The sequence below is a fragment of the Streptomyces sp. I05A-00742 genome (genome assembly GCF_013055795.1).
Classification (GTDB): Bacteria; Actinomycetota; Actinomycetes; order Streptomycetales; family Streptomycetaceae; genus Streptomyces.
On sequence record NZ_JABETO010000011.1, the window covers coordinates 1 to 55,776 of the forward strand.

A 55,776-nucleotide genomic window follows, 5' to 3' on the forward strand; every position below is an offset into this window, starting at 1 on the left:
AGCGAGCAGTCCGCCACGCCGCCCGCGGCCTTCGCGGCCGCCGACCCCGACGGCGTCACCACCGCCGCCCTCGGGCGGGTCCCCGCGCCGCGCTCCGGCGCGGGCTCCGGTGCGCCTCCGGCGCCCGGCAAGCGCCCCGGTGGGCCGCAGGCCTGGGTTCAGAAGCTCATGGCCGGGGGCGGGCGCCGGAACCTCGCCGCCGCCGGCGCGGGTGTGGTGCTCGCCGCCGTGCTCGGCACCGTCGTCTCGCTGGGTACGTCCTCCGGGCACGGCGCCCCGGACAGCGGCGACCAGGACGGGGTCAAGCCGGACCGGTCCACCTCCCGTCAGGACGGCGAGCCGGATCTGACCGCGGACCATCCGGCGGCCGGTGGTCACGATCCGGCACGGCTTCCCGGGCGGCCCGCGAGCCCTGGGCGGACCGGTGCTCCCGGGCGGACGCCCACGCCCTCGGGGACGCCCTCCGGCAGCACCTCGCCGTCTCCGTCGGGCAGTGCCTCGCCCGGTGGGTCTCCTTCGGCGAGCCGGTCGCCGGGTGGGCAGCCGAGTGGGACGCGGTCGCCTGGGGGTGGGGAGTCGCCGAAGCCGTCTCCGCCCGCGGAGCCGAGTCCTAAGCCGCCGACTCAGCCGCCGGTTACGCCTTCGCCGTCGCCGCCGTCTTCGCCTTCGGGTGGCGGTGGGTCCACGGGGGCCGGGAGTGGGCCGGGGACGGTGAAGCCGTCGGGGTGAGAGGTGCCCCGGTCCCGCCCTTTCACCGTTTCTTGCGAGGGCAAGCCCCCGCACCCCCTGAGCGCGCCTGCGGCGCGCGTCCTCAAACGCCGGACGGGCTATTCAGCCCGTCCGGCGTTTGAGGACAACCGCGCGGAGCGCGGTTTCAAAGGGGGCGCGGGGCACCCCCCGCAGAAACGGTGAAAGGGCGGGTCCGGGGCACAGCCGCCCGCAGGGCAGCCCCCCGCTCAGAACAGCCGCAACTTGTCGTCCTCGATCCCGCGCAACGCGTTGTAGTCGAGGACGACGCACCCGATACCCCGGTCAGTGGCGAGCACGCGAGCCTGCGGCTTGATCTCCTGGGCGGCGAAGATGCCGCGGACAGGCGCGAGGTGGGGGTCGCGGTTGAGGAGTTCGAGGTAGCGGGTGAGCTGTTCGACGCCGTCGATCTCGCCGCGGCGCTTGAGCTCGACGGCGACGGTCTGCCCGTCGGCGTCGCGGCAGAGGATGTCGACGGGGCCGATGGCGGTGGGGTACTCGCGGCGGATGAGGGTGTAGCCCTCGCCGAGGGTCTCGATGCGGTCGGCGAGGAGCTCCTGGAGGTGCGCTTCCACGCCGTCCTTGATGAGGCCGGGATCGACGCCGAGCTCGTGGGAGGAGTCGTGGAGGACTTCCTCCATGGTGATGATGAGCTTCTCGCCCGCCTTGTTGATCACGGTCCAGATGTCGCCGTCGCCCTCCTTGAGGGTGCAGGGCGGGGACATCCAGTTGAGGGGCTTGTAGGCCCGGTCGTCCGCGTGGATCGAGACACTGCCGTCGGCCTTGACGAGGATCAGACGGGGGGCGGACGGCAGGTGGGCGGTGAGCCGGCCGGCGTAGTCCACGGAGCAACGGGCGATGACGAGACGCATGGTGAGCCACGCTACTCGACTCCCGGCACCGGACGCGATTCGCCCTGGATGGGCCCCTTCGCCGATGGCCAGTTGTAGGTGCGTTCTCCTGGTGGGGCAGCAGTGGCCGGATTACCGTTGAAGCGGGCGGTCGTCGTACGGGCACAGGGCGTCGTCGTCCGCTCGCCCACCCCCAAGACCCCGCCCGGCGGGGTCGCGAGAGGAGAACCCATGTCGCTCGACGTCTCACCGGCCCTCCTTGAACAGGCCGAGCGAGGCGAGGTCGACGAAGAGGCATTCGTCGACTGCGTCCGGAACTCCCTGCCCTACGCATGGGAGATGATCAGCTCGCTGGTGGCACAGCTCCAGGTCGACGGCGGTGAGTTCGCCGACAACCGCACCCCGCCGCCGGACGAGAAGGCGCGCGGGCAGCTCCTGCGGGCCCTGGCGAGCGATGCGATCCGCGGTGCGCTCCAGCGGCACTTCGGGGTCCGGCTGGCGTTCCAGAACTGCCACCGGGTCGCGGTCTTCCCGGTCGACGCCTCGGCGGACACACGGCTGGCCCGCTTCACCTCCGTGCGGGGCCAGGTGCTCAACCAGTCGCCCGAGCTGCGCGACTGCTGAACCGGCGCTGCTGCCGCTCCGCATGCGGGGGTGCGTATCGGTACGGGGGCGGCAGCTCCCCGGGGCCTGTGGCCGGGGAGCGGGCCGGGGCCGGCGCGGGCCGCCCCGGGCCCCCGGAAACCCGCGGGGACCCCATGGGAAACGGCCAAAGACCGTGACCCGGGCGGCTCCGTCCCGACCGGCGGGTCAGCGGACCAGTGGCAGGACCTCCGAGCCCAGCCGCCGCAGGTTCTCCTCGGTGGCCGCGAGGTCCCCCGAGCCCTCGGCCAGCAGCGCGAAACCGCGTACGCCGGTCCGTTCCGCGGTGGCCGCCAGGCGGTCGGCGCACAGCCGCGGCGGGCCCACCGGGTGGAGGGTGCAGAGCAGCTCCGTGTACTCCAGCGGGTCCCGCATCCGCCGTGCCCGGCCGTCGACCGTGACGTGCGCCCCGAGCCCCTGGTGGAACCAGCCGGGCATCGCCTTCAGCAGGGTCTCCGCCGCCTCCTGACGGCGGTCCGCGATCTGCACCACGCCCGCCGCCACATGTGGGGCGGCCGCGACCTCCTCCGGTGAACTCCCGGCCTCCAGGGCGCACTTGCGCCACAGGGCCACCATCTCGGCCTTCTCCTCGTCGGCACTGTGCATACCGAGCAGCATGGGGAGCCCGTGCCGGGCGGCCAGCCGTACGCCGGCGGGCGAGGTGCAGGCGACCAGCACGGGCGGCCCCGGGTGGTCCAGCAGCTCGTCCGGCCGGGGCACCACGGGCACCTCGCGGAAGGAGAACCGTTCCCCCGAGGCGCCGACGCGGGGCTCGCGGAGCCAGCGCATCAGCAGTTCGAGGGATTCAGGAAACGCTTCTTCGTAAGCCTGGAGGCCCGAGTTGAACACTTCCAGGTCCACCCACGGCCCGCCGCGGCCCACCCCGAGGGTGAACCGGCCGCCCGAGGTGATGTGGAGCAACGCCGTCTGCTCGCCGAGGGTGACGGGGTGGGTGGTCGGCAGGACGCTCACCGCCGTGCCCACCCGGATCCGGCGGGTACGCCCCAGGAGCAGCGCGGCCAACGTCACCGCCGAGGGGCAGACGCCGTAGGGGACGAAGTGGTGCTCGGCCAGCCAGACCGCGTCCAGTCCGGCCTCCTCGGCGACCTCCGCCGCCCGTACCGCCCGGTACAGCGCCTCTCCATGGCCCTGGCCCGGGAACTGGGCGGCCAGGACGAACGCTCCAACGCGCATGCTCGTGCACCTTCCTGCGCGACCGACGCGACCCCCCGGTGGCAATAACGCCCGACACGGGCCGTGAGGTACGGGGGTTCAGGAAGTTTTCATGATGATCGGAGGGGGTGGCTGGGTAGGGCAGGGGTACACCCGGCCGGGGCGGTGACCGTGACGCGTACCCTGGTCACAGCCCGTAGCTCTCCCGACCTCCGAGGTGAACCCGTGTCCCCGCGCCGAAACCGCCCGCGAGGCGGCGCCTTCAGTCAAGCCGTCGAGCCCGCCCGGCATGAGGGCGGCGTGCGTTACGGCCTGGAGCAGACGGAGAGCTGGCAGGGCGAGGACTGGTCGGTCCGCATGATCGGCGGCGGGTCGGCCGCCAAGCACTACCGGTGCCCCGGCTGCGACCAGGAGATCCCGCCCGGGGTGCCGCACCTGGTGGTGTGGCCGCAGTACGGCGCGGGGGTCGAGGACCGGCGCCACTGGCACAAGGCCTGCTGGAACGCGAGGGACCGCCGGAGCGCCCGGCTCCAGCGGTCCCGCAACGCACCGCGGTACTGATCGTGCCGCGGATCCCTCAAGCCGGTCAGGCGTCCCGCTTGTTGATCACCAGATGGGCGCCGGCGGTGGCGACCGCGGCGAGGGCGAGCATGATCCACAGTGGATCCCAGCCGGTGGGGCCCGAGTCCACCTCCGCGCCGTAGAGGGTGAAGAGCTGCATGGGGATCGAGTACTTGACGAGCACCTCGCCGATCTTCTGCACGGCGTCGGACTGGAGGAACAGCGCCAGCAGCGGCGGGAGCAGCACCAGGCCCAGCATGCCGGTGATCGCACCCGCGGAGTGCCGCAGCATCGTGCCCACGGCGAGGGCCAGCAGCCCCGCCAGCGCCACGTAGATGCTGCTGCCGACGGTCGCCTTGAACCACGCGCCGGCCCCGATGCCGTCCGGGACCCGGTCGCTCAGCAGCGCGGCACTGATCAGCGAGACGAGGAGCGTCGCGACCAGCGTGGTCACAAAGGTCAGGGCGGCGAACACGATCGCCTTCGCCGCCAGCACCCGGGAGCGGCTGGGGCAGGCGGTCAGCGTGGTCCTGATCAGCCCGGTGCCGTACTCGGAGGAGATCGTCAGCACGCCCAGGGTGAGGACGGGGATCATGCCGAGCAGCACGCCGACGGCGCCCAGGCCCATCACGTCCTCGCCGGTGGCGGTCTCGTCCTTGGAGAAGTTGTAGGCGACGAGGGACAGCGTCAGGCCCAGGCCGATGACGATCACGAGCATCGTGCCCAGCGTCCACATCGTGGACCGCAGGCTCCTGATCTTCGTCCACTCCGCCGTGAGGGCGTCCCCGAGGGTCGCCCGGCGGACCGGGATCGGGGAGACGTATCCGCCCGGGCCCGCCTGGCCGGGCCAGTGCGGCCGGTCGGGACCTTGACCGGGGTGCTGCGGCGCGGCCTGCGGGGGCGCCGGATGCTGGGGGGTCGTCGGGGTGGTCATCGGGCGTCCTCGGTGTCGCGCTTGGTCAGGTCGGCGGGTGCTGAGTAGGCGTCGAACGGCCCGCCGGGCGGCGCCGCCGGCTGCTGCGGGACGGGCGGCTGCTGGGCGTACGGATTGGGCTGCTCGCCCGGCAGCACCGGGTAGCCGTGCTGCCCGTTCCACCCCTGCGGCGCGGGCGCGGCGCCCGGCATCGCGTACCCGGGGGCGGGCTGCTGGAAGCCGGCCCGGGGATCCTGGGTCGAGCGGTAGTCGACGGCGCCCTGCGTCATCCGCATGTACGCCTCCTCCAGGGACGCCTGGTGCGGCGAGAGCTCCCAGAGGCGGATGTCGGACTCGTGGGCGATGTCGCTGATCCGGGGCAGCTCCAGGCCGGTGACGCGCAGGGCGCCGTCCGGCTCGGGCAGCACCTGGCCGCCCGCCTCGACCAGCGCGGTGGTGAGCTTGTCGCGCCCCTCCGGTGCCGTGTCGGGGGTGCGGACGCGGGCGAAGCCGGCCGAGTTGGCCGCGATGAAGTCCTGGACGCTCATGTCCGCGAGCAGCTGCCCCCGGCCGATGACGATCAGGTGGTCCGCGGTGAGCGCCATCTCACTCATCAGGTGCGACGAGACGAAGACCGTCCGGCCCTCGGCGGCCAGCCGCTTCATCAGGTTGCGGACCCACAGGATGCCCTCGGGGTCCAGGCCGTTCACGGGCTCGTCGAACAGCAGCACCTGAGGGTCGCCGAGGAGCGCCGCGGCGATGCCCAGCCGCTGGCCCATGCCGAGCGAGAAGCCCCGGGACCGCTGCTTGGCCACGCCGTGCAGGCCCACTACGCCCAGCACCTCGTCCACCCGGGCGCGCGGGATGCCGGCCAGCTGCGCGAGGGCGAGCAGATGGTTGTAGGCGCTGCGCCCGCCGTGCACGGCCTTGGCGTCTATCAGCGCGCCGACCTGGCGGGCGGCGTTGGGCAGCTCCCGGTAGGGGCGGCCACCGATGGTGACCCGGCCGGCGGTCGGCACGTCCAGACCCAGGATCATGCGCATGGTCGTGGACTTTCCGGAGCCGTTGGGGCCCAGGAAGCCGGTGACGGCGCCCGGCCGCACCCGGAAGTTCAGGTTGTGCACGGCCGTCTTGGCGCCGTAGCGCTTCGTCAGGCCGACTGCCTCGATCATTCTCCGCCCCTCGCGAGATGGTCGGGGCTGGAGCCCCTCGTTCGGGTAAGGAGGATAGCGAGGGGTTGACGGTTCCACGGAATGCTGGTGCGGGGTCCGGAACTTCGGTGAATATGGTCAGGAAGAGAGCTCGGCGTGACACAGATCACCTGATCCGGAAGGCGGTGGAAGCTCGCCCTCCGTGCGTACCCAGCCCTCCTCGCGGAAGATCCTGGCGCCCTCCGCCCGGACCGCCTCCTCGGCACGCGCCCGCTCGGTCCAGGTGTGCGGGTCGGGGCCCAGCAGGGCGCCCAGCCGGTCCGAGGAGCGCAGCAGCGCCGACAGCAGCGCGCCCTGGTCGCCCGCGCCGGGGCGCGGGCGACCGGTGGCGGGGTCCAGCAGTACGCCGTGGTGCGATACGTAGAGGTAGGCGCCGCCCAGCCGTTCGCCCGACGGCATGGTCATCGGGAACGCCGCCCCGGGCAGCAGGACCCGCCGGTAGTGCAGCTCGGAGGCGTCCACGGCGGCCAGCTGCGCCGGGTCCAGCCAGCTGACCACCAGCCGGCGCTCGGCGTCCGGGTCGGCGTAGGGCGCGGCGGCCACGTAGCCGGCCCGGCCGATGTGTGCCGAGCAGCCCACGCCGATGCCGCAGACGGTGACCGGGACCATGGGCACGGCGGCGGGCAGTCCGCACCCGGCCAGCTTGTGGCCCACCTGGGCGGGGGACGCGTTGGAGCCGACGGCCAGTACGGGGTGGCGGCGGCCGGTGACGGTCCGGCCGAGGGCGGTCAGCAGGGCGTCGAGCTCCGGCCCGGTCCCGTCCGGCCGCCCGGGGGACGGGCCGTCGTCGGCTACGGATCCGGGGTGCGGCCCGCCGTCGACGACGGGCCCGGAGCGCGGTTCGCCGTCGACGACGGATCCGGGATACCGGCCGCCGTCGACGACCGGCCACGCCCCGAGCGGCCGGGCCGGGGCGGCCCGCAGCGCCAGCAGCTCCGTCTCCAGCAGCAGGCACGGCTCCGGGGCCGGGCGGCCCGGGTACTCCAGGGGACGCCGGAACGGCACGGCGTCCAGGCCGAGGGCGCGCAGGGTCCGGCACATCGCCGGGGCTACGCGTCGCGCTTCTTGAGCACGACGTACCCGCCCAGCAGGGCGGCGGCCACCCACAGCACCATGATCGCGAAGCCTCCCCACGGCCCGTACGGCGCGTCGTCGTTCACCAGGACGACCTGCATGACCTTCTGCCCGGCCTTGTCGGGCAGGTACTCGCCGACCTTCTTGGTGGCGGAGACCCCGGCCAGGATGCTGGAGATCAGGAAGAAGAACGGCATCAGGACGCCGAGCGAGAGCATGGGGCTGCGCAGCATCGCCGCCACCCCCATCGAGAACATCGTGATCAGCGCCATGTACAGCCCGCCGCCGAGCACGGCGCGGAGCACGCCCGGGTCGCCGAGGTGGGCGCCGTGGTCGCCGAGCATCGCCTGGCCGACGAAAAAGGTCAGAAAGCTGGTGATCATGCCCACGACCAGGGCAAGCGCCGAAGCAATGGCGATCTTGCTGAAGAGAAAGACCCCGCGCTGCGGAACGGCGGCCAGCGATGTCCGGATCATTCCGGTGCTGTATTCATTGGCGACCACCAATACCCCGAAAACGATCAAAGCCAGCTGACCGAGTCCCATCCCCGCGAAACTGATGAATGTCGGGTCGAAGGTGAAGCGGTCCTCCGCCGAGAGATTTTCGAAGTCGTTCTTCGCGAGTGCGCTGATCAGGGCGCCGAGAGCGACGGTGACCAGTACGCCGATGCCGAGCGTCCACACCGTGGAGCGGACGGATTTGATCTTCGTCCATTCCGATCGCAGGACCTGTGTCACCACCGCCATGATCAGGATTCCTTCCCGCGCCATCCGGCACCCCAGGACGGCTGCTCCGCCGCCGGCGACGCCGCCGGCGCCTGCTCGGGCCCGGCGTGTGCGTGGTACTCCACCGAACCGGCCGTCAGCTGCATGAACGCCTCCTCCAGCGAGGCCTGCTGCGGGCTCAGCTCGTGCAGCACGATCTGATGCCGCGCCGCCAGCTCGCCCAGGTGCGCGGCGTCCTCGCCGGTCACCTCCAGGGCGCCCTCCGGGCCCGGCGCGGCGGCGATCCCGGCGCCCGAGAGCACGTCCCGCAGCCGCTCGTGGTCGGGCGAGCGCATCCGCACATAGGAACGGGAGTTCTGCGCGATGAACTCGGCCATGGTGGTGTCGGCGAGCAGCCGGCCCTGGCCGATGACGATCAGGTGCTCGGCGGTGAGCGCCATCTCGCTCATCAGGTGCGAGGAGACGAAGACCGTGCGGCCCTGGGCGGCCAGCCCCTTCATCAGCGTCCGGATCCAGTGGATGCCCTCCGGGTCCAGCCCGTTGACGGGTTCGTCGAACATCAGGATCCGGGGGTCGCCGAGGAGCGCGGCCGCGATGCCGAGCCGCTGGCCCATACCGAGCGAGAAGCCCTTCGAACGCTTCTTCGCGACCGACGAGAGGCCGACCGTGTCCAGCACCTCGCGCACCCGGGCGGACGGGATCCCATTGCTCTGCGCCAGACACAGGAGATGGTTGTAGGCGCTGCGCCCGCCATGGATCGCCTTGGCGTCCAGCAGGGCCCCCACCGTTCGCAGGGGGTTGTGCAGTTGCCGGTAGTGCCGGCCGTCGATGCGGACCGTGCCGCTGGTGGGGTTGTCGAGGTCAAGCATCATCCGCATCGTGGTCGACTTGCCGGCGCCATTGGGGCCGAGGAAGCCCGTGACGATGCCGGGGCGGACGGTGCAGGTGAGTTGATCGACGGCGAGCTTGTCGCCGTAGCGCTTGGTCAGACCCTCCAGCTCGATCATTCATTCACGGTACGGGCGGGCGGGGAGCGCCGCCACCGGAAGGGCGCTGTCCGGAGGCACGGGCCCGTCGGGACACGTCAGCGCGCCGTGGGCCGCCTCCGGATCCTCGGACGGCCACGACGCGCTGAGCGCGGGATCCCCCGAACGAATGTGGTGCTGGGTACTGCTGTCTGTGGTGGTCCGCCGCCGGTGAGCCGCGGGTTCAGCGGCTCTGCTGGGCCGGAACGCCGCGCGAGATCGGCTCGTCGTCACCGGGCACACCGGCCGCGGCCACCGCGGCACCGGTCAGCGTGGCCAGCATCTCGCGGACGTTGGTGAGCTGGGCGTTGATGCTGTCGCGGCGGTTGGTGAGCGCCGCCAGCTCGCGCTCGGACTCGCTGCGGATACGGTCCGCCTTGGCATTGGCGTCGGCCACGATGTCCTCGGCCTGGCGCTGCGCGGTCTCCACCGTCTGCCGGGCCCGGCGCTCCGCGTCCGTCCGCAGCTTCTCGGCCTCCAGCCGCAGCTGCTCGGCGCGGTGCTCGATCTCCGCCAGCCGCTTCTCCGCCTTCGCCTGGCGCGAGGCGAGGTCGCGCTCGGACTGCTCGCGGCGCTTGGCCAGGTTGGTCTCGAAATCGGCCGCCGCCTGGGCCGCCTTGGCGCGGGTCTCCTCGAAGAGGGCGTCCGCCTCCTCGCGCTTGGACTGCGCGTCCTTCTGTGCCTCGGCCCGCAGCGTCGAGGCGTCACCCTTGGCCTTCTCGACGATCCGCGCGCCCTCGTCCTCCGCCTTGGCCTTGCGGTCGGAGGCGAACGACTCGGCGTCGTTGCGCACTTGCTGCGCCGCCGACTCCGCCAGCTCACGGTGCTGCTCCGCCGCCCGGCGGGCCTCCTCACGCAGGTCCTTGGCCTCTTCCTCGGCCAGCCGGAGGATCTTCTCGACCCGCGCCCCGAGCCCCGCGTACGACGGTTCCGCGTCATTGATCTGGGCCTGGGCGTTCTGCGTTTCGAGGTGCAACTCCTCGATGCGCTTTTCCAGAGAGGTGATCCGGGCCAGTGCGCTGTCACGGTCGGCGACGAGCTTGGTAATGCGGTCGTCCACCTGGCCGCGGTCGTATCCACGCCGCACGAGCTCGAAGCCGAAGGGGGAGGAAGTGTCGCTCATGGGGTTCCTGTCGAAAGAGACCGGTGAGGTGATAAGGGAATCCTAGGGCGGTGAGCGGCGTCTCATGGAGCAGATCCTGTTACTGGGTTGGCGGATTGGGAATTTCTCCCCTCGAATGAGTGGCTACTTCTGTGCTTGCTTGCCACCCGAACGAGTAGCGCCGGCACCCGCCGTCGCCTTCACCCCGCCCTCCTTGGAGCCGCTTGCCCCGGGGGACTCAAATGATTCCAACGCCTCCAACACGTCCTGGACACGGGAAATCTCCGCGTTGATGTCCTTGCGGCGCCGAACCAGCGCCTCCAACTCCGTCCTGCCGCCCTCGACCAGGCGCTGAGCCTCCTGCTCGGCCTCGGTGCGCAGGCGCTCCGACTCGCGTACGGCCTCGCCGCGCAGCTGCTCGGCGTCCCGCACGGCGGCGGCCTTCTTCTGCTCCGCCTCCTTCAGCAGTCCCTCGGCCTTCTTCACCGCGGCGACCCGGACCTTGTTCGCCTCGCCACTGGCGTCGGACAGCAGCTGCTTCGCCTTCTCCTCGGCCTCCGCCAGCTGTTCGGTCGCCGCCGCGACGAGCTTGTCGCAGCGCTCGCCGGCCGACTGCATGGCCTCCGCGGCCTCCCGGCGCGCCCGGTCGTGCAGTTCCTCGACCTCGGCCTCGATCCGCGCCCGCAGCTCGTCCGTGCGCTCCCTTATGGCGGTCGCGTCCTTACGGGCCTCGGCCAGCAGGGTGTCGGCGTCCGTACGGGCCTGCTCCACCAGCGCGTTGCCCTCGCCGGTGGCCTCGGCGACGATCCGCTCGGCCTCCCGGCGGGCGGCGCCGACCATGGTGTCCGCCTGCTCCTCGGCCGCGGCGGCGGTCTTCACTGCCTCCTCCCGGGCCTTGGCGACCAGCGCGTCCGCCTGCTCGGCGGCCTCCGTGCGGCGCTGGGCCGCGGCGTCCCGCGCCTCGTCCACCGTCCGCTCGGCGTCGTCCCGCGCCTCCGCGCGCAGCCGCTCGGCCTCCAGCACGGCGTCCGCCTTGACCTTCGCCGAGTCCGCCCGCGTGCTGTTGGCGTTCTCCTGGGCGGCGGCCAGGGCGGTCCGCGCCTCGGTGGCCATCCGCTCGGCCTCCGCGGTCGCCTCGGCGACCAGCTCGTCCGCCTGCCGCGCCGCCTCGGTGCGCCGCCGCGCCGCCGCCTCCCGGGCCTCGTCCGCGGTCCTGGCGGCCTCCTGGCGGGCCGTCTCCAGCGCCTCGGCCGCGTCGGCCCGCACCCGCTCGGCCTCGGCCTGGGCGTCCGCCAGCGTCCGCTCGGCCTCCGCCGCCGTCTCCGCGCGGTGCGCGGCCGCCGCCTCGCGGGCCTCCTCGGCCGTGCGCGCGGCCTCGGCGGCCATCCGCTCGGCCTCGGCCCGCGCCTCGGCGATCAGCTCGTCGGCCTGCTGAGCGGCCTCCGACCGGCGCTTGTTGGCCGCCTCGCGCGCCTCGTCCACGATGCGGTCGGCGTCGTCCTGCGCCGAAGAGGTCAGCTCCGCGGCCTCGTTGACGATCCGTTCGGCCTCCGCACGGCCGTCCGCCCGCATCTTGTTCGCGTCCTCGCGGGCCTCGGCCCGCGCCCGCGCCGCGTCCTGCTCGGCCGACGCCAGCGCGTCCGAGGCGTCGGTACGCATCTGCTGCGCCCGCGCGGACGCGTCCGTGACCAGCCGCTCGGCCTCCGCCGTCGCCTTGGCGATCAGCTCGTCCGCCTGCTGCGCGGCCTCCACCCGGTGGGCGTCCGCCGCGTCCCGCGCCTCGTCCACCAGGCGCGTCGCCTCGGCCCGCAGCCGCTCGGCGTCGGCCGCCGCCTGGGCGCGCTCCGCCTCGGCGGCCTCCTCCGCCTCGTCCAGCGCCCGGCCCGCGTCCGCGCGCAGCCGCTCGGCCTCCGACGTGGCCTCCGCGACCAGCGCGTCCGCCTGCTCGGCGGCGTCCGACCGGCGCTTGTTCGCCGCCTCGCGAGCCTCCTCCAGCACCCGGGAGGCCTCCGCCCGGACACGGTCGCCCTCGGCGATCGCCTCCTCGACCGTGCGCTCGGCCAGCTCCCGGGCCGCCTCCGACGCCGACTGGGCCTCGGCGCGGATGCGCACCGCGTCCTCGCGGGCGCCCTCGCGCTCCGCGTACGCCTCGGCGCGGACCCGGTCCGCCTCCTCCTGCGCCTCGTTGACGGTCCGTTCGGCACTGTGCTCGGCCGCCGACCGCAGCCCGGCGATCTCCTCCTCGGCCTGCTCGTGCAGACCGGCGACGGACTCCCGGACCTGCTGGGCCGTCTGCTCCGCCGCGCCCACCAGCTCGGCGGCCCGCCGCTCGGCCTCCGCGACCAGGCGCAGGGCCTCCTCCTGCGCCTCCGCGACCCGCTTGCGCGCCGACGCCAGCAGCTCCTCGCTCTGCTCACGCGCCGCCTCACGCTCCGCCTGCGCCTCCGCGCGGGCGTCGCCCAGCAGCTCCTCGGCCTCGCGCCGGCGCCGCGCGGCCTCCTCCTGCGCCGCGGCCAGCGCCTCGGCGGCCTCCGCCGCCGTGCGCTCCGCCGCCGCGTTGGCCTCGGCCCGGACCCGGTCGGCGGCCTCCTGGGCCTCCGACCGCAGCCGCTCCACTTCCTCGGCCGCCTCGGCGCGCAGCCGCGAACCGGTCTCCTCGCCCTCGGCACGGGCCGCGGCCGCCTCCTCGGCGGCCTCCGACCGCAGCCGCTCGGCCTCCTCCTCGGCCTGCGCCCGCAGCGCCCGGACCCGCTCCGCGGCCTCCGTGCGCTGCCGCTCGGTCTCCTCGGCCGCCTCCTTGCGCAGCCGCTCGGCCTCCGTACGGGCCTCGCGCAGCGCCCCCTCGGCGGCCTCGACCCGCTGCTCGGCCTCGGTGTGCAGCCGGGTCAGCTCCTCGGCGGCCTCCGCGCGCCGCGCCTCCGCGGCCCGCTCGGCCTCCTCGCGGAGCTGCCGGGCCGTCTCGGCCGCCTCGGACCGGGTGCGCTCGGCGTGGTCCTCGGCCTCCTCGGCCATCTCCTCGGCCTCGGTGCGGGCCCGTTCCAGCGCCTCCTCGGCCTGCTTGCGCAGGGCGGCGGCGCGCTCGGCCGCCTCGGCCCGCACCTTCTCGCTCTCGGCGCTCGCGCCCGAGCGGGTCTCGGCCGCGTCGGCCTTCGCCTCGGCCAGCAGCTCCTCGGCGGTCTTCGCCGCCTCCTCGATCTGCTGGAGCGCCTCGCGGCGGGCCTCGGCCCGCACCTTCTCGCCCTCGGCGACGGCGTCCGCGCGCAGCTGCTCCGCCTCGCCGCGCAGCCGCCGGGCCTCCTCCTGGAGCTCGACGGTCCTGGCGCGGTACTCCTTGGTGTCGTCCTTCGCGGCGCCCTTGAGCTGCTCGGCCGACTCCTCGGCCTGCGCCCGCAGTCGCTCCGCCTCGGTCTCCGCCTCCTTGCGGATGCGCTCCGCCTCGGCCGCCGCGGCCTTGGTGGTGGCCCGCGCGTCCTCGGACGCCTTGGACAGCATCTCCTCGGCGGTCCGCGCCGCCTTCGACAGCTGGGCGGCCGAGTCCTCGGCGGCGGCGCTGCGCGCCCGGTCCGCCGTCTCGGCCAGCAGCCGCTCGGCCTCCGCCGCCGCGTCGTCCCGCAGCTGCTGCGCCTCGGCGCGCAGCGCCTCGGCCTCCTTGGTGGCCTCGTTGACCAGGCGGGTGATCTCGGCGCGCGTGGTCCGGGTGCGCTGCTCATTGTCCGACTCGGCCTCGGACAGCGCCGCCGCGGCGGCCTGCCGGGCCTCGGCGACGACCTTCTCGGCCTCGGCCCGCGCCTCGCGCAGCGCCGTCTCGGCCTCCTGCATCCGCGCCTCGGCGGCGCGGGTCAGCTCGGTGGAGGCCGTCCTGGCCTGGTCGGACTCGGCACCGGCCGCGGTCCGCAGCTGCTCGGCGTGGTCGGTGGCCTCCTGCGCCTGCTGGGAGGCGGCGGTCAGCAGCCGCTCGGCGTCCGTGCGCGCCCGGCGCAGGATCGCTTCGGCTTCCGCGCGGGCGTCCTCGGCGGCCGCGCCGAGCCGGGCGCGGGCCTGCTCGGTGAGCCGCTGGGCCTCGGCACGGGCCGCGGACAGCGCCTGCTCGGCCTCGGCCCGGGACTCCTCCAGCAGCCGGCGGGCCTGGGCGTCGGTGCGCGCGCGCAGCTGTTCGGCCCAGGCGACGTTCTCGTTGACGTGCGACTCGACGGTCGCCCGGCGCTCGTTGAGCTCCTCGTCCAGCCGCTGGCGGCGGGCCACCGCCTCGGCGTGCAGCTCGGCCTCCATCCGGGCCTGCCGCTCGGCGTGCTCCTGGAGCAGCCGCTGGGTCTGGGCCCGGGCCTCGCGCAGTTCGCGCTCGGCGTCCGTCCGCAGCTGGTCGGCCTGGATCTGCGCGTTGCGCAGCAATTGTTCGGCCTGGTAGTCGAGTCCGGCCGCGTCATAGGCGGGACGGTGGGCGAGGGTGCGCCGCGCCTCGTGCAGCTTGGCGCGCAACACCTCGACCTGGTAGCCGAGGTCGTCGGCGTGCTGGACCGCCTTCTCCCGCTCCTTCTTCAGCCGCTCCATCTCGGCCTCGAATTGCGAGAGGTGGTCGGTTTCAGCCCGCTGGCTGTCCTGGCGCTCGTAGCCCCGCACTGCGCGGTCCATCCGTCCCCTGGTCGCGTCGGTGGCCGGCCCCGTGCGTGGTGGTGGAACCCGGAGCCCGCCCTTCCGAAGAAATGGTGTCAGATCATCGGCACAGCCTGGGCCGGGCCCCACCCGTACCCCGGCCGAACCTGCACTCTACCGGCCGGGGACAGGTGTGGGTCAGTGCTCCTCCGCCGGGCGGGGCGCCGAGGTGACCAGTTCGGTCAGGACGCCGTGGCAGTCCTTGGGGTGCAGGAAGGTGATGCGCGAGCCCATCGAACCGATGCGCGGGGTGTCGTAGAGGACGCGGACGCCCTTGTCGCGCACGGCCGCGGCGTCGGCGTCCACGTCGGCGGTGCCGAACGCGATGTGGTGCACGCCCTCGCCGTTCTTCGCCAGCCACTTGCCCACCGCGGAGTCCTCGCGGGTGGGTTCCAGGAGCTGGAGGTAGGAGGCGCCGCCGTCCGACGTCTCATTGATCTTCAGCATGGCCTCGCGTACACCCTGTTCCTCGTTGACCTCCGTGTGGAACACCTCGAAGCCGTACGTGGCACGGTAGAACTCGACGGTGGTGTCGAGGTCGAAGCAGGCGATCCCGATGTGGTCGATGCGCGTCAGCATGGGTCCAGTGCACCGCCGCGCGGAGCGGTTACGCAACGTGCGCGCGATCACACCTGCCGCCCGGTGACCGAGTGGAGTACCGCTCAGTACATTGACGAAACCACCGTTAACCGCCTCCGTCGAAGGAGCACCGTCCATGTCTGGTACGAACGGTTCGACCGCTACCACCTCCGTGATCGTCGCGGGCGCCCGGACGCCCATGGGCCGGCTCCTCGGCTCGCTGCGGACCTTCTCCGCGTCCGATCTCGGCGGCTTCGCCATCAAGGCCGCGCTGGACCGGGCGGGCATCGGCGGTGACCAGGTCCAGTACGTGATCATGGGTCAGGTGCTGCAGGCCGGCGCCGGGCAGATCCCCGCACGCCAGGCGGCAGTCAAGGGCGGCATCCCCATGAGTGTCCCCGCACTGACCGTCAACAAGGTGTGCCTGTCGGGACTTGACGCCATCGCCCTGGCCGACCAGCTCATCCGCGCGGGTGAGTTCGAGATCGTGGTGGCCGGCGGCCAGGAGTCGATGACCAACGCCCCGCACCTGCTGCCCAAGTCCCGCGAGGGCTACAAGTACGGCTCAATCGAGATGCTCGACTCCATGGCGCACGACGGGCTCACCGACCCGTTCGAGGACATCGCCATGGGCGCGTCGACGGAGAAGCACAACACCCGGCTGGGCATCGGCCGCGCCCCGCAGGACGAGATCGGCGCGCGCTCCCACCAGCGGGCCGCCGCCGCCCAGAAGAACGGTCTGTTCGACGCCGAGATCACCCCCGTCGAGGTGCCGCAGCGCAAGGGCGACCCGGTCCTGTTCAGCAAGGACGAGGGCGTCCGCGGGGACACCACCGTGGAGGTCCTCGGCCGGCTCAGGCCCTCGTTCCACAAGGACGGCACGATCACCGCGGGCACCTCCTCGCAGATCTCCGACGGTGCCGCCGCCGTGGTCGTGATGAGCAAGGCCAAGGCCGAGGAGCTGGGCCTGGAGTGGATCGCCGAGATCGGCGCCCACGGCAATGTGGCCGGCCCGGACAACTCGCTGCACTCCCAGCCGTCCAACGCGATCCGGCACGCCCTGTCCAAGGAGGGGCTGACCGTCGACGATCTCGACCTGATCGAGATCAATGAGGCTTTCGCGGCGGTTCTTGTGCAGTCAATCAAGGATCTGGGGGTATCGCCGGAAAAGGTGAACGTCAACGGTGGGGCCATCGCGCTGGGCCACCCCATCGGCATGTCGGGCGCCCGTACGGTGCTGCACCTCGCCCTGGAGCTCAAGCGGCGCGGCGGTGGCGTCGGCGCGGCGGCGCTGTGCGGCGGCGGTGGGCAGGGCGACGCCCTGATCGTCCGCGTGCCGGGCAAGTGACGGCCGGACCACTGCGGAACCGGAGCACTGCGGAAGGAGCGGCGATGGCGGACGTGACCGCGCTGGTCGAACAGGCCCGGGCGGGCGCTCCGCGCGCCGTCGCCCGGCTGATCTCGCTGGTGGAGGGGGCGTCCCCGCAGCTGCGCGAGGTCATGGCGGCGCTGGCACCGCTCACCGGCGGCGCCTACGTCGTCGGGCTCACAGGCTCGCCGGGGGTCGGCAAGTCGACCTCCACCTCGGCCCTGGTCTCCGCGTACCGGAAGCGGGGCAAGCGGGTGGGGGTGCTCGCCGTCGACCCGTCGTCGCCGTTCTCCGGGGGCGCCCTGCTGGGCGACCGGGTGCGGATGTCGGAGCACGCCTCCGACCCGGGCGTCTATATCCGCTCGATGGCCACCCGGGGGCACTTGGGCGGCCTCGCCTGGGCCGCGCCGCAGGCGATCCGGGTGCTGGACGCGGCGGGCTGCGACGTGGTGCTGGTGGAGACCGTCGGCGTGGGCCAGTCCGAGGTGGAGATCGCCTCCGAGGCGGACACCACGGTGGTGCTGCTGGCCCCGGGCATGGGCGACGGCATCCAGGCGGCGAAGGCCGGGATCCTGGAGATCGGCGACGTCTACGTGGTCAACAAGGCGGACCGGGACGGCGCGGACGCGACGGCCCGGGAGCTGAACCACATGCTGGGGCTGGGCGAGGCCCGCAGGCCCGGCGACTGGCGGCCGCCCATCGTCAAGACCGTGGCGGCCCGCGGCGAGGGCACCGACGAGGTGGTCGAGGCGCTGGAGAAGCACCGGGCCTGGATGGAGGAGAACGGCGCCCTCGCGGAGCGCCGCGCGGCCCGGGTGGCGCACGAGATCGAGCGCATCGCGGTCACGGCGCTGCGGTCGCGCATCGGCGACCTGCGGGGCGGCCGGGACGTGGGCGCCCTGGCGGCGCGGGTGCTGGACGGATCGCTGGACCCGTACGCGGCGGCGGACGAGCTGGTGGCGGGGCTGACGGAACGGGGTTGACGGAACGGGGGGTGGCCTTCTCCGTCGGGACGGGGGGTGCCCCCGGCTTCCGGCAAGCGGCCCCGAGGTCTCCGGACGGACCGGATGAACGGTCCGTCCGGAGACCGTCGGCGGGACGGGCCGGCTACCCCTTCCCGCGCGCCGCGCGCAGGTGTTCGGCCAGCGGGGTCAGGGAGGTGTGCAGCGCCTTGAGCTCGTCGCCCGAGAGCAGATCGATGAAGTGCTCCCGGACGGACGCCACATGATGCGGAGCGACCTTCCGCATCGTCTCCCAGCCCTGGTCGGTGAGGACGGCGAACAGCCCCCGCCGATCGGATTCGCAGTTCTCCCGGCGGACGAGACCCGCGTTCTCCATGCGCGTGATCTGGTGCGAGAGGCGGCTCTTCGACTGGAGGGTCGCGGCGGCGAGGTCGCTCATCCGCATCCGGTGGTCCTTCGATTCGGAGAGGTTGACCAGGATCTCGTAGTCGTTGTTGGTGAGACCGAACGGCTGCAGATCCCGTTCGAGCTGATGCATCAACAGGCGGCTGACGTCCAGGTGCGTACGCCAGGTGCGCTGTTCCTCATCGCTGAGCCAACGTGTGCCGTTCTCGGTGTCCATGGTGAGATTCTACCTAAGAATGTTGAAAAGCGAACCAATTGGAAGTGTGGGGGGAGCCGGAACGAGAGGTCAAGCGTTCGACGTCACACTCCGCAGGGTACCGCTCACAGCCCGAAGCGGCGCTGGAGGTCGCCGAGCTGGCCGGGCAGACGGGGAACGGATGGCTGATTCCCATGCGTCGAGGGCGTTCCGCCCCCGGGTACGCCCGCCTCGTCCGGCGGCGCCCCAGTCGGCTGCTCGTTCATCAGCTGCTCGGTGGACTGGAGCAGCACCGTCCCGGAGCCGACGAACTCGAACTGGTGCTCCTCGCCCGACGTTCCGCCGAACCCGGTGAGCATCCGCACCCCGCCCAGCACCCCCTGCATGTACTGGTGGTCGTAGTGGTGGCAGGGCGACGGGCAGTCCGCCCACCCGACCAGCGCCTGCGGGTCCACCCGGATCGGCGGCTCGACGAAGACCACCGGGCCGTTGGACGCGGCCACGAACTTGCCGGTGCCGATGAGCGTCACAAAGCCCGGGATGATCGACTGCTTGAGGGCCAGCGTCGGTTGGTAGGCCAGCAGATTGCCGGACCGGACCGTGAGGTTGCCCTCCTCAAGGTCGTACGAGTTGACGTCGAACGAGCGGTCCGCGAGCAGCATCTTGCCGCGGCCCTCGGCGACCACCCAGTCCGCGGCGTGCAGCGGGGAGTGGAAACTCGACCGGATCAGCCGGTCCAGCGGGCCGTGGCCGATGCCGTGGAAGCTGATCTGCCCGAAGTAGGCGATCATCTTCCCCTTCTGGAGGAACCACTGCCCGTCGAGGTCCACGCTGAAGGCGTAGTCATTGACGTTGTCGTCGACCGGCAGTGTGTGCGCGTCATGGATGACCGGGCCGTTCACAGCTTCTCCTCCGACGCCTGTACGAACACCGTGCCGTTGCCGGACAGTTCCAGCTGGAAGGCCTCGCCCGAACCGCGGCCGATCATCTCCCGCCAGCCGATCGCGGTCGACAGCTTGTTGCGCACGTCGCCGCGGTGCGCGACATAGGCCTGGGGGTCGACATGGACGGGCCGCTGGGGCTGGATGGGCAGCTCGATGAAGCCACCGTGCGCCATCACCGCCACCGCGCCATGCCCCTTGAGGGTCGTGGTGAACAGGCCCTGGCCCGTCACCTGGCCGCGCACCATGCCCATCACGCCGCCCTGCGACCCCATGAACATCGTGCCCTGCTGGAGCGAACCGTCGAACGCCAGCAGCCGGTCCGCCTCCACATAGAGGGTGTCGCCGGACAGTTCGATCACATGGACGTGGTGGCCGCCGTGCCCGAACATCACCGTGCCGCTGCCCTCCACCGTCATCAGCGGCGTGGCCTCGTTGGCGATCCGGCGCCCGATCATCCCCATGACGCCGCCCTGGCCGCCCGTGATGCTGGGGGTGAAGGAGACCTCGCCCTTGTAGGCGAGCATCGCCCCGCGCTGACTGAACAGCCGCTGCCCCGGAACCACCTGGGCCTCGACCATCCGCGAGTTGAGAAGTCGGAAGGGCATCACAGATCACCCGCGATCGTGGTGCGCTCGCTCGGCTGCACGTACACCAGTCCGTCGCCCTCGAAGCGGATCTGGAACGCCTCGCCCGAGCCCTCGCCGATGAACGTCCGGAAGTTCACTCCCGACTGGAAGTGCTGCTGGAGCCGGCCCGTGTGCGCGATGTACGCCCCCGGGTCGACCGAGAGCGGCGTCTGCGGGGTCACCCGCAGCACGATCGCCGTACCGGCGGAGAGGATCGCCGCCTGGCCCGTGCCCTCCACGGTCGTCGTGAACAGGCCGTTGCCCTGGGACGCCCCGCGCAGGCCGGTGAACGATGTGCCGGTGCGCAGCGCCGAGTCCGTGCAGAGCAGGTTGCTCGCCTCCACGTACAAGGTCTCGCCCTGCAGGCTCACCAGGTTTATTTCGCTCGCCCGGTCGGCGAAGTAGCAGGTGCCGTGCCCCTTCACCTCCATGACCGTCATCTGTTCCCCCGTGATCCGGCGGGTGACCATGCCGCGCAGGCCGTCACCGCCACCGGTCATCTTCTTGAATGTCATGTCGCCCTCGTACGCGACCATGGCCCCGTTCTTGGCCTTGACCGCGTCGCCCGTCATATCGACGGCGAGGACTTTGCTCCCTTGGAGCCGAAACTGTGCCACGCTCCGACGCTAGCGGGCATCCGTGCTGCTCCGACAGGCCCCGGAACCCGGAGCGCCCCCGGACCCGACCCCGGGAAACGCCCCGGTATCCGTTCGATCACGACCCGGATCCGAAGATCCGATCCAGCCCTGCAACAATGGGCGGAACTTGTGAACGCACTCACAAGATCGCTGCAGTGCGTGACCGCCCCGACACTCCTGACGGAAGGTGTGCTTTTCCTGTGGACCTCAAGACCGCCTCCGCTCTGCGCCGGCTCCGACTGATCTCCGCGCCCGAGGCCTGCTCGTTCCTGCTGCTGATCCTGTGCTCGCTCCTCAAGCGGACCACCGACTTCAACGCCGTCCCGGCGATGGGCATGGTGCACGGCATCCTGTTCCTGATCTACGTGGTCTTCTGGGTCGACGCCTGGAACAAGGCCAAGTGGAACGCCAGGACCGGCATCACCTACTTCGCCCTGTCCGTCCTGCCCACCGGCGGCTTCTTCGCCGACCGCATGCTGCGCCGCGAGGCCGAGGCGAGCGTCATGGCCGCCCGGGCCCGCAAGGAAGGCGTGGTCGGCGCGTGATCGTCGCCTTTTCCGTCACCCCGATCAGTGCCGGCGAGGACGTCGGCGAACACGTCGCCGAGGCGGTCCGCGTCGTCCGCGCCTCCGGCCTGCCGAACCGCACCGACGCCATGTTCACCTCCCTCGAAGGCGAGTGGGACGAGGTCATGGACGTCGTCAAGCGCGCCGTCCAGGCCGTCGAGGCCCGCTGCGGCCGGGTCTCCCTCGTGCTCAAGGCGGACATCCGCCAGGGCGTCACGGACGGCCTCACCAAGAAGGTCGAGACGGTGGAGCGCCACCTGTCGTCCTGACGCGACGGGCGGCCCGGTGCCGTCCTGACGCGACGGGCGGCCCGGTGCCGTCCTGACGCGACGGGCGGCCCGGTGTCGCCCTGACGCGGTGCCCGGCCCGGTGCCGTTCCGACGCGATGCCCGACCCGGACGGACCGCTCACCCCTCCAGCACCGCCGCCCCCAGCCCCGTCCGCTCGTACAGCACCTGCCGCCCCCGGCGCCGTGCCGTCAGCAGCCCCGCGTCGCGGAGGACGGAGAGGTGGGCGGAGACCGACGAGAGCGCCAGGCCGTGCCGTTCGGCGAGGGCCGTGGTGGAGGCCGGGGCGTCCAGGCCGGAGAGCAGGGCGGCCCGGTTGGGGCCCAGCAGCCGGACCAGGGTGTCGGGCGGGGGCGCGTCCGGCGGCGACCAGAGGGTGCCGATGCCGCGGGCCGGGTAGACGAGCGTCGCCTGCCAGGGCGGGTCGAAGCCGCCGATCAGTTTCGGCCAGACGAAGGCGCTCGGTACCAGCATCAGGCCCTCGCCCCGCAGCACCCGTCGGTGATCGGCCCGGTGGCCGATCGTCAGGGTGCCGTCCGCCCACGTGAGCTTCGGGTGCAGGTCCGCGAAGAGCCGTTCCAGACCGCCCGACGCGAGCTGCCGGGTGCGGAAGGCGACGTCGTCCTCCAGCAGGGCGCGCTGCCGGGGCCACCGGGGGAGGAGCAGCAGCCGCCAGGCCCGCTCCAGCAGCGCCGTCAACTCCCGGAGCGCGCCCGCCGGATCGGCCAGCATCGCCCGTCCCCGTTCCGACTCGGCCGCGCCCGGGGTGTCGGCCAGCGAGCGGGCGAGCTCCTTCCGTACGAGCTCCGGGTCGGTCGCCCGGACGTGGGCCAGCTCCTCGTCGAACGGTGTGAACGGCCCGCGCGGCGGCGGGCAGAGGAAGTCCGGCGCGTACCCGGTCCGCGGCATCAGCAGCCGGATCGGCGCGAGATCGATCTCGGCCGCCACCCCGGCGACCTGGCGCAGCCACGGCCGGTAATACGCGTGGCGGTGCGGCTGCCGCAGGGTGCGGATCGCCTCCTGGGTCTCCCACAGCGGTGACACCGCGAACCGGCAGCGCAGCAGGTCCTCGGGCCCGAAGTGCAGGTGGAACGGCATGGACTCCCCCTTGGTCCCTCGTCCCGGAGCTCCAACTTTCGGCTCCGGACGAAAGATTAGAGCTGCCGGGCCGGGCCCGTGACGCTTCGGGCATGACTTCCACCGCCACTCCCTCGGAGCTGCCCGCGGCCGACGAGCCCGCCAGGGTTGGCTACGCGGCCGTCTTCGCCGTCCGCGAGTTCCGGGCCGTCTTCGCGGCGCACCTGCTGTCCCTGCTCGGCGTCGTCGTCTGCGAACTCTCCCTGTCCGTCCTGGTGTACAGGCTCACCGGATCACCGCTGCTGAGCGCCCTGACCTTCGCGCTCGGCTTCCTCCCGTACGTGGTCGGCGGCACCCTGCTCTCCGGGATCGCCGACCGCTTCCCGGCCCGGCGCGTCCTCGTCGTCTGCGATCTGCTCTGCGCCGGGGCGGCGGTGGGCATGGCGCTGCCGATGACGCCGGTGGGAGTGCTGCTGGTCCTGCGGTGTGTGAGCGCCCTCGTGGCGCCCGTGTTCAGCGGGACGAGGGCGGCGACGCTCGGGGACATCCTGGGCGACGGCGACCTGTTCGTCCTCGGCCGCTCGCTGGTGCGGCTGGTCTCCCAGGGCGCCCAGCTCGTCGGGTTCGCGGCCGGCGGGGTGCTGCTGACGGTGCTCCAGCCACGGAACGCCCTCGGCGTGACCGTCGCCGGCTTCGTCGCCTCCGCGCTGCTGCTGCGCTTCGGCACCCGCCGCCGCCCGGCGCGGGCCGACGCCGGCGGCGCGCTGGTCACGTCCTCGCTCACCGGCGCCTGGCGGCTCCTCACCGACCGGCGCGTCCGGGGCCTGATCCTGCTCGTCTGGATACCGCCGTTCTTCCTCGTCGCACCGGAGGGCCTCGCCGCGCCGTACGCGGACTCCATCGGCGCGGGGTCGGTCGGCCTGGGGCTGCTGATGTGCGGCACGCCCGTCGGGGCGATCATCGGCGAGGTCCTGGCGGGCAGCCTGCTGGGCCCGCGGGCCAGGGAGCGGGTGGCGCTGCCGGTGGCGGTCCTCTCGATGCTGCCCTTCGTCGCCTTCGCCTGGCGCCCGCCGGTGCCCTGGGCGCTGCCCGCGCTGATGGCGGTGGGTGCCGGGATGCTGTACACGCTCGGCGTGGACCAGTGGTTCATCGCGGCCGTGCCCGAGGAACTGCGCGGCCGGGCGATGACCTTCCAGGCGGCCGGTCTGATGACGATCCAGGGGCTGGGCATGGCCGCCGCGGGCGCCGCCGCCGAGTTCGCGCCCCCGCACGCCGTGATCGCCGGGGTGGGGGTGGTGGGAGTGATCGCGACGGGCTTGGTGGCGCGTTCGGTACGCTCGACGCACCCGTGATCGCCGGAAGGCCAGGCATCGGCGGGTACGGAGTCAGCAGGCTCGCGGAGCTGTCGGGCCGCGGCGGGCGCAGGGGAGGCGCGCAATGTTCCGGATCGGCCGGGTCACCCCCGTCCCACAGGTCGTCGTCCTGCGCGATTCGCAGGCCATAGCCGAGGCCGTGCACGAGGCGCTGGCCTCCGCGGCCCCCGAGGACCGGCCGGGGCTGGAGCGGGCGGCCGGGCTGATCGCGGCGCGGGCCGCGCGCCCGGAGCACGAGATCCGGGCGGAGTGGGCGCGCGGCGTCGTCACCGCGGCCGGCTACGACCCGCGCACCCAGGAGCTGCACGCCATCCGCGCGCTGCGCAGGGCCGAGCCCGGGCTGAGCCTGAAGACGGCCGTGGCGCTGGTGCGCGAGGCCGCCGTGAGCGGCACCGGAGCACCGATGTCCGAAGTGCGGGACAAGGGCGACCAGGATATGACCGAACGGTAGGCTCATGCCGTGTCCAAGCCGCTCAGCCTCCCCTTCGATCCCATCGCCCGTGCCGACGAGCTGTGGAAGCAGCGCTGGGGCTCCGTCCCCTCGATGGCCGCGATCACCTCGATCATGCGGGCGCAGCAGATCCTGCTCGGCCAGGTCGACGCCGTCGTCAAGCCGTACGGACTCACCTTCGCCCGCTACGAGGCGCTGGTGCTGCTCACCTTCTCCAAGGCGGGCGAGCTGCCGATGTCCAAGATCGGCGAGCGGCTGATGGTGCATCCCACGTCGGTGACCAACACGGTGGACCGGCTGGTCACGGCCGGTCTGGTGGACAAGCGCCCCAACCCGAGGGACGGGCGCGGCACTCTCGCGTCGATCACCGGGAAGGGGCGGGAGGTCGTCGACGCGGCGACCCGGGACCTGATGGCGATGGACTTCGGGCTGGGTGTGTACGACGCGGAGGAGTGCACGGAGATCTTCCGCGTGCTGCGGCCGCTGCGGGTGGCGGCGTCGGACTTCACGGAGGGCGAGGACGCGTAGTCCTGCGCGGCCCTGACCTGGGGGCGACGCCCGGCTGAACGGAGGCCGGCGACCCGCCGGAGGGGCGGCGAAGATCGCCCCGGAAGGTGCCGTTACGCTCATCCCCATGAAGCGCTCCGTCCTGACCCGCTACCGTGCCCTGGCCTACATCACCGGCGTACTGCTGGTCCTGCTGACGATCGGCGTGATCGCCAAGTACGGACTGGACATGGACGGTGTGGCGGGCCCGCTCCGCGTCGTCGCCATCGCCCACGGCTGGCTCTACGTCCTGTACTTGGTCTTCGCCTTCGACATGGGCTCCAAGGCCAAGTGGTCCTTCGGCAAGCTGGCCTGGGTCCTGCTCGCCGGCACCATCCCGACGGCCGCCTTCATCGTCGAGCGCAAGGTCACCCGCGAGCTGGAGCCCCTGTTCACCGAGCGGGCGGCGGCTCCTTCCCCCGCCGCCTGACCTGCGGGGAAGCCGCCACCGGCACCACAACCGACGAGACCGCCCCGGACGCCCCTTGTGTCCGGGGCGTTCTTGCGCGACGATTTACTAGGACGTCCTAGTAAATTGGCCGTCCCCGGGGCGGTCCCCGACGACGAGGACCGCCCGGCATACCGAACCCACGCGGGAGCGCGGAGAGGCGGACAGCACCACCATGGACGCAGCATCCATCGAGGCGGGACGCGGACGCTGGCAGGCCCGGTACGACGCGGCACGCAAGCGGAACGCCGACTTCACCACGCTGTCCGGCGACCCGGTGGACCCGGTCTACGGACCCCGCCCCGGCGACACCTACGAGGGCTTCGAACGCATCGGCTGGCCCGGTGAGTACCCCTTCACCCGGGGCCTGTACCCGACCGGCTACCGGGGCCGGAGCTGGACCATCCGCCAGTTCGCCGGCTTCGGCAACGCCGAACAGACCAACGAGCGCTACAAGATGATCCTCGCGGCGGGCGGCGGCGGCCTCTCGGTCGCCTTCGACATGCCCACCCTGATGGGCCGCGACTCCGACGACCCCCGCTCGCTGGGCGAGGTGGGCCACTGCGGCGTCGCCATCGACTCCGCCGCCGACATGGAGGTCCTGTTCAAGGACATCACGCTCGGCGACGTCACCACCTCCATGACGATCAGCGGCCCGGCCGTACCGGTCTTCTGCATGTACCTCGTCGCCGCCGAGCGTCAGGGCGTCGACCCGGCCGTCCTCAACGGCACGCTCCAGACGGACATCTTCAAGGAGTACATCGCCCAGAAGGAATGGCTCTTCGAGCCCGAGCCGCACCTGCGCCTGATCGGCGACCTCATGGAGCACTGCGCCCGCTCCATCCCCGCCTACAAGCCGCTCTCCGTCTCCGGCTACCACATCCGCGAGGCGGGCGCGACGGCCGCGCAGGAGCTTGCGTACACGCTGGCGGACGGCTTCGGCTACGTGGAGCTGGGGCTGAGCCGGGGCCTGGACGTGGACACCTTCGCGCCCGGTCTCTCCTTCTTCTTCGACGCGCACGTCGACTTCTTCGAGGAGATCGCCAAGTTCCGCGCCGCCCGCCGGATCTGGGCCCGCTGGATGAAGGAGGTCTACGGCGCGCGGACCGACAAGGCCCAGTGGCTGCGCTTCCACACCCAGACCGCCGGCGTCTCCCTCACCGCCCAGCAGCCGTACAACAACGTCGTCCGCACGGCGGTGGAGGCCCTCGCCGCCGTCCTCGGCGGCACCAACTCCCTCCACACCAACGCCCTCGACGAGACTCTCGCCCTGCCCAGCGAGCAGGCCGCCGAGATCGCCCTGCGCACCCAGCAGGTGCTCATGGAGGAGACCGGCGTCGCCAACGTCGCGGACCCGCTGGGCGGCGCCTGGTACGTGGAGCAGCTGACCGACCGCATCGAGGCCGACGCCGAGAAGATCTTCGACCGCATAAAGGAGCGCGGCCTCCGCGCCCACCCCGACGGCAAGCACCCCATCGGCCCCATCACCTCCGGCATCCTGCGCGGCATCGAGGACGGCTGGTTCACCGGCGAGATCGCCGAGAGCGCCTTCCGCTACCAGCAGTCCCTGGAGAAGGGCGACAAGCGCGTCGTCGGCGTCAACTGCCACCACGGTTCCGTCACCGGCGACCTGGAGATCCTGCGCGTCAGCCACGAGGTCGAGCGCGAACAGGTCCGCGTCCTCGCCGCCCGCAAGGCCGCCCGCGACGACGCCAGGGTCCGCTCCTCCCTGGACGCCATGCTGGCCGCCGCCCGCGACGGCTCCAACATGATCGAGCCCATGCTGGAGGCGGTGCGCGCCGAGGCGACGCTCGGCGAGATCTGTGACGCGCTGCGGGACGAGTGGGGGACGTACACGGAGCCCGCGGGCTTCTGACGCACCACTGCTCTCCGGTCGGCGGCCCGGTCACGGCACGTATCGTGACCGGGTCGCCGGCCCGTCGTGCGGCGGCACGCCCCGACGCGCGAGGAACGAGGGACCGGTGCGGCTCAGCGGACAGGTGGACGAGGGCTTCGGAGCCGTCGCGGACGCCTTCGCGCGGAACTTCGCGGAGGGCGGTGAGCTCGGGGCCGCCGTCACCGTCTTCCACGGCGGCTCTCACAGCAGCTTTCACGGCGGCCGGAAGGTCGTCGACCTGTGGGGCGGCATCGCCGACGAGCGCACCGGCCGGCCGTGGGAGGAGCACACCGCCGTCCCGGTCATGTCCGCCGGCAAGGGCGTGCTCGTCCTCTGCGCGTACCTCCTCGTCCAGGAGGGGCGGCTCGACCTGGACGCCCCGATCGCCCAGTACTGGCCGGAGTTCGCCCGCAACGGCAAGGAGGGCATCACCACGCGCATGGTCCTCGGCCACCGGGCGGGCCTCCCGGTGCTCGACAGCACGCCGTCCTTCGAGGAGATCACCGGCTGGACGGCCGTCGTCCGCGCCCTGGAGGAGCAGAAGCCGCTCTGGGAGCCCGGCACCGCGTACGAGTACCACGGCCACACCATCGGCTGGCTCGTCGGCGAGGTCATCCGGCGGATCACCGGCCGCACTCCGGGCGCGTACTTCCGCGCGGTGCTCGGGGACCCTCTGGACCTCACCACCTGGATCGGCGTCCCGGAGGACCGCCTTCCGTATCTGGCCCGGCTCGCCGACGACGGCCAGTACCCCGCCTCGCCCGACCACGAGCTGCTGCTCGTGCGCATCCTGACGATGAACGGTCAGTTCGTCTTCCCCGGCACCGACCACCCCCGCGGCTGGAACTCCCCGGCCTTCCTCACCGCCGAGATCCCCGCCACCGGCGCCGTCTCCTCTGCCCGCGGCCTCGCCACGACGTACGCGGCGGCGGTCACCGGCGTGCACGGCCGCTGCGAGCGGCTGCTCACGGCGAGCCACGGTGGACGACGCGCTGCGTGAGCAGTCGTCCGGCGCGTCCTGGTCGGGCTTCCCCGACATGGCCGACATGGGCATCCGCTGGGGCACCGGCTTCCACCTCGACTCGCCCCCCGCCGTCCCGATGCTCGGTGCCCGCAGCTTCGGGCACGACGGGGCGGGTGGGCATCTGGGGTTCGCCGACGATGAGTTCGGTGTCGGTTTCGGGTACGTCGCCAACCGGATGGTCTCCGGGGAGGACGAGCGGGCGGGGCGGCTGGTCGAGGCGGTGCGCGGGTGTTTGGAGGGCTGAGCTCTCGCGGTTCGCTTCACTCGTCCGGGGGGCGCGGGTTCGATTCCGGGCGGCGCGTGGTTCGTCCGCCCTAGCCTCCGTTGCTGTCGACAGCAGGGGTACGGAGAGGGCGGACAGCCGTGGTGAACGAGACTTCCCAGCCACCGATGGCATGGCGACTGTGCGGCAACCAGGTCAAGCTCTGGCGCATGGAGGCCGGCGTGAGCCGAGAACAGCTCGGCGCCGAGGCAGGCTATGAACTTGAAACCGTCAAGGCGATGGAGCAAGGGCGACGGCGGCCCACTCTGCGGTTGCTGGACATCGCGGACGAGATGTGTGGGGCCCGGGGGAAGTTGCGGGCTGCGGCGGGATTCTTGGAGCCGGAGCGGTTCGCACGGCGGGTGCGCGAGTTCGTCGTGGCCGAGGCGTCGGCCATCGCCATCCACTCGTACCAGACGCTCCTGATTCCCGGGCTGCTCCAGACCGAGGAGTACGCGCGCCAGTTGATGACCCGGCACTGCCCTCCCATGGACGACGAGGCGGTGGAGCAGCAGCTCGCCGGACGACTGGCGCGGCAGGGGCTGCTCAAGAAGCACGACGTGATGTTCACGTTTGTGATCTACGAAGCGGCTTTGCGGACCGGAATCGGTGGCCCGCAGGCCATGAAGCGGCAGCTCCACCACTTGCTGGCCGTGGGGCAGCAGCGCAACGTCATCATTCAGGTGCTCCCGGCCGACCGGGGTATGAACCCCGGTCTGTACGGTCCCTTCGTGCTGCTGGAGACCCCGGAGTTCGATTACTGCGCCTTCGAGGAGGGGCAGAACACCGGTGTGTTGTACGCGGGCTCCGAGCAGATCAGCCTCCTGATGAAGCGGCACGCCGTGATTCGCATGGAGGCCCTGAACGCGGAGGAGTCGGCGGAGTTGATCGCCAAGGCAGCGGAGCAGCTATGAGCAGTCAGAAGCGTGAGTGGTTCAAGTCCAGTTACAGCCAGGGTGGCGGCATGGAGTGCGTCGAGGTGACCGCGGCACCCGGCACTGTCCACGTGCGGGACTCGAAACGCAGAAGCGGGCCGCGGCTCTCCATACCGTCCGGGGCGTGGGCCGAGTTCGTGACGTACGCGTCGCGGGGCTGATCGCCCGGTTGTCGCCCCAGCCACGCCCTTTCACCGTTTCTTGCAGGGGCAAGCCCCCGCACCCCCAGAAGCGCGCTGCGCGCGCTGTCCTCAAACGCCGGACGGGCTGAATCGTGCGCCCGGGCGCGACAACCAGCCCGTCCGGCGTTTGAGGACAACCGCGCGGAGCGCGGTTTCGGGGGTGTGGGGGCGCCAGCCCCTGCAAGAAGCGGTGAAAGGGAGGGACCGGGGCACCCCCACCGCCGGAGGCACCCCTACCGCGCCGCCGCCGACCCCGCGAGCCCACCGATGAGCAGAGCGGTGAACCCCCGAGCCCACTCCACATCCACCGGCTCCGCGGAAACGAGCGTCCGGTGGACAACGGCCCCGGCGATGACATCGAAGATGAGGTCGGCGGTGCGGGCGGCCACCGCGGGCTCCTCCTCGCGGGGCAACTCCCCACGCGCCTGGGCGCGCTCACGTCCGACGAGAACGAGCATCTTCTGCCGGTCGACGATGGCGGAGCGGATCCGTTCGCGGAGGGCCTCGTCGCGGGTGGACTCGGCGACGACGGCCATGAGGGCGGTCTTGGTCTCGGGACGGTCGAGGAGGGTGGCGAAGCGGAGGACGACGCCCTCGATGTCGGCCTGGAGACTGCCGCGGTCGGGGAGTTCGAGGTGCTCGTCGAAGAGGTCGGCGACGGCGTCGACGACGAGGGCGTTCTTGCCGGCCCAGCGGCGGTAGAGGGTGGTCTTGGCGACTCCGGCACGGGCGGCGACGTCGCCCATCGTCAGCTTGCCCCAGCCGAGTTCCACCAGCGCGGCACGGGTCGCGTCGAGGATGGCGCGGTCGGCCTCGGCGCTGCGGGGACGTCCCGTGCGGCCGCTCGTACGGTGCCCGGGGGGCGGCGGGGCGGAAGTCATGCGGCGACCTTACCGCCGAGTAGCCACGCGGGTATGAGGCAGATCACGGGAGGGGGCCTGCCGTGGCGGTGGGGTTCCAGTTACGCTACGGGTCGTAGCGAAAGAATGAGCGACAACCACGGACGCCAGGTGGGGACCCGGCGTCGAAATTCGCTGTGTACCGCTGCGTACTTTTCCGATCGCCGCGCGGAGGGGGGAGGATAGGCCCATGCAGCCACGGAACATGTCCATGAGTGGAGTGGTCGACCTCGCCGCGGTGAAGGCGGCCGGGGAAGCCAAGCAGAAGGCGGAGCAGGCGCGGGCCGAGGCGGCGCGCCAGGGCGGCGTGCCGGCCGCCGCAGGGCGTCTTGTCCTCGACGTCGACGAGGCGTCCTTCGAACGTGAGGTGCTCCAGCGCTCGGCCGAGGTGCCGGTCGTCATCGACTTCTGGGCCGACTGGTGCGAGCCGTGCAAGCAGCTCGGCCCGCTGCTGGAGCGGCTGGCGACGGAGTACGCGGGCCGGATCGTGCTGGCCAAGGTGGACGTCGAGGCGAACCAGCGGCTGTTCCAGCAGTTCGGGGTCCAGTCCATTCCCGCGGTGTTCGCGGTGGTGGCGGGACAGGCGCTGCCGCTGTTCCAGGGCGCGGCCCCCGAGGCGCAGATCCGGCAGGTGCTGGACCAGCTCGTCCAGGTCGCGGAGCAGCAGTTCGGCATCGTCGGCGCGCCCGTGGCGGCGGACGACGCCGAGGGTGCGGAGGCGCCGGCGCGTCCCGCGGGCCCGTACGACGCGGCCCTGGGCGCGGCCCACGAGGCGCTGGACCGGGGTGACCTGGGCGGTGCCGTCCAGGCGTACAAGAACGTGCTGTCGGACGATCCGGGCAACGTCGAGGCGAAGCTGGGCCTGGCCCAGGCGGAGCTGCTGCGGCGGGTCCAGGGAATGGACGCCCAGCAGGTGCGCAAGGCCGCGGCCGAGGCGCCGGGCGATGTGCGGGCGCAGATCGCGGCGGCCGATCTCGACCTGGTCGGCGGGCACGTCGAGGACGCCTTCGGGCGGCTGATCGACGCCATCCGGCGGACGGCGGGCGAGGACCGCGACGCGGCGCGCGTCCGGCTGCTGGAGCTCTTCGAGGTGATCGGTCCCGACGACCCGCGGGTGACGGCGGCGCGGACGGCGCTCTCCCGGGCGCTGTTCTGAGCGCTCTCCTGGCGCACGCTTGTCACAAACGAAACAGCGGTCGCGGTATATCAAATCTTTATAAATGTGATCGCGGCTACCGCGAGTAAGGGGAACCCGGGCTTCCGCCCGGGTTTTCCTGTTATGTCCCCATCTTTCCGGCGCCCTCCCGGCTACGCCGCGTGCCTCCTCGATGCGGAGCCGACTCTCGCCGGTTATCCGGGCGTTACTCGCAAGTAATGAACCTCTTGTGCCCCGCCCCGGAATCGACCACGATCGGCGCAACCCGGTCCAGCACCGCGGCCCGGCATCCGGCCGGCGCCCGGAGTTGGGTCCCCACCGGGGCGACCGGCGGCTGCCGCCGGCCGTGGGACAGGGGGGTCTCCGCCGCCAACGACGGGGCCTGTCCCGGAGGTTGCGCGCACGCGTGGCCACGTGGTTGTCGCTCGGGGGTGATCGCCGGTGTTTCGGTCGCGGCTTGGTGTTGGGCACCGCCGCATGCGACGGCGCTCCGCTTCCCGAGGACGTAGCACGTCTCCCACCCCGGGCCAGGGCTTACCGGCCCGTGCCGGGGTGTACGTCCGAGAAGGAGGCAAGTCATGAAGTCCCAGGCACGCGGTGGGACCAGATGGAAGCGGTTCGCGGTCGTCATGGTGCCGAGTGTCGGCGCGGCGGCGGCGGTCACGATGGCGATCGCGCAGGGCGCGCTCGCGGCGTCGTTCCAGGTTTCCGGTCAGCAGTTCCAGATCACGGCCGATCACATCCACGGCGAGGGCTTCGGCCAGTACGGCGCCATGGAGGACACGGACCCGAAGGCGAAGGACCACAAGGCGGTCGCGGTCGTCGGTATGAACAAGGCCGACATCACCAACCTCTGCCAGGCGGTCAACGTTCCGACGCCGTTCGGAGCGGTGGGCCTCAAGCTGAAGGCGGGCGGCGGGAAGAAGCCGGCCCACGCGGAGAAGCTGTATCTCGACGCCAATGAGATGAAGGTCGGAAACGCCAGGTTCAACGAGATCGACATCGGTGTGTCCTCGGACCACATGACCAAGGGCCCCGGGAAGAGCTCCGGCGACAAGGCCAAGTCGGTACCGGGCTCCTTCGCTCAGCAGGCCGACTCGGTCGAGTTCGATGACGTGGAACAAAAGGCATGGGCCACTTCGGCCGGCACGTTCACCCTGCCCGATCTCCACATGAGCGTCAGCATGGGCGCGCAGGAGTGCAAGAAGTAACACGCCGGGACGGCCGGGGACGGGAACCGCACCGGCTCCCGTGCCCGTGCCGCGCGTACCCCATGGCCGCGGGTGCGCGGACGGGAGCCCTGAGCAGGGGCTCACACAGCACCGAATCGCCAGTTCCGAGGAGCTGTACATCATGAGCGCCGACACGACGCCACCACAGCCGGTCGACGAGGGCGGCGTACGCCGCAGGTTCCGGGACTGGCGGGGTCAACGTCCGTTCTGGGCCGGCCTGTGGACCATGCTTGCCGGTCTACCGATCATGTACATCCCGTACCAGACCCTGAAGTTCGGCGAGTTGAGCATCCACCTGTCCACGACGGCGGGCGCCGGTTCGCTGATCATCGGTATTCTCCTCATCGTCCTGGGCCTGACCATGTGGTTCCAGCGGCATTCGCGGGTCTTCGCCGGTGTGGCGGCGATCCTGCTGGGGGTCGTCTCGCTCGTCGTCTCCAACTTCGGGGCGTTCCTGCTCGGGATCATCCCGGCCATGCTGGGCGGCGCTCTCGCCGTCGCCTGGGCGCCGGCCGAACCGTTGACCGAAGCCTCGGGGGAGGGGACGTCCGACCTCCCGGCCCCGTCCGGCCCGTCGCTGGTGAAGGAATGAACAGGAGCCACCGTGGCTACTGACGACGCCGCGCGCGACCGCGACTGCCCGAAGGCCGGTCCGCGCCACGCCGCCCCCAGAAAGACCCTGCTGGCACGGCTGCACATGCCCGCGGGGAAGGCCGTCGCCCTGGCGGCCATGCCCACCGCGGTCCTCATGGGTATGGGCTTCACGCCCCAACTGGCCTCGGCCAAGCCGACGGAGCCGGGCAATCCTCTCGGTGACGCCTTCTGCCTGACGGCTCCGGACGCCTCGCAGGGGGCCACGCCGAGCCCGGGCGCGAGCGGCAAGGACGCGGAGAAGGACAAGGAAGCGGAGAAGGACAAGGACGCCGGCAAGAGCAAGGACACCGGCAAGGACAAGAACAAGGGCAAGGACAAGGACGAGCCGACGAAGGAGCCCGGCGAGAAGAAGACGCCGACTCCCGAGGACCGCGAGGACAAGGCGGGCGAGCCCGGCAAGCCGGCCGAGGAGCCCTCGCCGTCGTCCGGCGGGACGGACGACCCGGCCGCGCCGCCGGCCCGGGGCAAGCTCCCGGAACTCCCGCCACTGCCGAAACTCCCGCCGCTGCCCGGCCCGTTCACCCCGCCGCCCGCACCGACGCCGACACCCACCCCGACGCCGACCACCACTCCCACCCCGACGCCGAGCCCGGGCGGAACGAGCGCGACCCCGGCTCCCCCCGCGTCCCCGACGCCCGGGGCGAGCAAGGACGCCACGAAGGACGCCGAGAAGGCGAAGGAAGCGGCGCGCAAGGCCGCCGAGGCGGAGAAGAAGGCCAAGGAAGCGGCGGCGGAGAAGGCCGCCCGCCCCGCGCCCGGCCCGACGAAGTCCGGCCAGGACGCCCGGACCCCTGGCCCCACCCCCGCGACCCCGGACGCCCCGTCGGCCCCGGCCACGCCATCCGGCACCCCCTCACCCGGCGCGTCGGGCGCGAAGACACCACTGCCCTGCCCCAACCCGCCGAAGCAGGCGGTCAAGGGGGAGGCCAACTTCGCCAACAACCCCTGGTTCCTGGAGTCCAGCAAGCTCACGCTGACCGGTCTGACCTACGAGGGGGTCAAGGAGGTCACCACGGTCAACGGGCAGAAGAAGTCCGTCCTCAAGTTCACCGCGGACAAACTGGAGATCGCCAAGCTGCACGCCCTCGTCAACGACCGCGGGCGGGTGTACCACCAGAGCGGAGAGAGCACCCCCTCCACCGTCGCCGGTGGCAAGGTCACCATGTACACCGAGCAGCTCACCGGCAAACTCTTCGGCAGCTCCCTCCCCCTCTTCGCCGCGAACTACAGCGCCTCCAGCCCGCCCCCTCTGATCCCCGGCATGAAACTCCCCATCCCGCTCTTCTTCACCGACGTGAAGATCCGCCAGGCGGGCCAGTTCGGCGGCACCCTCACCATCCCGGACATGCACGTCTACATCACGGACGGGACGTACCCCTGAGCCCGGTTTTCGATAGGACCTGCGGAATCGGGTCTCGTCAGGGCGCGGTCCGCCGGTCCGCGCCCACCCGCCGTGCGCGTCGGCGTCAGTTCCCGTTGACGCCGTCGCCGGGAACGGCGTCCTGCGGTGAGGTGTGCCAGTTGGTGACGACCGGCTTGTCGACCGTGATGCTGCCGGTCGGCAGGCTGATCGGATCGGTCCCGTCGTCCTGGCCGACGGTGACGATGATCTCGTTCAGTTCCTTGCCGTAGTCGGTGTTGGTGGTCTTGGGGTTCACGCCGGCGTAGGCGGTGGTGGCGCCGGTCAGTTTCACCGGTTCGCCGACGGAGTGCTGGGCCGGTCGGGCCTCGGTGCCGTCGGAGCCGAACGCCACGACCGGGTGGACGCCCGGGAGCGTGCAGGTGATGCCGGGTTTGGCCTTCACCGAGATGAGGATGTAGCCGCCGGCCTGGGTCTTGGACTTGGCGGTCCAGGAGAGGTCGTTGGTGCCGCAGGCCTGGCCGTAGCGGCTCTTGTCGCCGGCCTCGCCGCTGTCGCGGGACGCGGTGCCGCCGGTCGGCTTCCCGCCTCCCGGCTTCGCAGGGGTCTTGGTGCGCGGCGGAGCGGAGGCCTTGGCGCCGTCGCCCGCGTCGCCGCCGCCGGTCTCCTTGGCCTGGCCCTGGGGCGCGGGGCGCGACGCACTCGGCGTGGACGGGGCGGAGGCTTCGACTCCGTCCTCGTTGCAGGCGCTCAGCGACAGGACGCCGGTCAGGGCCATGGCGGCCAGGGCGGTCGTGCGGACGAGGTTCTTGCGCATGGGTGGTCCCCCGTAGTGGTCTGGCTGGTTCAGTCGGACACGGCGCGGAGCAGGCGCCGCTGTCGACGGGACTGAGCTTCGCGGTGCGTCGGCCGGACCGGCAATGAGCTACGGGAAACCAGGGATGCCGGAACGGTTGAATCGCCGTTGACCTGCGGGAATTCAGCATCCGGGAACGGTGGCCCGGGACGGGGAGAGGGGCGGGCCGGGAGCGAAAACGGCCGCGGCCGCCGCCCCGCCCCCAGGGGCGCAGCGGCGGCCGCGGCCGTTCCCGTGCGGGAGAAGGATCAGTTCTCGCCGCCGAGGTGGTGGACCCGGACCATGTTGGTGGTGCCGGGGACGCCGGGCGGGGAGCCGGCGGTGATGATCATGGTGTCGCCCTCGTTGTAGCGGTTGAGCTTGAGGAGCTCGGCGTCGACGAGGTCGACCATGGCGTCGGTGTTGTCGACGTGCGGGACGACGAAGGTCTCGACGCCCCAGCTCAGGGCGAGCTGGTTGCGGGTGGCGTCGTCGGTGGTGAAGGCCAGGATCGGCTGGGCCGCGCGGTAGCGGGAGAGGCGGCGGGCGGTGTCGCCGGACTGGGTGAAGGCGACCAGGGCCTTGCCGCCCAGGAAGTCGGCGATCTCGGCGGCGGCGCGGGCGACGGAACCGCCCTGGGTGCGCGGCTTCTTGCCCGGGACGAGCGGCTGGAGGCCCTTGGAGAGCAGCTCCTGCTCGGCCGCCTCGACGATGCGGGACATCGTCTTGACGGTCTCGATCGGGTAGGCGCCGACGCTCGACTCGGCGGAGAGCATGACCGCGTCGGCGCCGTCCAGGATGGCGTTGGCGACGTCGGACGCCTCGGCGCGGGTCGGACGGGAGTTGGTGATCATCGACTCCATCATCTGGGTCGCGACGATCACCGGCTTGGCGTTGCGGCGGCACATCTCGATGAGGCGCTTCTGCACCATCGGGACGCGCTCCAGCGGGTACTCCACCGCCAGGTCGCCACGGGCCACCATCACACCGTCGAAGGCCATGACGACCTCCGCCATGTTCTCGACGGCCTGCGGCTTCTCGACCTTGGCGATCACCGGGACGCGGCGGCCGACCTGGTCCATGACGCGGTGGACGTCGAGGACGTCCTTGGCGTCGCGGACGAAGGAGAGGGCGACCATGTCGCAGCCCATCGCGAGCGCGAACTTCAGGTCCTCGATGTCCTTCTCGGACAGCGCCGGGACATTGACCGCCGCGCCGGGCAGGTTGATGCCCTTGTGGTCGGAGATGACGCCGCCCTCGATGACGATGGTCCGCACCCGCGGGCCGTCGATCTCGGTGACGCGCAGCTCGACGTTGCCGTCGTTGATCAGGACCTGGTCGCCCTTGGTCACATCGCCCGGCAGGCCCTTGTAGGTCGTGCCGCAGATCGTCCGGCCGCCCGGGACGTCCTCCGTGGTGATGGTGAACTCGTCACCGCGCACCAGCTCCACCGGACCGTCCGCGAAGGTCTCCAGGCGGATCTTCGGACCCTGGAGGTCGGCCAGCACGCCGACCGCGCGCCCGGTCTCCGCCGCGGCCTTGCGGAGGCGGTGGTACCGCTCCTCGTGCTCCGCGTGGGTGCCGTGGCTCATGTTGAAGCGGGCCACGTTCATACCGGCTTCGATCAGCGTCTTCAGCTGGTCGAAGGAGTCGACGGCGGGGCCCAGGGTGCAGACGATTTTGGAACGGCGCATGAGGCGGATCCTATCGGTTTGTTTCGGAGCGGAATATTCGAGCTGTGGGAAAGGACAGGGGCGGAACCCGCAGTTCCGAAGGGATTCAGGCGCTGACCAGCGCGTACGCCTGAGTGGCGATCTCCAGCTCCTCGTCCGTGGGCACCACCGCGACGGCGACCCGCGCGTAGTCCGGGGAGATCAGCCGCGCCGAGTCCCCGCGCTGGGCGTTGAGCTCCGCGTCCACGGCCAGGCCCAGCTCCTCCAGACCGGCCACGGCGGCCTCGCGCACGGGCGCCGCGTTCTCGCCGACACCCGCGGTGAAGGCGATCGCGTCGACCTTGCCGAGCACCGCGTAGTAGGCGCCGATGTACTTCCTCAGCCGGTGCACATAGATGTCGAAGGCGAGCCGCGCCTGCTCGTCGCCCTCGTCGATGCGCCGGCGGATCTCGCGCATGTCGTTGTCGCCGCACAGTCCGATCAGACCGCTCTTCTTGTTGAGGAGCGAGTCGATCTCGTCGACGGACATCCCGGCGTTCCGGGCCAGGTGGAAGATCACGGCCGGGTCGAGGTCGCCCGAGCGGGTACCCATGACCAGGCCCTCCAGCGGGGTGAGGCCCATGGAGGTGTCCACGCAGCGGCCCCCCTGGACGGCGGACGCGGACGCGCCGTTGCCCAGGTGCAGGACGATCACGTTGACCTCGGACGGGTCCTTGCCCAGCAGCTTCGCCGTCTCGCGCGAGACGTACGCGTGCGAGGTGCCGTGGAAGCCGTAGCGGCGCACCCGGTGCGCGTCGGCGGTGGCCACGTCGATCGCGTAGCGGGCGGCGTGCTCCGGCATCGTCGTGTGGAAGGCGGTGTCGAAGACGGCGACCTGCGGCAGGTCCGGGCGGAGCGCCTGGGCGGTGCGGATGCCGGTGATGTTGGCCGGGTTGTGCAGCGGGGCGACCGGGATCAGCCGCTCGATCTCCGTCAGCACCTCGTCCGTGATCAGGGTCGGCTCGGTGAACTGGTTGCCGCCGTGCACCACGCGGTGGCCGATCGCGGCCAGCTCGGGGGAGTCCAGGCCGAGCCCGTCCGCGGCCAGCTCGGCGGCGACGGCCTGGAGCGCGGCGGCGTGGTCGGGGATGCGCTCGGTGATCTCGCGCTTGGTGCCGCCGGTCGCCAGCGGGGTGTGGGCCAGCCGCGAGGAGTCCTCGCCGATGCGCTCGACGAGCCCGACGGCCAGCCGGGAGCCGTCGGCCATGTCGAGCAGCTGGTACTTGACCGACGAGGAGCCGGAGTTGAGGACGAGCACGCGGGTCGCGTTGGCGTTGGCGTTGGCAGTCATGGGGCTTTCCGGTGTGGGGGGAAGGTCGGGGGACAGGGAGGGCGTCACGGCTCGACGCGGTCGCCGCGCTGGTCGCCCTGGGCCTGGATGGCCGTGATGGCGACGGTGTTCACGATGTCCTGGACCAGCGCGCCGCGCGACAGGTCGTTGACGGGCTTGCGCAGGCCCTGGAGGACCGGGCCGACCGCGACCGCGCCGGCCGAGCGCTGCACGGCCTTGTATGTGTTGTTGCCCGTGTTGAGGTCGGGGAAGACGAGGACGCTGGCCTTGCCGGCCACCTCGGAGCCGGGGAGCTTGGTGGCGGCGACGGCCGCGTCCACGGCCGCGTCGTACTGGATCGGGCCCTCGACCAGCAGGTCGGGACGGCGCTCACGGACCAGCTCGGTGGCCCGGCGGACCTTGTCCACGTCCGCGCCGGAGCCGGAGGTGCCGGTGGAGTACGAGAGCATCGCGATCCGCGGCTCGACACCGAACTGCGTCGCCGTCGCGGCCGACTGGATGGCGATGTCCGCGAGCTGCTCGGCGTTCGGGTCCGGGTTGACGGCGCAGTCGCCGTAGACGAGGACCCGGTCGGCCAGGCACATGAAGAAGACCGACGAGACGATCTGCGCGCCCGGCGCGGTCTTGATGATCTCGAACGCGGGCCGGATGGTGGCCGCGGTGGAGTGCACCGCGCCGGACACCATGCCGTCGGCCAGCCCCTCCTGGACCATCAGCGTGCCGAAGTACGAGACGTCGGCGACCACGTCGTGCGCCAGCTCCACGGTCATGCCCTTGTGGGCGCGGGCCGCCGCGTAGATCTCGGCGAAGCGCTCGCGCAGCGGCGACTTCTGCGGGTCGATGAGCTGCGCCTCGCCCAGGTCGATGCCCAGCTCGGCGGCGCGCTTGCGGATGACCTCCTCCTCGCCCAGCAGCGTGAGGTCGCAGACGTCACGGCGGAGCAGGATGTCGGCGGCGCGCAGCACGCGCTCCTCGGTGCCCTCGGGCAGGACGACCCGGCGGCGGGCGGAGCGGGAGCGCTCGATCAGCTCGTGCTCGAACATCATCGGGGTGACGCGGCCGGAGCGGGCGACGGCGATCCGCTCGGTGAGCTCCGCGGTGTTCACATGCCGCTCGAAGAGACCGAGGGCGGTCTCGGCCTTGCGCGGGGACGAGCCGTCCAGCTTGCCCTCGACGGCGAACAGTTCGCCCGCGGTCGGGAAGGAGCCGCCGGGCACCGAGATGACGGGCGTGCCGGGGGCCAGCCGGCCGGCGAGGGCGAGGATGTCGGGGCCAGGGCGCTCGCCCAGGGTGAGCAGCACGCCGGCTATCGGCGGGGCGCCGGCGCTGTGCGCGGCCAGCGCGCCGACGATCAGGTCCACGCGGTCTCCGGGGGTGACCACCAGGCAGCCGTCGGTGAGGGCCGGGAGGAAGACGGGGAGCATGGCGCCGCCGAAGACGAAGTCCTTCGCGTCGCGGTTGAGCCCGGCGTCGTCGCCGAGCAGCACCTCCGCGCCCAGCTTGCGGACGATCTGCGCCACGGTCGGGGCGGAGAGCGAGGCGTCCTCGGGGAGCGCGTAGCAGGGCACCGGCAGGCCCGCGGACAGCGGCTCGGCGACGGCCTCGCGGTCGGCGGGGGCCACGCGGTTGACGACCAGGGCGATGACGTCGCAGCCCAGCGCCTCGTAGGCGCGGTACGCGTTGCGGGCCTCGGCGCGGACGGCCTCGGCGGGCTGGTCGCCGCCGCCGACCACCGCGATCACGGAGGCGCCGAACTCGTTCGCCAGCCGGGCGTTGAGGGCCAGCTCGTCCGGGAGGTTGCTGCCGATGAAGTCGGTGCCGAGGACGAGCACGTTCTCGTACTCCCGGGAGACCGCGTGGAAGCGCTCGACGAGCCGGGAGACCAGCTCGTCCGTGCCCTTCTCCGCCTGGAGGGCGGCGGCCTCCGCGTAGGTGAGGCCGTACACGCTTTCGGGTGACTGCTCCAGCCGGTAGCGGGTGCGCAGGAGATCGAAGAGGCGGTCCGGCCCGTCGCCGTGGACGAGGGGGCGGAACACCCCGACCCGGTCCACCTGGCGGGTGAGGAGCTCCATGACTCCCAGCTCGATGACCTGGCGTCCGTCGCCGCGGTCGGTCCCGGTCACGTACACGCTGCGCGTCACGCGTGCTCTCCTTGCTCCATGGCCGTGTGCTGTTCGAGTGGCGTTTGTTCGGCTTGTGAAATTACCCGTTAGGGTGGTCTTGCCCTCTTGACAATACCTGCGACCCTGGATAAGGCGCGCGTCAGGCGGGCAGCGAGGTCCACCGGTGCGGGTGCGGCAGTACCGACGGGCCCGTGGAACAATCGGGTCCGGCTCACAGGTCCCAGTAGCGACCACCAGAACCACCAGGAGACACAGCACGATGCGCATCGGAGTCCTCACCGCGGGCGGCGACTGCCCCGGCCTGAACGCCGTCATCCGCTCGGTGGTGCACCGTGCCATCACCGAACACGGTGATGAGGTCATCGGCTTCGAGGACGGCTTCAAGGGTCTGCTCGACGGCCGCTTCCGCAAGCTCGACCTCGACGCGGTCAGCGGCATCCTGGCCCGCGGCGGCACCATCCTGGGCTCCGCCCGGCTGGAGCGCGCCCGGCTGCGCGAGGCGTGCGAGAACGCCAAGGACTTCTCCCGTGAGCACGGCATCGACGTGCTCATTCCCATCGGCGGCGAGGGCACTCTCACCGCCTCCCGGATGCTGTCGGACGCGGGCCTGCCCGTCGTCGGCGTTCCCAAGACCATCGACAACGACATCTCCTCCACGGACCGCACCTTCGGCTTCGACACGGCCGTCGGCGTCGCCACCGAGGCCATCGACCGGCTGAAGACCACCGCCGAGTCCCACCAGCGCGTCATGGTCGTCGAGGTCATGGGCCGGCACGCCGGCTGGATCGCCCTGGAGTCCGGCATGGCCGGCGGTGCCCACGGCATCTGCCTGCCCGAGCGCGCCTTCCACCCGGCCGACCTGGTCAAGATGGTGGAGGAGCGCTTCGCCCGCGGCAAGAAGTTCGCCGTCATCTGCGTCGCCGAGGGCGCGCACCCGGCCGAGGGCTCGATGGACTACCGGAAGGGCGCCATAGACCAGTTCGGCCACGAGCGCTTCGCCGGCATCGGCACCGCGCTCGCCCACGAGCTGGAGCGCCGCCTCGGCAAGGAGGCCCGCCCGGTCATCCTCGGCCACGTCCAGCGCGGCGGCACCCCGACGGCGTACGACCGCGTCCTCGCCACCCGCTTCGGCTGGCACGCCGTCGAGGCCGCCCACCGGGGCGACTTCGGCAAGATGACGTCGCTGCGCGGCACCGACATCACGATGGTGCCGCTGGCGGACGCGATCACCGAGCTGAAGCGGGTGCCCGAGGACCGGATGGACGAGGCGGAGTCGGTCTTCTGACCGTCCTCCGGAGCCGGCGGCCGGTCGCGTTCACCCTGGCCGGTACGGCGCTTGACGCGGCGGCGTTTACGGGCGGGGGGCGGGGGCGCTACAGTGCCGGTGACCGGCGGGGCCAGGTGCTCCTGACGGTTGGTGCGACCGGTAGTGGCTTTCGCCTTGGCCGAATCCCAGACGAGAGTCGTTCCCTTCTGGGGGTTGGTATAACTGAAAAGGCCCTCGCCCCGGCCGGAACCCGAGACGAGAGCCAACCGCCTCAACAGACGGCTTGCTGACCGTCAGTCCTCACTATTTCTGAGGACTGGCGGTCATCGTCCGTTGAGCCACCTCCAGAACTCCCGGATCACGTTCAAGATCCGCTCGTGCCGAGGCTTCTTGCGGTGGCACCCCACGCCGCTTCTTTGCAACCCTCCGTGCCGGAGGGCTACTTCCTCAGCAGCTCTACGACGCCGGAGACGTCGCCGTCACCGCGCGCGGTCGCGCCGAGGGCGACGAGCGGGTCCGCCTTGTCCGCGGTGCGGTTCCAGACGGTGGTGGGGTGGCCGTTGGTCAGGAAGGCGGTGGCCAGGGCCTTGCCCAGGGCGCCGAGGCCGAGGACGGTGACGGGGGGCTTGCTCATGGTGGGGTGCTCCTGGGGAGGCGTGGTGGGGCGGGTGTTCCCGGCTGTGCGTGCTCCTTCAGCTTCGTCCACGGGGGCGACCCCAACAAGTACGTACAAAAAGATGGGTACTTACCTGGAGGTGGGTCCCCAAGCCCTGTACGGCCCGGGGACCCTTACTCACTGCGCCCCGATCGACTCCAGCATGTTCAGCCGCGCCGCCCGCCGTGCCGGCCACACCGCCGCCAGGACGCCCACCGCCAGCGCCAGCAGCAGGAACACCCCGATCCGGCCCCACGGCACGACCATCTCGTACTCCGGGAACGAGGACCGCAGCAGATGGCCGCCCGACCAGGCGAGGAAGAGGCCCACGGCCACCCCGAGCACCGCGCCGAACATCGCGATCATCACGGACTCCAGCCGCACCATCTGCTTGACGCCGGAGCGCGCGAGGCCGATCGCCCGGAGCATCCCGATCTCCCGGGTCCGCTCGAAGACCGACATGGCGAGGGTGTTGACGACGCCGATCACGGCGATCACCACGGCCATGCCCAGCAGCCCGTACATCATGAACAGGACGTCGTCGATGTCGCCCGCCGCCTCGCGGCGCAGGTCGTCCCGGCTCTCGACCTTGACGAGGGGGTTGCCGCCCAGGGCTTCCTTGATCTTCTCGGACAGAGCGGCGGCCTTGCCGGGGGCGGCCTTGACCAGGATCTCGAAGTCCCGGACCCGGTCCAGGTGCGGATCGACGAAGGAGTCGGCGGCGAGGACGTCGCTCAGCACGTCGTTCTTCGCGTGGACGGCGACGACGCGGGCCGTGGCCTTCTTGCCGTCGTAGAACGTCATGGGCAGTTCCGAGCCGACGGTCAGGCCGCGCTTCTTCGCGTAGTCCTCGGCCACGGCGACGCCCTTGCCCCGGACGTCGGCGAGGGATCCCTTGACGACCTTGACGGCGGTCACCTCGCCGACCGCCCGGACGTCGGTGCCCCGCAGCCCGGCCGGGGTGCCGGCGGACTCGAAGCCCGTCGGGCGGAGCGACACCGCCGCCGCGACGTCCGGCAGCTTCGCCAGCGTGCGGGTGGTCTCCGGGGCGAGGCCGCGGAAGCCCGAGGAGCTGACCTTGTAGTCGGCCGTCAGGTCCTGGTTGCCCATCCGGTCCACGCCGCGGTCGGCGGAGACCGCCGTCACCGTCAGGCCCGTGATCAGCGTCAGGCCGATCATCAGCGCCGAGGCGGTGGCGGCCGTGCGGCGCGGGTTGCGCAGGGCGTTCCGCCGGGCGAGCGTGCCGCTCACCCCGGAGACGCGGGTGGCGATCCGGCCGAAGAGGTGGACGACCGGCCGGGACAGCAGTGGGGCCAGCACGATCACGCCGGTGAGGGTGAGCGCCGAGCCCGCCATGGGGACGGTGAGGTCACGGGCGTTGTCCAGGGTGCTGACGTAGAGCATGGCCGCCACGCCCAGGCCGGTGAGGACGGCGCCGATCGTGTTGCGCACGACGAGGCTCCGGGTGGTCGCGGGCGCGTCCACGGCGGCCAGCGCCTCCACCGGCGCGATCCGCGCGGCCTTGCGGGACGGCAGCCAGGCGGACAGGACGGTCACCAGGACGCCGACGCCGAGGGCGGTCAGCGCCGAGCCGGGCTCGACGATCAGTGGCCCGTCCGGCAGTTGGGCCCCGTTGGCGTTGAGCAGCGACCGCATGCCGACGGCGACGCCGAGGCCGAGGAGGAAGCCCGCGGCCGACGCGACGAGGCCGAGGAGGCCGGCCTCGATCATGACCGAGCGGACCACCTGGCGGCGGGAGGCGCCCACGGCGCGGAGCAGGGCGATCTCGCGGGTGCGCTGGGCGATGAGCATGGTGAAGGTGTTGGCGACGATGAACACGCCCACGAAGAGCGAGATCCCGGCGAAGACCAGGAACGTCTTGCGGATCGTGCTCGTCTCGTTGTCGATGACCTTCGACTGCTCGGCCGTCAGCTCGGCGCCGCTCCTGGCCAGGGCGTGCTCCGGGAGCAGGGAGCGGACCTTCGCGGTGAGCGCGTTCCGGTCGGTGCCCGGGGCCGCGGAGACGACGAGCTCGCCGAACGCGCCCGGCCGGCCGAGGAGTTTCTGGGCGGTGGCCGTGTCGAACAGCGCGAGGCTGCCGCCGGCGCCGACCCGAGGGTCGTCCGTCTCGACGGTGCCGACCAGCTTCTTGGTCATGACGGGCCCGTCCACGGCCAGCCGTACGGTGCCGCCGATCTTCGCGCCGGTCTTCGCCGCTGTCCTGGTGTCGAGCACGACTTCGCCGGCGGAGGCCGGGCCCCGGCCGGAGACCAGTGGGTACCGGCTGTCCTTCCCGTCCTTTCCGGGCACGTAGTTGGCGCCGTCGCTGCCCCACTCGCTGCCCGCGGGGTCGTTGTTCCGGTCGGCGACCGTGACGGTGCCGGTGACGGAGGGACGGACGGAGGCGACGCCGGGCAGGGCGCGGATCCGGTCGGCCAGCCGGGTGTCGAGGCCGCCGCCCTCCGCGTCCGGGCCGCGGCCGGAAGCGGTGACGGAGACGGCGACGTCGTCGAGGCTCCTGGCCATCTTGTTGCGGAACGCCTGGCCGACGGAGTCGCTGAAGATCAGGGTGCCGGAGACGAAGGCCGTGCCGAGGAGGACCGCGAGGGCGGTCATCAGCAGGCGGGTCCGGTGCGCGAGGAGGTTGCGCAGGGCGGTGCGGAACATGGAGGGGCGGTCCTGGGGGTTCTGGGGCGGGAGAGGGCGACGGGGTGAGGGGGACGGGGTCAGGAGGGCGGCTCAGCTCTCCCGGCGGGCCTCGAACGCCTTCATCCGGTCCAGCACCGCCGGCGCCGTCGGCCGCCGCATCTCGTCCACGACGCGTCCGTCCGCCAGGAACAGCACCCGGTCCGCGTACGAGGCCGCGACCGGATCGTGGGTGACCATGACCACCGTCTGGTCCAGGGCCCGCACCGACTCGCAGAGGAAGCCCAGGAGTTCGGCGCCCGAGCGGGAGTCGAGGTTGCCGGTCGGCTCGTCCGCGAAGATGATCTCGGGCCGGGCGGTGAGCGCGCGGGCCACGGCCACCCGCTGCTGCTGGCCGCCGGAGAGCTGGTTCGGCCGGTGGGCGAGCCGGGCCGACAGGCCCAGCGTCGTCACGATCTGCCCGAGCCACTCCGGGTCCGGCTTCCGGCCCGCGATGTCCATCGGGAGGGTGATGTTCTCCAGCGCGGTGAGGGTCGGCAGCAGGTTGAACGCCTGGAAGACGAAGCCCACCTTGTCCCGGCGCAGTCGCGTCAGCTGCCGGTCGCCGAGGGAGGACAGCTCGGTGTCACCGATCCGGGTGGAACCGGAGGTGACGGTGTCCAGCCCCGCCATGCAGTGCATGAGCGTCGACTTGCCGGAGCCGGACGGGCCCATGATCGCCGTGAACTCGCCGCGGCGGAACTCGGCGGAGACCGAGTCCAGGGCCGCCACCCGGGTCTCCCCATGGCCGTAGACCTTGCTCAGACCGGTGGCGCGGGCGACGACGGCGCCGGTACGGGGGGCGGGCGGGGCGACCGCAGGGGACACGTGGGCTCCTCGGGGATGGGGGCGGCCGCGGCGGAAGGGGACTCGTCGCGGCCGGATCGGAGGGGACTCGTCCATTCTCGGAGCGTTCGTCCGGCCGGGCGTCGGCCCCAGGACCGGAATCCGGGGTCGCACTTTGGGCAGGAAACGGCTCCGGCGCGTAGTCCTTGAGACGGACGCCGTCCTCCCCGGGACGCACGTTCGCTCCTGAGGTGTTACCCCTTCACCGCGCCGCCCAGCGCGAACCCGCCGCCGAGCCGCCGCGCGACGAGCGCGTAGAGCAGCACGACGGGCGTCGAGTACAGGATCGAGAACGCGGCGAGCTGACCGTAGGCCACCTGCCCGTGGTTCCCGAAGAAGGTGAAGACGGTCACCGACGCCGGCAGCAGGTCGGGGGAGAGCAGGAGCAGGAACGGGACGAAGAAGTTGCCCCACATCAGCGCGAAGCAGTACACGGCCACGACGGCCGTGCCCGGGCCCATGAGCGGGAGGACGACCCTGACCAGCGTCGTGAGCCGGCCCGCGCCGTCCGTCCACGCCGCCTCCTCCAGCGATCTGGGCACGGCGTCCATGAAGTTCTTCATCAGCCAGACGGAGAAGGGGAGTTGGGAGGTGGCCAGGAAGAGCACCGTGCCGGTCATGGTGTCGATGAGGTTCACCCGGACGAAGAGCCCGTAGACCGGCACCATGATCGCGGTGATCGGCAGGCAGGTCATGAACAGGATCGTCAGCAGGTAGGGCCGGGCGAACCGCGACCGGAAGCGGGACAGCGGGTACGCCGCCAGGGCCGCGCAGGACACGGTGAGCACGGTCGCGCTGCCGCACAGCACCAGGCTGTTGAGCATCGGCGTGAAGGTGATCTCGTCCGTCAGCACCGCCGAGAAGTTGTCCGTCGTGGGCGAGCCGGGAGCCCGGACGCTCAGCCCCGCCTCGGAGTCCATGGACGCCAGCGCCAGCCAGACGAGCGGCAGCGCGAAGGCCGCGGCGACGGCGAGCAGCGCCGCGTCGGCGGCCAGGCGGTGTCGGGTGCGGCGGGCGAGGGGCGGGCGCATGGCGACCTCCGTGCGCTGCGGACGCGGGCCCGCGGCGTCGGGTGCCCGTACGCGGGCGGGTGCTCGGAGGGTAGCGGCCGGCCGGCGGGGGCCGACAGGGCGCGAACGGCTGGGGTGGCGGGCTGGTGCGGCGTTTTCGGGGCCGGGGACGGCGGGCCGTCGGGGCGTGGACAGCCGGGGCGGTGAGCCGGTGGGGTGCGAACGGCCGGGGGCGACGGGCCGTCGGGGCGTGGACGGCCGGGGACGGCGGGCCGTCGGGGCGTGGACAGCCGGGGCGGTGAGCCGGTGGGGTGCGAACGGCCGGGGGCGACGGGCCGTCGGGGCGTGGACGGCCGGGGACGGCGGGCCGTCGGGGTGCGAACGGCCGGTGGCGACGCGTCGTAGGGCACGAACGGCCGGGGGCGGCGACGGGCCGTCGGGGTGCGAACAGCCGAGGCCGGCGAGCCGTCGGGGGAGCGGCCCGGCTCAGGCTCGGGCTCGGGCTCAGGCCCCGGGAAAGGCGCGCATCGCGATGTCGACCGCCCGGTGCAGTTCGTCCGGTGCCGTCCCGCTCGCGGCCTGGACGGCGATGCCGTACCAGACGAGTCCGACGAACCGGGCGAGGTCGTCCGGGTCGGTGTCCGCCGGCAGGTCGCCGTCCTGCCGGGCCTGCGTGAAGCGCCGGCGGATGGCGTCCTCCGAGGCGCGCCGCCGGGCGAGCGTCTCCTCGCGGGCCGGGCCGGCCTGCGCCCCGGTGGCCAGGGCGCCGTGCACCATCAGGCACCCGGGCCCGCCCTCGCCGGTGGTGAGGCCGATCGTGCTGCGCAGCAGCGACTCGGCCACGGCGCGCGCCGTGGGCTGCCGGAACGCCTCCCGGATGTGGCCGGCCGACTCCATGTAGCGGTCGAGCACCTTGCGGTACAGCGCCTCCTTGTTGCCGTAGGCGGCGTAGAGGCTCGGGCGGTTGATGCCCATCGCCTCGGTGAGGTCGGAGAGCGCGGTCCCCTCGTACCCCTGGCGCCAGAACACGTGCAGCGCGCGGTCCAGCCGCTCGTCGATGTCGAATCCGCGCGGGCGTCCGGTCGTCATGGCCTGCCTGCCTCCGTCGTCGAATTCTGTACCGATCGATATGATAGCTTGCAGTTCAGTACCGAGCGGTACAGAACTAGGGAGGGTTCTTATGACCGAGCAGCAGACGCCGGCCGGCGGACGCACGGGCGGGGCGCTGGCCGGCAAGGTCGCGCTCGTCACCGGTGGATCGCGGGGCATCGGGGCGGCGACGGCGCGGATGCTGGCCGAGGCCGGGGCGGATGTGGCGATCGGCTACGGGGCCTCCGCCGACCGGGCCGAGGCCGTGGTGCGGGAGCTGGAGAAGCTGGGTGTACGGGCCGCGGCGTACCGCGCCGACCAGGCCGACCCGGAGCAGGTCGCCCGCCTCGTCACCACGGTGGCCGGGGACTTCGGCGGGCTGGACGTCCTCGTCAACAACGCCGGGATACTCGCGGGGGGCATGGTCGGCGCCCCGTCCGCCGACACGGACGCCCTGGACCGGCAGTACACCGTCAACGTCGGGGGCGTGGTGGCCGCCATCCGCGCCGCCGCCGGCGTCCTCCGCGAGAACGGGCGCGTCATCACCATCGGCTCCACGCTCGCCGCCCGGACCGGCTTCCCCGGCGTCGCCGACTACGCGGCGGGCAAGGCCGCCGTCATCGGTTACAGCAAGGGCGCCGCCCGTGACCTCGCGTCCCGGGGCATCACCGTCAATGTGATCCAGGCGGGTTCCACCGCGACCGACATGAACCCCCAGGACGGCCCGACCGCCGATCTCCAGCGGTCCACCACCGCGCTCGGCCGCTACGCGCGCCCCGAGGAGATCGCGTTCGGGGTCCTCTTCCTGGCCAGCCCCGGGGCGTCCTTCGTGACCGGCACCGTCCTCGACATCGACGGCGGCCACCTCGCGTAGCGGCAGTGGGCGGCCGTTCCGCGTCAGGTCTGCGGCGGTGTGGCGTACACGCGCGACGCGAAGGCGTGGACCTGGTCCTCCGGCAGGTTGAGGGCGACGTCCGCCTCGCTGATCATCCCGACCAGCTTCTTGTTCTCGATGACCGGCAGCCGGCGGACGTGGTGGCTGGCCATCTCCTCCACGACCTCTCCGACGTCGGCGTTCGCGTCGATCCAGCGCGGTGTGCCCTGGACCAGGTCGGCGGCCGTGCACTTCGACGGGTCGTGGCCCTGGGCCACGCACTTCACCACGATGTCGCGGTCCGTGATGATGCCGCACAGGCGCTCGTTCTCGTCGCTGACGGGGAGGGCGCCGACGTGCAGCTTGCCCATCCGCTGAGCGGCGTCGAGCAGCGTCTCCGTCTTGGGGATCCACTGCGCGCCCTTGTGCATGATGTCCTTGGCGGTGGTCATGGTCGTACCTCCTGACTGCGCCTCCTGCTGGTTTCCCCGTGCGCGGGCCCCGGTCCGTGCGCCACGGCGCCCGCGGCGGGGCACGCCGCACCATCCATCTCCTCCCATGGTTGCTCCGTGGTGGTGATGCCGCACGCGGGGCGGCCGGGGGTCCGCGCCGGGCGGGCGTCGGTACCCGGTGCCAGACTGGGACGGGGGCAGGAAGAGAAACCGTGGCCGGGGGGCATCCGGACCACGAGGGGGACGAACCGAAACCCGCAGTGCGGCACGAGGGAGATGGGGGTTCACGGCCATGCTCACCACCGATTTCGTCACCGGGTCGCCCAACTGGCTCGACCTGGGCAGCCCGGACACCGGGCAGTCCGCCGACTTCTACGGGGCCGTCTTCGACTGGGAGTTCCAGTCGGCGGGGCCGGAAGCGGGCGGCTACGGCTTCTTCCGCCGCGACGGCGCCACCGTCGCGGCGGTGGGCCCCCTCACCGAGGAGGGTGCCTCGCCGGCCTGGACCGTCTACTTCCGGACACCCGACGCGGATGCCACGGCCAAGGCCGTCGAACAGGGCGGCGGCACCGTGCGAGTGGCCCCCTTCGACGTCATGGAGGCGGGCCGCATGGGCTGCTTCACCGACCCGGGCGGCGCCGAGTTCGCCGTCTGGCAGCCCGCGGCCGTCAGCGGGCTCGAACGCGCCTCGGAGGAGAACGCGTTGTGCTGGGCCGAGCTCCATGTGGCCGACCCCACCGCGGTGTACGCGTTCTATCGCGGCGTCTTCGGGTGGCGGGTTGCGGACATGGAGGTTCCCGGCATGGTCTATAAGGTGCTCTCCACGGCGGAGGGCGATCAGCAGGAGGCGTCGTTCGGTGGCGTGGCGCCCCTCCAGGAGGGCGACCGACCGCGCTGGATCCCGTACTTCGCCGTCGCCGACCCGGACGCGGTCATCTCGGCGACGGAGGGCAACGGCGGCTCCACCCTCATGCCCGCGGCGGACGTGGCCGGGGTCGGCCGCATGGCCTGGCTCGCGGACCCGTTCGGGGCGCCTTTCGCCGTGATCAGGCCGGACCAGCCGGCGGCGGCCGCGTAGCGGGGCGGCGGCTCCGGGCGGGAGCGGAGGGGGCGGGGGTAGCCGGGTGCTGCCTCCGCCGATCCCGGCCTGCTTTCGGCCCGGAGTGGCCCGGAGCGTCCCGGGACGGCCCTGAGCGGCGCAGGGCTACCGGAGTTGCCCCACTCTGCGTCATTGCTCCCGAAAAAGCTTGTTTTTACCGGTACTTTGCGTTTAGATCGATTTCATTGTCGAGTTCGCGCCCCCCGGGTCGCTCGTCCCTGAAGGAGCCGCTGTCGTGAAGCGCCTCTCCCGCCCCGCCCTTTCCGTCCTCACCGGCCTCGCCCTGGCCGCGACGGTCCTGTCGACCGCGGGCTGCGGTGCCTTCGACGCCGAGGTGGACAAGGCGGTACGGGAGGTCGAGGAGTCGGCCTCCGCCGCGGCGGCGCGGGAGGAGAAGCGGGCCAACGGGCCGTTCGAGGTGACCTACGAGGTCACGGCGGACCAGCCGTTGGAGTCGGTCGACTACGAAGAGGGCGCCTCCGCGATGAAGGCGCTGGAGTCCCCGAAGGCGCCGTGGCGCAAGACGGTGACCCTCAAGAACAGGGAAGCGCCCGCCGTCTCGGCGATGGGCGCAAAGGGCAAGGGCCAGGTCACCTGCCGGATCCTGTACAAGGGCGCGGTCGTCAAGCAGCAGACGGCGAAGGGTGAGTACGTCAGTGCCATCTGTGTGGCCCTCGCCCCGAAGCTCTAGCCGCAGCCGGCCGGCCCGGGCCGCCGGCGGGAGCCGGGAGGCGGGCGCCCCGGAGGGGTGCCGCCTGCCCGGCGCGGGTCGGCCGAACACGGCGATCTTCGGCCACAGGGCCCGCGTCCTCGGCGGTGCGCCGTCGTGGCTCCGGGAACTGCCCGGTGGCAACTGCGGTGCGGCGCAAGGTAGATCGCTGTCCGGCGGACGGCCGATCGGAGCGGCCGTCATCACTTCGGGTGGGATGGCTTTTCAGCCAGAGACCGTACGGCTAGCGTGACAATCAGTGGAAAGAGCCCCGAAGTGGGCGCGTAAACCCGAACGTGGTAACTGCCGACGTATGAGCTCTGCCCATTGTCGCCAATTTCCTTGGAACGATGACCGCATCTTCCCCTCCCAGTAACAGACAGGTCACTCGTTGTGCGGAGTGATGAATCAGGTTCGATCACCCCCGTAGGTCGAACCATGAGTCCGATGATGCAGGAGAGATGCGATCATTACTTCGGGGAACTTTTCCTCAGAAAAACTGTCGGATGAAAGCGGCTTCCCCTGGGGGAGTGGCCGTGGTAAGGGGGGCACATGGACAAAGGGGCGCTCCAGCAACTTTTGCGTGAGCGGAGGGCGGCCATCGCCCCGGAAGAGTACGGTTTGAGCAGGCCGTCGCGACAGGGGAGGCGGGCCCCCGGGCTCAGTCAGTCGCAGATGGACCAACTGTTGCACCGCACTCACGGTACGTACAACCGTTTGGAGGCCGGTAACTACCCTCACCCGCCTGAGGAGTTATTGCGGGACGTGGCTCGACTGCTCGCGTTTAACGAGCACGAATGGACCCTGCTCTGGCTCTACACGATGCACCGGGACCCTCCCACCCCCCTCCACCGGACGTCGGGTACGGAGGTCCGCGAGGCGTGGGGCGAAGTGGTGCAGAGCATCTCCCACATGGCCTACATCAGCGATCAGAGCTGGCGTGTGGTGACCTACAACGACGCTTTCGCCGCCATGTTCCCGGACCGGAAGGTCTGCGCGAACACGATGCGCTGGATGGTGCTCGATCCCTCCGCGCGCGATGTCCTGTTGGGCTGGGAGGACCACTGGCTCCCGATGGCCCTCCCGCAAATGCGCGCCGCCGTCGCCGCGTTGCCGCACGACCCGGGCCTCGCGGAGCTGGAGGCGGATATTCTCGCCGACCCCGTTGCCGGACCCCTGTACCGGGCCGGCGGCGGGGGAGCCTTCGCCCATCCCGATGGTGACGAACGGCCCCTGAACCACAGCGAACTGGGCAAGGGGTGGGTCACGCTGTGCGCGGCCGAGCCGCTGTCCCACCCCCGTGTGCGCCTGATGGTGATGATTTTTCATCCGGGCGAGGAGCGCCGCCTCGGCGCATCGACCGTTCTGCGAGCCCAGTGAACGACAACTCTTCCATCGGTGCGGGCGACTTACCCTCCCCGCACCCCCGGTCAGTTTCCCATCCGATCCCTTCGTGGAGGATCCGTTGCCTGCATATGTGGCGCGCCCCGCCATAGCCCTGCCCGAACATGTCGTCACGACGGACGACATTTGCGACGACATCGAACGGCACCACGCCGACCATCCCAAACTGGGGACCTACCTGAGGGTCGCCAGGGCCTCGGGGGTGCGAAGCCGCCGGTTCACCCGGCCGCTGGACTCGCCGACCGTCTCGGGCGGGGCCAGGATCAAGGAACGGAATCTGGTCGCCTTCGAGGACTGCGCCCGGCTCGCCGCGGAAGCGGCGCGCCAGGCCCTGGCCAACGCCGACCTGGAGCCGTCGGACATCGACTCCGTCGTCACCAGCCACACCACCTCGTGGACCACGCCCGGCCTGGACGTCCACCTGATCAACGCCCTGGGGCTGCGCCCGGACGTCCGACGGACGCCGATGGCCTCCCTCGGATGCGGTGGTGGCGCACAGGCGCTGGCCCGGGCCGCCGACGAGATCATGGCCCGCCCGGACAGCCGCGTCCTGGTGGTCGCCGCGGAGACGCTGAGTACGATTTATCGCCATGAAGACACTGATCTCAGCTCAATGATCTACAAGGCGCTGTTCGGTGACGGTGCCGGTGCCTGCGTCGTCACCGGCGAGCGGCGAGGGCCCGGTCTCCGCATCGACGGCAGCTGGGAATACCTGCTGCCGAACAGCCTCGACCGCTACTGGTGCCGCGTCGACGAGCTGGGGCTGCACTTCGACTCCACCCGGAAGGCCGTGGCGGCGGCGGGCGAGGTCCTGCCGGAACTGCTCGGCCGGCTGAAGACCGTCGGGTTCGCCTCGCCGCCCGAGTGGGCCGTCGTCCACGCCGGGGGGCCGCGGATCCTCGACGACATGGCCCGGGGGCTGGGCATCGACGAGAAAGTCCTGCGCCACTCCTGGAACAGCATGGAGAACAGCGGGAATCTGGGGGGTGTGTCCGTTCTGGACGTGCTGGCCCGTACTTATGAGGAACCGCCGGAAGCGAACGCGAGGGGACTGCTGGTCGCTTTTGGGCCCGGCTTCTTCACGACCGCCTGCCACGGTGTCTGGTCATCGTGAACGGGCTGTTCCCGAGCTGTCGTTGAGAAGGCCGCGAAGAACCGGGCGGGGTCGTCGACGGCCCGGGGCCGGATCTCCGGGAGGGCGTCGGGCCATTCCACGCCGACGGGCCTGAACAGCAATTGGTACAGCAGGGTCCCTTGGGTTCCGACCGGTTCGCTGACGGATATGGTGAGGGAACCGGGCCCGAGTTCGGAGTGATGGAGCGGCCGCTCGGCGCCGTCCGGATGTGCGTGACCGGGAGCAACGCTCCGGAAATACTTCCGGGTCCGCGGATCGGCCAGGCACTGCTGACTCAGTGTGCGCAGGGTGCGGTTGTCGGGGTTCCGCGCCAGGGCGACTCGGAGTTGGGGTGCCACGACCGCTGCCCAACGGGTTTCCCAGTCGGTGAGCACTCGGTCACGCGCGTCCTTGTTGAACAGCATCCAATGCATGGTGTTGCAGGGAGGACGGCGGCCGGGGAATATCGCGGCGAAAGCCTCGTTGTAGGCCAGTACGTTCCATTGCGGGTCGCAGAGGTAGGCGATGCCCGAGAAGGCGTGCATTATCCGCATCCAGTGCCCGGGGACGGTCACTTCCGGGTTCATGGTGAGCGGATAGGGCGGCTGCTCCCCTCGGGCATAGCTGTAGAGCACGACCCATTCCTGCTCGGTGAGGCCCAGGAGGTGGGCCACATCGCGCAAATACTCCGGCGTCGGGCTGTCCAGGACGCCGCGCTCCAGCTTTCCGTACGTCCCCGGCGCCCGGAGGAGTAAGTGGTCGACATGCGCCTGCGTCAGGCCGGGTGACTTCCTGCCCCTGGGGTCCAGCCGTATGAGGCCCAGACTCTCGGGGCTGATTGCCGCCCTGCGCTCCGTGAGCATCTGGCGCAGCACCTCCGCGTCCAATGGAGCAACTCCCTTCCTATGCCTGGAACCCCCGTCTTTCGAGGCGCGCTGTCCTCACCTGAAAAAGAACTGTCCGGGCCCGATGATAGAGCGGAGTCGCCGTTGGGGAGGTGGGGGGTGCGGCGGAGTTCCCGGGCGGGGCGGGTGGAATTTGTCAGGGAATGCGTACTGCCTGCCAATTCGGCCCCGCGCCGCGGTATCTGGTCCGTACTATTGCCGCGCTCATGTCTCTTCCCGCAACAACCGCAGATACACCACCGAGAACAGCCCCCCGACGAGCAGCAGGAGCAGCGCCACCGCCGTTCCGTACCCGATCAGGGACTTGAGGAACGCCTGGTCGTACATGAAGACGGGGAGGGTCTCGCTGCGGTGGGCCGGGCCGCCGCGGGTCATGGCCCAGATGAGGCCGAAGACGGAGAGGGTCTGCAGGGTGTTGAGCATGAGATTGGTGCCGATGGTGCGGCGGAGCATGGGCAGGGTGATGTGCCAGAAGCGGCGCAGGCCGCTCGCGCCGTCGACCAGGGCGGCCTCGGTGACGTCCTGGGGGACGGAGTCGAGGGCGGCGGAGTAGACCAGCATGGAGAAGGCGGTGCCGCGCCAGACGTTGGCGAAGGAGACGGCCAGGATGGGCAGGGTGAACAGCCAGTTCTGGGTGGGCAGGTGGAGGTGTTCCAGGATGGCGTTGAGGGTGCCGCGCCGGTGGAAGAAGGTGTAGAGGAGGAAGCCCGCCACGATCTCCGGGATCACCCAGGCGGCGACCACGATCGTGCCCGTCAGGGTGCGGACGGGCCGCGAGGCGTGCCGCATCAGGGCGGCGAGCGCGAAGCCCAGGGTGTTCTGGCCGACGAGGGACGACAGAACGGTGAAGAGCAGGGTGAGGACGACCGCGTTGCGGAAGTGCTCGTCCGCGAAGGCGTGCCGGAAGTTGTCGAACCCCACCCAGGAGGCCGACGCCTGGCCGGTGAGCCGGGTGTCCGTGAAG

Annotated in this window: 51 protein-coding genes and 3 pseudogenes (1 of these 54 only partly in view); 25 read left to right on the plus strand and 29 right to left on the minus strand. The window is 71.8% G+C overall.

All coding sequences use genetic code 11. From position 1 onward, the window contains the following. A pseudogene (locus tag HN013_RS32360) lies at positions 1 to 378 on the minus strand (hypothetical protein); the annotation flags it as partial. A 578-nt stretch (positions 379 to 956) separates the two neighbouring features. After that, on the minus strand, positions 957 to 1,619 hold the full coding sequence (gene nucS / locus HN013_RS13195) for an endonuclease NucS (protein WP_171166298.1): 663 nt from the start codon (positions 1,617 to 1,619) through the stop codon (positions 957 to 959). Positions 1,620 to 1,829: 210 nt separating this feature from the next. Here nucS and HN013_RS13200 point away from each other — a divergent pair, with 210 nt between their 5' ends. After that, positions 1,830 to 2,222 carry an SCO5389 family protein gene (locus HN013_RS13200; RefSeq protein ID WP_171166299.1) on the plus strand — a complete coding sequence of 131 codons (393 nt, stop codon included), beginning with the start codon at positions 1,830 to 1,832 and terminating at the stop codon, positions 2,220 to 2,222. Positions 2,223 to 2,408: 186 nt separating this feature from the next. Here HN013_RS13200 and HN013_RS13205 read toward each other — a convergent pair whose 3' ends face one another. After that, a complete protein-coding gene (locus HN013_RS13205; RefSeq protein ID WP_171166300.1) occupies positions 2,409 to 3,434 on the minus strand; it encodes an LLM class flavin-dependent oxidoreductase in 1,026 nt (341 codons plus the stop codon). Positions 3,435 to 3,638: 204 nt separating this feature from the next. Here HN013_RS13205 and HN013_RS13210 point away from each other — a divergent pair, with 204 nt between their 5' ends. Continuing rightward, positions 3,639 to 3,974 (plus strand): ATP/GTP-binding protein, encoded by a 336-nt coding sequence (locus tag HN013_RS13210; RefSeq protein WP_171166301.1) that lies wholly within the window; start codon positions 3,639 to 3,641, stop codon positions 3,972 to 3,974. A gap of 25 nt (positions 3,975 to 3,999) precedes the next feature. On the opposite strand, the gene HN013_RS13215 is transcribed toward HN013_RS13210, so the two are convergent. From HN013_RS13215 to mce, 8 genes are all read right to left on the minus strand, one after another. Beyond that, the gene (locus HN013_RS13215) at positions 4,000 to 4,908 is read right to left on the minus strand and encodes an ABC transporter permease subunit (protein WP_171166302.1); all 909 of its coding nucleotides are present in this window, start codon (positions 4,906 to 4,908) and stop codon (positions 4,000 to 4,002) included. Then, positions 4,905 to 6,059 (minus strand): ABC transporter ATP-binding protein, encoded by a 1,155-nt coding sequence (locus HN013_RS13220; protein WP_171166303.1) that lies wholly within the window; start codon positions 6,057 to 6,059, stop codon positions 4,905 to 4,907. Before HN013_RS13220 ends, HN013_RS13215 begins: the two co-directional genes overlap by 4 nt. Positions 6,060 to 6,176: 117 nt before the next feature. Then, a complete protein-coding gene (locus tag HN013_RS13225; protein WP_171166304.1) occupies positions 6,177 to 7,139 on the minus strand; it encodes a hypothetical protein in 963 nt (320 codons plus the stop codon). Positions 7,140 to 7,147: 8 nt separating this feature from the next. Further along, positions 7,148 to 7,918, minus strand: a complete 771-nt coding sequence (locus HN013_RS13230; protein ID WP_171166305.1) for an ABC transporter permease — start codon at positions 7,916 to 7,918, stop codon at positions 7,148 to 7,150. Positions 7,919 to 7,920: 2 nt separating this feature from the next. Beyond that, complete coding sequence (locus HN013_RS13235) at positions 7,921 to 8,904, minus strand: ABC transporter ATP-binding protein (RefSeq protein WP_171166306.1); 984 nt, start codon at positions 8,902 to 8,904, stop codon at positions 7,921 to 7,923. Positions 8,905 to 9,106: 202 nt separating this feature from the next. Beyond that, complete coding sequence (locus HN013_RS13240; RefSeq protein WP_171166307.1) at positions 9,107 to 10,045, minus strand: cellulose-binding protein; 939 nt, start codon at positions 10,043 to 10,045, stop codon at positions 9,107 to 9,109. A 123-nt stretch (positions 10,046 to 10,168) separates the two neighbouring features. Then, positions 10,169 to 14,641 carry a polarized growth protein Scy gene (gene scy / locus HN013_RS13245; RefSeq protein WP_171166441.1) on the minus strand — a complete coding sequence of 1,491 codons (4,473 nt, stop codon included), beginning with the start codon at positions 14,639 to 14,641 and terminating at the stop codon, positions 10,169 to 10,171. A gap of 171 nt (positions 14,642 to 14,812) precedes the next feature. After that, positions 14,813 to 15,253 carry a methylmalonyl-CoA epimerase gene (gene mce / locus HN013_RS13250; RefSeq protein ID WP_171166308.1) on the minus strand — a complete coding sequence of 147 codons (441 nt, stop codon included), beginning with the start codon at positions 15,251 to 15,253 and terminating at the stop codon, positions 14,813 to 14,815. Between the two features lie 172 nt (positions 15,254 to 15,425). Here mce and HN013_RS13255 point away from each other — a divergent pair, with 172 nt between their 5' ends. Further along, positions 15,426 to 16,601 carry an acetyl-CoA C-acetyltransferase gene (locus HN013_RS13255; RefSeq protein ID WP_171166442.1) on the plus strand — a complete coding sequence of 392 codons (1,176 nt, stop codon included), beginning with the start codon at positions 15,426 to 15,428 and terminating at the stop codon, positions 16,599 to 16,601. A gap of 44 nt (positions 16,602 to 16,645) precedes the next feature. Next, a complete protein-coding gene (meaB, locus tag HN013_RS13260) occupies positions 16,646 to 17,605 on the plus strand; it encodes a methylmalonyl Co-A mutase-associated GTPase MeaB (RefSeq protein ID WP_171166309.1) in 960 nt (319 codons plus the stop codon). Positions 17,606 to 17,729: 124 nt separating this feature from the next. Here meaB and HN013_RS13265 read toward each other — a convergent pair whose 3' ends face one another. The 4 genes from HN013_RS13265 to HN013_RS13280 form a co-directional block, all read right to left on the minus strand. Then, positions 17,730 to 18,206 (minus strand): MarR family winged helix-turn-helix transcriptional regulator, encoded by a 477-nt coding sequence (locus HN013_RS13265; protein WP_171166310.1) that lies wholly within the window; start codon positions 18,204 to 18,206, stop codon positions 17,730 to 17,732. A gap of 104 nt (positions 18,207 to 18,310) precedes the next feature. Further along, positions 18,311 to 19,087, minus strand: coding sequence for an AIM24 family protein (locus HN013_RS13270; RefSeq protein ID WP_171166311.1), 777 nt, complete (start codon positions 19,085 to 19,087; stop codon positions 18,311 to 18,313). Beyond that, positions 19,084 to 19,734, minus strand: coding sequence for an AIM24 family protein (locus HN013_RS13275; protein WP_171166312.1), 651 nt, complete (start codon positions 19,732 to 19,734; stop codon positions 19,084 to 19,086). Before HN013_RS13275 ends, HN013_RS13270 begins: the two co-directional genes overlap by 4 nt. Next, entirely contained in the window at positions 19,734 to 20,372 is a 639-nt protein-coding gene (locus HN013_RS13280) for an AIM24 family protein (protein ID WP_171166313.1), read from the minus strand. Before HN013_RS13280 ends, HN013_RS13275 begins: the two co-directional genes overlap by 1 nt. A 221-nt stretch (positions 20,373 to 20,593) precedes the next feature. On the opposite strand from HN013_RS13280, the gene HN013_RS13285 reads away from it, so the two are divergent. Both HN013_RS13285 and HN013_RS13290 read left to right on the plus strand, forming a co-directional pair. Then, positions 20,594 to 20,938 (plus strand): DUF3817 domain-containing protein, encoded by a 345-nt coding sequence (locus HN013_RS13285; RefSeq protein ID WP_171166314.1) that lies wholly within the window; start codon positions 20,594 to 20,596, stop codon positions 20,936 to 20,938. Next, on the plus strand, positions 20,935 to 21,228 hold the full coding sequence (locus tag HN013_RS13290; protein WP_171166315.1) for an MTH1187 family thiamine-binding protein: 294 nt from the start codon (positions 20,935 to 20,937) through the stop codon (positions 21,226 to 21,228). Before HN013_RS13285 ends, HN013_RS13290 begins: the two co-directional genes overlap by 4 nt. A gap of 138 nt (positions 21,229 to 21,366) precedes the next feature. Here HN013_RS13290 and HN013_RS13295 read toward each other — a convergent pair whose 3' ends face one another. Next, positions 21,367 to 22,344, minus strand: a complete 978-nt coding sequence (locus HN013_RS13295; protein WP_171166316.1) for a DUF5937 family protein — start codon at positions 22,342 to 22,344, stop codon at positions 21,367 to 21,369. Positions 22,345 to 22,436: 92 nt separating this feature from the next. On the opposite strand from HN013_RS13295, the gene HN013_RS13300 reads away from it, so the two are divergent. From HN013_RS13300 to HN013_RS13335, 9 genes and pseudogenes are all read left to right on the plus strand, one after another. Then, the gene (locus HN013_RS13300; protein ID WP_171166317.1) at positions 22,437 to 23,675 is read left to right on the plus strand and encodes an MFS transporter; all 1,239 of its coding nucleotides are present in this window, start codon (positions 22,437 to 22,439) and stop codon (positions 23,673 to 23,675) included. An 85-nt stretch (positions 23,676 to 23,760) separates the two neighbouring features. Beyond that, positions 23,761 to 24,147 (plus strand): hypothetical protein, encoded by a 387-nt coding sequence (locus HN013_RS13305; RefSeq protein WP_212764307.1) that lies wholly within the window; start codon positions 23,761 to 23,763, stop codon positions 24,145 to 24,147. A 9-nt stretch (positions 24,148 to 24,156) separates the two neighbouring features. Continuing rightward, complete coding sequence (locus HN013_RS13310) at positions 24,157 to 24,675, plus strand: MarR family winged helix-turn-helix transcriptional regulator (RefSeq protein WP_171166318.1); 519 nt, start codon at positions 24,157 to 24,159, stop codon at positions 24,673 to 24,675. Positions 24,676 to 24,781: 106 nt separating this feature from the next. After that, positions 24,782 to 25,123: a DUF3817 domain-containing protein gene (locus tag HN013_RS13315; protein ID WP_171166319.1), complete on the plus strand. Its 342-nt coding sequence runs from the start codon at positions 24,782 to 24,784 to the stop codon at positions 25,121 to 25,123. A gap of 193 nt (positions 25,124 to 25,316) precedes the next feature. Continuing rightward, complete coding sequence (locus HN013_RS13320; RefSeq protein WP_171166320.1) at positions 25,317 to 27,017, plus strand: methylmalonyl-CoA mutase; 1,701 nt, start codon at positions 25,317 to 25,319, stop codon at positions 27,015 to 27,017. Between the two features lie 124 nt (positions 27,018 to 27,141). Further along, positions 27,142 to 28,038, plus strand: coding sequence for a serine hydrolase domain-containing protein (locus HN013_RS13325; RefSeq protein WP_312018599.1), 897 nt, complete (start codon positions 27,142 to 27,144; stop codon positions 28,036 to 28,038). Then, positions 27,920 to 28,306, plus strand: a pseudogene (locus HN013_RS33655) (carboxylesterase); the annotation flags it as partial. The gene HN013_RS13325 and the pseudogene HN013_RS33655, both read left to right, overlap by 119 nt. 146 nt (positions 28,307 to 28,452) lie before the next feature. Then, positions 28,453 to 29,238 (plus strand): helix-turn-helix transcriptional regulator, encoded by a 786-nt coding sequence (locus HN013_RS13330; RefSeq protein WP_171166321.1) that lies wholly within the window; start codon positions 28,453 to 28,455, stop codon positions 29,236 to 29,238. After that, a complete protein-coding gene (locus HN013_RS13335) occupies positions 29,235 to 29,420 on the plus strand; it encodes a DUF397 domain-containing protein (RefSeq protein WP_171166322.1) in 186 nt (61 codons plus the stop codon). The genes HN013_RS13330 and HN013_RS13335 overlap by 4 nt, the downstream gene beginning before the upstream one ends. 254 nt (positions 29,421 to 29,674) lie before the next feature. Here HN013_RS13335 and HN013_RS13340 read toward each other — a convergent pair whose 3' ends face one another. Beyond that, a complete protein-coding gene (locus HN013_RS13340) occupies positions 29,675 to 30,322 on the minus strand; it encodes a TetR/AcrR family transcriptional regulator (RefSeq protein ID WP_171166323.1) in 648 nt (215 codons plus the stop codon). A gap of 208 nt (positions 30,323 to 30,530) precedes the next feature. Between HN013_RS13340 and HN013_RS13345 the strand changes: the two genes are divergently transcribed. From HN013_RS13345 to HN013_RS13360, 4 genes are all read left to right on the plus strand, one after another. Next, on the plus strand, positions 30,531 to 31,496 hold the full coding sequence (locus tag HN013_RS13345) for a tetratricopeptide repeat protein (protein WP_171166324.1): 966 nt from the start codon (positions 30,531 to 30,533) through the stop codon (positions 31,494 to 31,496). Between the two features lie 578 nt (positions 31,497 to 32,074). Beyond that, entirely contained in the window at positions 32,075 to 32,707 is a 633-nt protein-coding gene (locus HN013_RS13350; protein ID WP_171166325.1) for a DUF6230 family protein, read from the plus strand. Positions 32,708 to 32,849: 142 nt separating this feature from the next. Beyond that, entirely contained in the window at positions 32,850 to 33,320 is a 471-nt protein-coding gene (locus HN013_RS13355) for a DUF6114 domain-containing protein (protein WP_171166326.1), read from the plus strand. Positions 33,321 to 33,332: 12 nt separating this feature from the next. Further along, a complete protein-coding gene (locus tag HN013_RS13360) occupies positions 33,333 to 34,763 on the plus strand; it encodes a hypothetical protein (protein ID WP_171166327.1) in 1,431 nt (476 codons plus the stop codon). An 85-nt stretch (positions 34,764 to 34,848) separates the two neighbouring features. Here the strand turns inward: HN013_RS13360 and HN013_RS13365 are convergent, their stop codons facing one another. From HN013_RS13365 to pta, 4 genes are all read right to left on the minus strand, one after another. Next, a complete protein-coding gene (locus HN013_RS13365; RefSeq protein ID WP_171166328.1) occupies positions 34,849 to 35,559 on the minus strand; it encodes a DUF4232 domain-containing protein in 711 nt (236 codons plus the stop codon). A gap of 287 nt (positions 35,560 to 35,846) precedes the next feature. Further along, positions 35,847 to 37,271 carry a pyruvate kinase gene (pyk, locus tag HN013_RS13370; protein ID WP_171166329.1) on the minus strand — a complete coding sequence of 475 codons (1,425 nt, stop codon included), beginning with the start codon at positions 37,269 to 37,271 and terminating at the stop codon, positions 35,847 to 35,849. An 85-nt stretch (positions 37,272 to 37,356) separates the two neighbouring features. Next, on the minus strand, positions 37,357 to 38,580 hold the full coding sequence (locus HN013_RS13375; RefSeq protein WP_171166330.1) for an acetate kinase: 1,224 nt from the start codon (positions 38,578 to 38,580) through the stop codon (positions 37,357 to 37,359). A gap of 44 nt (positions 38,581 to 38,624) precedes the next feature. Then, positions 38,625 to 40,721: a phosphate acetyltransferase gene (pta, locus tag HN013_RS13380; RefSeq protein ID WP_171166331.1), complete on the minus strand. Its 2,097-nt coding sequence runs from the start codon at positions 40,719 to 40,721 to the stop codon at positions 38,625 to 38,627. A gap of 241 nt (positions 40,722 to 40,962) precedes the next feature. On the opposite strand from pta, the gene HN013_RS13385 reads away from it, so the two are divergent. Then, a complete protein-coding gene (locus tag HN013_RS13385) occupies positions 40,963 to 41,988 on the plus strand; it encodes an ATP-dependent 6-phosphofructokinase (RefSeq protein ID WP_171166332.1) in 1,026 nt (341 codons plus the stop codon). A gap of 472 nt (positions 41,989 to 42,460) precedes the next feature. Here HN013_RS13385 and HN013_RS13390 read toward each other — a convergent pair. The 5 genes and pseudogenes from HN013_RS13390 to HN013_RS13410 form a co-directional block, all read right to left on the minus strand. Further along, positions 42,461 to 42,604 (minus strand): annotated as a pseudogene (locus tag HN013_RS13390) (NAD(P)-binding domain-containing protein); the annotation flags it as partial. A gap of 159 nt (positions 42,605 to 42,763) precedes the next feature. Continuing rightward, positions 42,764 to 45,292 carry an ABC transporter permease gene (locus tag HN013_RS13395; protein WP_171166333.1) on the minus strand — a complete coding sequence of 843 codons (2,529 nt, stop codon included), beginning with the start codon at positions 45,290 to 45,292 and terminating at the stop codon, positions 42,764 to 42,766. Positions 45,293 to 45,364: 72 nt separating this feature from the next. Further along, positions 45,365 to 46,138 (minus strand): ABC transporter ATP-binding protein, encoded by a 774-nt coding sequence (locus HN013_RS13400; protein WP_171166334.1) that lies wholly within the window; start codon positions 46,136 to 46,138, stop codon positions 45,365 to 45,367. 212 nt (positions 46,139 to 46,350) lie between these two features. Then, positions 46,351 to 47,187, minus strand: a complete 837-nt coding sequence (locus tag HN013_RS13405; protein ID WP_171166335.1) for a carbohydrate ABC transporter permease — start codon at positions 47,185 to 47,187, stop codon at positions 46,351 to 46,353. A gap of 483 nt (positions 47,188 to 47,670) precedes the next feature. Continuing rightward, positions 47,671 to 48,255 carry a TetR/AcrR family transcriptional regulator gene (locus HN013_RS13410; protein ID WP_171166336.1) on the minus strand — a complete coding sequence of 195 codons (585 nt, stop codon included), beginning with the start codon at positions 48,253 to 48,255 and terminating at the stop codon, positions 47,671 to 47,673. A gap of 91 nt (positions 48,256 to 48,346) precedes the next feature. Here HN013_RS13410 and HN013_RS13415 point away from each other — a divergent pair, with 91 nt between their 5' ends. Next, entirely contained in the window at positions 48,347 to 49,129 is a 783-nt protein-coding gene (locus tag HN013_RS13415) for an SDR family NAD(P)-dependent oxidoreductase (protein ID WP_171166337.1), read from the plus strand. A gap of 23 nt (positions 49,130 to 49,152) precedes the next feature. Here the strand turns inward: HN013_RS13415 and HN013_RS13420 are convergent, their stop codons facing one another. Next, positions 49,153 to 49,581 (minus strand): CBS domain-containing protein, encoded by a 429-nt coding sequence (locus tag HN013_RS13420; RefSeq protein ID WP_171166338.1) that lies wholly within the window; start codon positions 49,579 to 49,581, stop codon positions 49,153 to 49,155. A 292-nt stretch (positions 49,582 to 49,873) separates the two neighbouring features. Between HN013_RS13420 and HN013_RS13425 the strand changes: the two genes are divergently transcribed. From HN013_RS13425 to HN013_RS13440, 4 genes are all read left to right on the plus strand, one after another. After that, positions 49,874 to 50,659 (plus strand): VOC family protein, encoded by a 786-nt coding sequence (locus HN013_RS13425; protein WP_171166339.1) that lies wholly within the window; start codon positions 49,874 to 49,876, stop codon positions 50,657 to 50,659. Between the two features lie 256 nt (positions 50,660 to 50,915). Further along, positions 50,916 to 51,371 carry an MmpS family transport accessory protein gene (locus HN013_RS13430; RefSeq protein WP_171166340.1) on the plus strand — a complete coding sequence of 152 codons (456 nt, stop codon included), beginning with the start codon at positions 50,916 to 50,918 and terminating at the stop codon, positions 51,369 to 51,371. Positions 51,372 to 51,941: 570 nt separating this feature from the next. Further along, entirely contained in the window at positions 51,942 to 52,769 is an 828-nt protein-coding gene (locus HN013_RS13435) for a helix-turn-helix domain-containing protein (RefSeq protein WP_171166341.1), read from the plus strand. Positions 52,770 to 52,854: 85 nt separating this feature from the next. After that, the gene (locus tag HN013_RS13440) at positions 52,855 to 53,907 is read left to right on the plus strand and encodes a 3-oxoacyl-[acyl-carrier-protein] synthase III C-terminal domain-containing protein (protein WP_171166342.1); all 1,053 of its coding nucleotides are present in this window, start codon (positions 52,855 to 52,857) and stop codon (positions 53,905 to 53,907) included. On the opposite strand, the gene HN013_RS13445 is transcribed toward HN013_RS13440, so the two are convergent. After that, the gene (locus tag HN013_RS13445) at positions 53,811 to 54,794 is read right to left on the minus strand and encodes a helix-turn-helix domain-containing protein (protein ID WP_171166343.1); all 984 of its coding nucleotides are present in this window, start codon (positions 54,792 to 54,794) and stop codon (positions 53,811 to 53,813) included. The two genes, HN013_RS13440 and HN013_RS13445, sit on opposite strands and share 97 nt — an antisense overlap. A gap of 222 nt (positions 54,795 to 55,016) precedes the next feature. Then, on the minus strand, positions 55,017 to 55,776 hold the 3' portion of the coding sequence (locus HN013_RS13450; RefSeq protein WP_171166344.1) for a carbohydrate ABC transporter permease. The gene runs 110 nt beyond the window's last position; the window shows 760 of its 870 coding nt (coding positions 111-870); its start codon lies beyond the right edge, outside the window; its stop codon occupies positions 55,017 to 55,019.

What these genes read in the sequence shown, in the direction of transcription:
- HN013_RS13220 (WP_171166303.1), bottom strand. Translation starts at nt 6,059, where the DNA reads ATGATCGAGGCAGTCGGCCTGACGAAGCGCTACGGCGCCAAGACGGCC.
- HN013_RS13240 (WP_171166307.1), bottom strand. Translation starts at nt 10,045, where the DNA reads ATGAGCGACACTTCCTCCCCCTTCGGCTTCGAGCTCGTGCGGCGTGGA.
- HN013_RS13215 (WP_171166302.1), bottom strand. Translation starts at nt 4,908, where the DNA reads ATGACCACCCCGACGACCCCCCAGCATCCGGCGCCCCCGCAGGCCGCG.
- HN013_RS13320 (WP_171166320.1), top strand. Translation starts at nt 25,317, where the DNA reads ATGGACGCAGCATCCATCGAGGCGGGACGCGGACGCTGGCAGGCCCGG.
- HN013_RS13405 (WP_171166335.1), bottom strand. Translation starts at nt 47,187, where the DNA reads ATGCGCCCGCCCCTCGCCCGCCGCACCCGACACCGCCTGGCCGCCGAC.
- HN013_RS13415 (WP_171166337.1), top strand. Translation starts at nt 48,347, where the DNA reads ATGACCGAGCAGCAGACGCCGGCCGGCGGACGCACGGGCGGGGCGCTG.
- nucS (WP_171166298.1), bottom strand. Translation starts at nt 1,619, where the DNA reads ATGCGTCTCGTCATCGCCCGTTGCTCCGTGGACTACGCCGGCCGGCTC.
- HN013_RS13375 (WP_171166330.1), bottom strand. Translation starts at nt 38,580, where the DNA reads ATGACTGCCAACGCCAACGCCAACGCGACCCGCGTGCTCGTCCTCAAC.
- HN013_RS13275 (WP_171166312.1), bottom strand. Translation starts at nt 19,734, where the DNA reads ATGCCCTTCCGACTTCTCAACTCGCGGATGGTCGAGGCCCAGGTGGTT.
- HN013_RS13200 (WP_171166299.1), top strand. Translation starts at nt 1,830, where the DNA reads ATGTCGCTCGACGTCTCACCGGCCCTCCTTGAACAGGCCGAGCGAGGC.
- HN013_RS13235 (WP_171166306.1), bottom strand. Translation starts at nt 8,904, where the DNA reads ATGATCGAGCTGGAGGGTCTGACCAAGCGCTACGGCGACAAGCTCGCC.
- HN013_RS13315 (WP_171166319.1), top strand. Translation starts at nt 24,782, where the DNA reads ATGAAGCGCTCCGTCCTGACCCGCTACCGTGCCCTGGCCTACATCACC.
- HN013_RS13340 (WP_171166323.1), bottom strand. Translation starts at nt 30,322, where the DNA reads ATGACTTCCGCCCCGCCGCCCCCCGGGCACCGTACGAGCGGCCGCACG.
- meaB (WP_171166309.1), top strand. Translation starts at nt 16,646, where the DNA reads ATGGCGGACGTGACCGCGCTGGTCGAACAGGCCCGGGCGGGCGCTCCG.
- HN013_RS13425 (WP_171166339.1), top strand. Translation starts at nt 49,874, where the DNA reads ATGCTCACCACCGATTTCGTCACCGGGTCGCCCAACTGGCTCGACCTG.
- HN013_RS13230 (WP_171166305.1), bottom strand. Translation starts at nt 7,918, where the DNA reads ATGGCGGTGGTGACACAGGTCCTGCGATCGGAATGGACGAAGATCAAA.
- HN013_RS13435 (WP_171166341.1), top strand. Translation starts at nt 51,942, where the DNA reads ATGGACAAAGGGGCGCTCCAGCAACTTTTGCGTGAGCGGAGGGCGGCC.
- HN013_RS13335 (WP_171166322.1), top strand. Translation starts at nt 29,235, where the DNA reads ATGAGCAGTCAGAAGCGTGAGTGGTTCAAGTCCAGTTACAGCCAGGGT.
- HN013_RS13350 (WP_171166325.1), top strand. Translation starts at nt 32,075, where the DNA reads ATGAAGTCCCAGGCACGCGGTGGGACCAGATGGAAGCGGTTCGCGGTC.
- HN013_RS13265 (WP_171166310.1), bottom strand. Translation starts at nt 18,206, where the DNA reads ATGGACACCGAGAACGGCACACGTTGGCTCAGCGATGAGGAACAGCGC.
- HN013_RS13365 (WP_171166328.1), bottom strand. Translation starts at nt 35,559, where the DNA reads ATGCGCAAGAACCTCGTCCGCACGACCGCCCTGGCCGCCATGGCCCTG.
- HN013_RS13205 (WP_171166300.1), bottom strand. Translation starts at nt 3,434, where the DNA reads ATGCGCGTTGGAGCGTTCGTCCTGGCCGCCCAGTTCCCGGGCCAGGGC.
- HN013_RS13345 (WP_171166324.1), top strand. Translation starts at nt 30,531, where the DNA reads ATGCAGCCACGGAACATGTCCATGAGTGGAGTGGTCGACCTCGCCGCG.
- HN013_RS13300 (WP_171166317.1), top strand. Translation starts at nt 22,437, where the DNA reads ATGACTTCCACCGCCACTCCCTCGGAGCTGCCCGCGGCCGACGAGCCC.
- HN013_RS13225 (WP_171166304.1), bottom strand. Translation starts at nt 7,139, where the DNA reads ATGTGCCGGACCCTGCGCGCCCTCGGCCTGGACGCCGTGCCGTTCCGG.
- HN013_RS13385 (WP_171166332.1), top strand. Translation starts at nt 40,963, where the DNA reads ATGCGCATCGGAGTCCTCACCGCGGGCGGCGACTGCCCCGGCCTGAAC.
- HN013_RS13395 (WP_171166333.1), bottom strand. Translation starts at nt 45,292, where the DNA reads ATGTTCCGCACCGCCCTGCGCAACCTCCTCGCGCACCGGACCCGCCTG.
- HN013_RS13305 (WP_212764307.1), top strand. Translation starts at nt 23,761, where the DNA reads ATGTTCCGGATCGGCCGGGTCACCCCCGTCCCACAGGTCGTCGTCCTG.
- HN013_RS13420 (WP_171166338.1), bottom strand. Translation starts at nt 49,581, where the DNA reads ATGACCACCGCCAAGGACATCATGCACAAGGGCGCGCAGTGGATCCCC.
- mce (WP_171166308.1), bottom strand. Translation starts at nt 15,253, where the DNA reads ATGCTGACGCGCATCGACCACATCGGGATCGCCTGCTTCGACCTCGAC.
- HN013_RS13330 (WP_171166321.1), top strand. Translation starts at nt 28,453, where the DNA reads ATGGCATGGCGACTGTGCGGCAACCAGGTCAAGCTCTGGCGCATGGAG.
- HN013_RS13410 (WP_171166336.1), bottom strand. Translation starts at nt 48,255, where the DNA reads ATGACGACCGGACGCCCGCGCGGATTCGACATCGACGAGCGGCTGGAC.
- pyk (WP_171166329.1), bottom strand. Translation starts at nt 37,271, where the DNA reads ATGCGCCGTTCCAAAATCGTCTGCACCCTGGGCCCCGCCGTCGACTCC.
- HN013_RS13295 (WP_171166316.1), bottom strand. Translation starts at nt 22,344, where the DNA reads ATGCCGTTCCACCTGCACTTCGGGCCCGAGGACCTGCTGCGCTGCCGG.
- HN013_RS13355 (WP_171166326.1), top strand. Translation starts at nt 32,850, where the DNA reads ATGAGCGCCGACACGACGCCACCACAGCCGGTCGACGAGGGCGGCGTA.